Annotated in this window: 35 protein-coding genes; 21 read left to right on the top strand and 14 right to left on the bottom strand. The window is 67.6% G+C overall.

Translation table 11 applies throughout. The features are described 5' to 3' along the window. The 4 genes from VD972_RS13945 to VD972_RS13930 all read right to left on the bottom strand — a co-directional run. A partial coding sequence (locus VD972_RS13945; RefSeq protein WP_324986643.1) for a phosphotransferase occupies positions 1–383 on the bottom strand: 383 nt, incomplete at its 3' end. Between the two features lie 47 nt (positions 384–430). After that, the gene (locus VD972_RS13940) at positions 431–1,921 is read right to left on the bottom strand and encodes a hypothetical protein (RefSeq protein WP_324986640.1); all 1,491 of its coding nucleotides are present in this window, start codon (positions 1,919–1,921) and stop codon (positions 431–433) included. A gap of 153 nt (positions 1,922–2,074) precedes the next feature. Then, positions 2,075–4,567: an ATP-binding protein gene (locus VD972_RS13935; protein ID WP_324986637.1), complete on the bottom strand. Its 2,493-nt coding sequence runs from the start codon at positions 4,565–4,567 to the stop codon at positions 2,075–2,077. Next, positions 4,564–5,205, bottom strand: coding sequence for an MEDS domain-containing protein (locus VD972_RS13930; RefSeq protein ID WP_324986634.1), 642 nt, complete (start codon positions 5,203–5,205; stop codon positions 4,564–4,566). Before VD972_RS13930 ends, VD972_RS13935 begins: the two co-directional genes overlap by 4 nt. A gap of 339 nt (positions 5,206–5,544) precedes the next feature. Between VD972_RS13930 and VD972_RS13925 the strand changes: the two genes are divergently transcribed. The 6 genes from VD972_RS13925 (at position 5,545) to VD972_RS13900 (ending at position 12,737) form a co-directional block, all read left to right on the top strand. Beyond that, the gene (locus VD972_RS13925) at positions 5,545–6,411 is read left to right on the top strand and encodes a class I SAM-dependent methyltransferase (RefSeq protein ID WP_324986631.1); all 867 of its coding nucleotides are present in this window, start codon (positions 5,545–5,547) and stop codon (positions 6,409–6,411) included. A gap of 12 nt (positions 6,412–6,423) precedes the next feature. Further along, positions 6,424–7,698 carry a GTPase HflX gene (gene hflX / locus VD972_RS13920; RefSeq protein ID WP_324986646.1) on the top strand — a complete coding sequence of 425 codons (1,275 nt, stop codon included), beginning with the start codon at positions 6,424–6,426 and terminating at the stop codon, positions 7,696–7,698. A gap of 81 nt (positions 7,699–7,779) precedes the next feature. After that, positions 7,780–8,838, top strand: a complete 1,059-nt coding sequence (locus VD972_RS13915) for a DUF6081 family protein (protein ID WP_324986628.1) — start codon at positions 7,780–7,782, stop codon at positions 8,836–8,838. Positions 8,839–9,142: 304 nt separating this feature from the next. Continuing rightward, positions 9,143–10,462 (top strand): cytochrome C, encoded by a 1,320-nt coding sequence (locus tag VD972_RS13910; protein ID WP_324986625.1) that lies wholly within the window; start codon positions 9,143–9,145, stop codon positions 10,460–10,462. Positions 10,463–10,476: 14 nt separating this feature from the next. Continuing rightward, positions 10,477–11,538 carry a hypothetical protein gene (locus tag VD972_RS13905; protein WP_324986622.1) on the top strand — a complete coding sequence of 354 codons (1,062 nt, stop codon included), beginning with the start codon at positions 10,477–10,479 and terminating at the stop codon, positions 11,536–11,538. A 143-nt stretch (positions 11,539–11,681) separates the two neighbouring features. Next, positions 11,682–12,737 (top strand): hypothetical protein, encoded by a 1,056-nt coding sequence (locus VD972_RS13900; RefSeq protein ID WP_324986619.1) that lies wholly within the window; start codon positions 11,682–11,684, stop codon positions 12,735–12,737. Positions 12,738–12,989: 252 nt separating this feature from the next. On the opposite strand, the gene VD972_RS13895 is transcribed toward VD972_RS13900, so the two are convergent. Together VD972_RS13895 and VD972_RS13890 are read right to left on the bottom strand one after the other, a co-directional pair. After that, positions 12,990–14,318 (bottom strand): DUF418 domain-containing protein, encoded by a 1,329-nt coding sequence (locus tag VD972_RS13895; RefSeq protein ID WP_324986616.1) that lies wholly within the window; start codon positions 14,316–14,318, stop codon positions 12,990–12,992. Positions 14,319–14,491: 173 nt separating this feature from the next. Further along, the gene (locus VD972_RS13890; protein ID WP_324986613.1) at positions 14,492–14,851 is read right to left on the bottom strand and encodes a DUF1428 domain-containing protein; all 360 of its coding nucleotides are present in this window, start codon (positions 14,849–14,851) and stop codon (positions 14,492–14,494) included. A 263-nt stretch (positions 14,852–15,114) separates the two neighbouring features. Here VD972_RS13890 and VD972_RS13885 point away from each other — a divergent pair, with 263 nt between their 5' ends. After that, a complete protein-coding gene (locus VD972_RS13885) occupies positions 15,115–18,954 on the top strand; it encodes a serine/threonine-protein kinase PknK (protein WP_324986610.1) in 3,840 nt (1,279 codons plus the stop codon). Positions 18,955–19,010: 56 nt separating this feature from the next. Here VD972_RS13885 and VD972_RS13880 read toward each other — a convergent pair whose 3' ends face one another. Then, entirely contained in the window at positions 19,011–19,631 is a 621-nt protein-coding gene (locus VD972_RS13880) for a phosphoribosyltransferase family protein (protein ID WP_324986607.1), read from the bottom strand. Between the two features lie 205 nt (positions 19,632–19,836). Here VD972_RS13880 and VD972_RS13875 point away from each other — a divergent pair, with 205 nt between their 5' ends. After that, positions 19,837–20,724: an alpha/beta hydrolase gene (locus VD972_RS13875; protein WP_324986604.1), complete on the top strand. Its 888-nt coding sequence runs from the start codon at positions 19,837–19,839 to the stop codon at positions 20,722–20,724. Positions 20,725–20,785: 61 nt separating this feature from the next. On the opposite strand, the gene VD972_RS13870 is transcribed toward VD972_RS13875, so the two are convergent. Beyond that, a complete protein-coding gene (locus VD972_RS13870; RefSeq protein ID WP_324986601.1) occupies positions 20,786–21,571 on the bottom strand; it encodes a haloacid dehalogenase type II in 786 nt (261 codons plus the stop codon). A 107-nt stretch (positions 21,572–21,678) separates the two neighbouring features. Between VD972_RS13870 and VD972_RS13865 the strand changes: the two genes are divergently transcribed. Continuing rightward, positions 21,679–22,575 (top strand): LysR family transcriptional regulator, encoded by an 897-nt coding sequence (locus tag VD972_RS13865; RefSeq protein ID WP_324986599.1) that lies wholly within the window; start codon positions 21,679–21,681, stop codon positions 22,573–22,575. Between the two features lie 114 nt (positions 22,576–22,689). On the opposite strand, the gene VD972_RS13860 is transcribed toward VD972_RS13865, so the two are convergent. Further along, positions 22,690–23,316, bottom strand: a complete 627-nt coding sequence (locus tag VD972_RS13860; RefSeq protein ID WP_324986597.1) for a CGNR zinc finger domain-containing protein — start codon at positions 23,314–23,316, stop codon at positions 22,690–22,692. A gap of 191 nt (positions 23,317–23,507) precedes the next feature. On the opposite strand from VD972_RS13860, the gene VD972_RS13855 reads away from it, so the two are divergent. Beyond that, entirely contained in the window at positions 23,508–24,545 is a 1,038-nt protein-coding gene (locus VD972_RS13855; RefSeq protein WP_324986595.1) for an alpha/beta hydrolase, read from the top strand. Here the strand turns inward: VD972_RS13855 and VD972_RS13850 are convergent. The 3 genes from VD972_RS13850 to VD972_RS13840 all read right to left on the bottom strand — a co-directional run bounded on the left by VD972_RS13850 (position 24,467) and on the right by VD972_RS13840 (position 27,414). Beyond that, positions 24,467–24,937, bottom strand: a complete 471-nt coding sequence (locus VD972_RS13850) for a hypothetical protein (RefSeq protein ID WP_324986593.1) — start codon at positions 24,935–24,937, stop codon at positions 24,467–24,469. The two genes, VD972_RS13855 and VD972_RS13850, sit on opposite strands and share 79 nt — an antisense overlap. 91 nt (positions 24,938–25,028) lie before the next feature. Further along, positions 25,029–25,967 carry a hypothetical protein gene (locus VD972_RS13845; RefSeq protein WP_324986589.1) on the bottom strand — a complete coding sequence of 313 codons (939 nt, stop codon included), beginning with the start codon at positions 25,965–25,967 and terminating at the stop codon, positions 25,029–25,031. A 40-nt stretch (positions 25,968–26,007) separates the two neighbouring features. Then, positions 26,008–27,414 carry an alpha/beta fold hydrolase gene (locus tag VD972_RS13840; RefSeq protein ID WP_324986587.1) on the bottom strand — a complete coding sequence of 469 codons (1,407 nt, stop codon included), beginning with the start codon at positions 27,412–27,414 and terminating at the stop codon, positions 26,008–26,010. A 133-nt stretch (positions 27,415–27,547) separates the two neighbouring features. On the opposite strand from VD972_RS13840, the gene VD972_RS13835 reads away from it, so the two are divergent. Together VD972_RS13835 and VD972_RS13830 are read left to right on the top strand one after the other, a co-directional pair. Beyond that, complete coding sequence (locus VD972_RS13835; protein ID WP_324986584.1) at positions 27,548–29,224, top strand: histidine kinase; 1,677 nt, start codon at positions 27,548–27,550, stop codon at positions 29,222–29,224. Further along, entirely contained in the window at positions 29,221–29,916 is a 696-nt protein-coding gene (locus VD972_RS13830; RefSeq protein ID WP_324986581.1) for a LytTR family DNA-binding domain-containing protein, read from the top strand. Before VD972_RS13835 ends, VD972_RS13830 begins: the two co-directional genes overlap by 4 nt. Before the next feature lie 76 nt (positions 29,917–29,992). On the opposite strand, the gene VD972_RS13825 is transcribed toward VD972_RS13830, so the two are convergent. Together VD972_RS13825 and VD972_RS13820 are read right to left on the bottom strand one after the other, a co-directional pair. Next, positions 29,993–31,771: a carbamoyltransferase C-terminal domain-containing protein gene (locus VD972_RS13825; RefSeq protein ID WP_324986578.1), complete on the bottom strand. Its 1,779-nt coding sequence runs from the start codon at positions 31,769–31,771 to the stop codon at positions 29,993–29,995. 458 nt (positions 31,772–32,229) lie between these two features. Beyond that, positions 32,230–32,616 (bottom strand): hypothetical protein, encoded by a 387-nt coding sequence (locus VD972_RS13820; RefSeq protein WP_324986575.1) that lies wholly within the window; start codon positions 32,614–32,616, stop codon positions 32,230–32,232. Between the two features lie 242 nt (positions 32,617–32,858). Here VD972_RS13820 and VD972_RS13815 point away from each other — a divergent pair, with 242 nt between their 5' ends. From VD972_RS13815 to VD972_RS13775, 9 genes are all read left to right on the top strand, one after another. Beyond that, on the top strand, positions 32,859–37,910 hold the full coding sequence (locus VD972_RS13815; RefSeq protein ID WP_324986573.1) for an ATP-binding protein: 5,052 nt from the start codon (positions 32,859–32,861) through the stop codon (positions 37,908–37,910). A 113-nt stretch (positions 37,911–38,023) separates the two neighbouring features. After that, entirely contained in the window at positions 38,024–38,653 is a 630-nt protein-coding gene (locus tag VD972_RS13810; protein ID WP_324986571.1) for a helix-turn-helix domain-containing protein, read from the top strand. Continuing rightward, positions 38,646–39,131 carry a VOC family protein gene (locus tag VD972_RS13805; RefSeq protein WP_324986569.1) on the top strand — a complete coding sequence of 162 codons (486 nt, stop codon included), beginning with the start codon at positions 38,646–38,648 and terminating at the stop codon, positions 39,129–39,131. Before VD972_RS13810 ends, VD972_RS13805 begins: the two co-directional genes overlap by 8 nt. A 57-nt stretch (positions 39,132–39,188) precedes the next feature. Continuing rightward, positions 39,189–40,568 (top strand): cytochrome P450, encoded by a 1,380-nt coding sequence (locus tag VD972_RS13800; RefSeq protein WP_324986566.1) that lies wholly within the window; start codon positions 39,189–39,191, stop codon positions 40,566–40,568. Positions 40,569–40,628: 60 nt separating this feature from the next. Further along, positions 40,629–41,876, top strand: coding sequence for a hypothetical protein (locus tag VD972_RS13795; protein ID WP_324986563.1), 1,248 nt, complete (start codon positions 40,629–40,631; stop codon positions 41,874–41,876). Between the two features lie 69 nt (positions 41,877–41,945). Further along, complete coding sequence (locus tag VD972_RS13790; RefSeq protein ID WP_324986560.1) at positions 41,946–42,539, top strand: RNA polymerase sigma factor; 594 nt, start codon at positions 41,946–41,948, stop codon at positions 42,537–42,539. Then, the gene (locus VD972_RS13785; protein WP_324986558.1) at positions 42,536–43,360 is read left to right on the top strand and encodes an anti-sigma factor family protein; all 825 of its coding nucleotides are present in this window, start codon (positions 42,536–42,538) and stop codon (positions 43,358–43,360) included. The genes VD972_RS13790 and VD972_RS13785 overlap by 4 nt, the downstream gene beginning before the upstream one ends. Next, entirely contained in the window at positions 43,357–45,231 is a 1,875-nt protein-coding gene (locus VD972_RS13780; protein WP_324986555.1) for a caspase family protein, read from the top strand. The genes VD972_RS13785 and VD972_RS13780 overlap by 4 nt, the downstream gene beginning before the upstream one ends. Before the next feature lie 102 nt (positions 45,232–45,333). Continuing rightward, on the top strand, positions 45,334–45,571 hold a 238-nt coding region (locus VD972_RS13775; RefSeq protein WP_324986552.1), incomplete at its 3' end, for a hypothetical protein.

Raw genomic sequence — 45,571 nt, 5'->3', positions numbered from 1 at the left:
GGTGAGTGCGGCGTGACATGCGCCCAGAGCCGGCCTGGAAGGAACGTGAGCGCGCGCACCATGTGCTCGGTGCCGTCCACGCTCCGGACGGTGGTCATCGTCTCGCCGTTCACGCTCGGAACGGCTCGCGGCGTGGTCAGCTCGTGGACCTTCTCATTCAGGATGGCCAGGACACGGTGTTGCAGCTCGAGGGCGGCACGGGACTCGGCCGCGTTGGCGATCTTCAGCACCAGATCGCCGCCGGCGGTGGTCTTCAGCCGGAAGTTCTGGTCTCGCTCGCCGGGAAGGGGCTCGGCCTCGGCATCGACGCCATACAGCGCTCTCGCGAGCCGCCGTACCTCGGGCAGGGTGAACGTGGGGAGTGGATGCGTGACTTGAACCATTGTCGAAGCATAGCGGTTTGCGCGCACCGCCTCCTGGCGCTCCCGCGTTACTCGAGGACCAGGGCTCCACCGACGGGCGCGGCGTAGCGCAGCCGCCGGACGGGAGCGCCCGGGGGACAGCCTTGGGGCCCACAGAGGTGGATGTTCAGCCCCTGGCAGGCGGCCGTGGTGCGCACCACGTAGCCAAGAGAGGGCGGAAAGAGCGTGGTGTGGTTCTCCAGGAAGACAGTGCCCCGAGCTTCCTCGCACAGGCGGCGGATGACCCCCTGCTGCGCCGCAAGTGGGGTGGAGTAGTGGATGCCCTGGGTGCCTCCGCGCTCGCGGGCGTAGCCCATCCAGGCCACGTTCACGAGGAACTGCAGCCCCGCCCCCATCAGCACGACGAGCGTCGCCACGGTGGCCAGGCGGAGGCTCCGCGTGCGCAGCGCATACAGCGCGCCCGCGATGCCCGCCGCTACCACCCACCAGGTGGGAAACTGGTAGTGCGGTTCCCTGTTGAGGCCACGCACCGTGTAGAAGAGCGCGTAGCCCAGCCACACCGCGAGCGCGAGCCCTGCCACCCGACGCTGCTCTGGCTCCTTTGCGCGCACGGTGAGGAGCAGGCCCGCGCCGCTCACGGCGAGGAGGGCGGCCGTGCTCCAGCCCGCGTGCTCCAGCAGCCAGCGGCCCGTGCTGCCCACCCATTGCAGGAAATCGGGCCACGTATGGTCGAAGAAGTAGGCGAGCTGCCACGTCGTGGCTACGCGAGCGGGCTGGAGCAGGTGCTCGCCCAGCAGGGACCAGGTGAATGAACCCGAGGCAGACGGTGGGGACGGCGGGTGCGCTCGGAGGAAGCCGAGATAGGGCAGGTTGACCAGCAGCGCGACCGCGATCACAGGGCCGAGGGTGAGTGCCAGCGATCGAGGCTGGCGGAGGAGCTCGAGCGCCAGCACGGTGAAGGTGAGCGCCACCAGCGGCAGGACCATCAGGTGCGAAGAGATGGCGAACCCGAGCACCAGGCCGAGCAGGACTCTCCGAATCCAGCCCAGGGGGCCTGGGAGGCCCAGCAACACCACGGTCCAGGACGCGAAGACGTTGACCATCTGGTCCCACGCCAGGCGCGACCAGAAGAACTGATAGGGGGAGGCGGCCACGAGTGCCAGCATCGCGGCGAGCAACAGGGCGTCTCCCCGGAAGACCCGGGTCAGCGCCAGCGCGACCGCCCCGTGCGCGAGCGTCACGGTGATGCACATGGCGAGGATGCTCGCCTGAGGGGCATCGCCGAAGAGCCGGTGGACGACGCCGTAGAACCACAGGACGGTGGGCCCGTAGGTGGTGCCCTGCGTCCCCTGGATCGGCGAGGCGGAGACCCAGTGGCCGGTACGGAGCTGCTCGTTGGCGGCGGTCAGGAAGTGGGGCTCGTCGTTGATGAAGGAGACGAGATCGAAGTGAGCGAAGCGGTAGGCGAGCATCCCCAGTGCGGCAACGACCGCCAGCCCCTTCAGGAGCGCCAAAGGGGAGGCGCGAACGGACTGGAGCCGCTCGCTCAGAGAGCGCATGGGCTCACGCGCGGTGCGGGGGACGATGATGTGCAGCCGCGGCTGCTTTGACGCGCGGTCATGGAGCTCCTCGGAGCGAGCGGAGGCCAGGGACCCTTCCGCAGCTGCGGGTCTATACCCGCGAGGGGCTGAGCGCTTCAAGGCGGCCAGCGGTCACCGAACCGCGTGGAGCGCCACGGGCATGGACGGGCCGGTCAGCTGGTGGAGCGGAAGCTCGATGACGAAGGTGGAGCCCTTGCCCACCTCGCTCTCGACACGAACATGACCATGATGCGCATTGAGGATCTGTTTCACGATGTACAAGCCCAGCCCCAGACCGCTGATGTTCCTGCTCGGAACGGCGCGGGCGAAGCGCTCGAAGATCAGCTCGTGCTTGTCCTTGTCGATGCCTATTCCAAAATCCTGGACACTGATTCTCGCCGCGTGGTGCAGCGGCTCGACGGAGATCTGGATCGGGCGCCCCGCGCCGTACTTCATGGCATTGGTGAGCAGGTTGACGACGACCTGCTCGACCCTGAACCGATCGCACTCCACGCGCAGCGAATCCGTGGCGAAGACCTCTACCGAGCAGCGAACCTCACTCAGCTGATCACGCAGCCGCTCTACCACCTCGTGGACCAGGCTCGAGAGATCGACGGACTCGAAACGGAAGTCCAGCTTCCCCGCTTGGATTCGCGAGACATCCAGCAGGTCCTCGACGAGGTTGGTCAAGCGATCGACCTGGCGGGTAGAGATGGCCAGGACCCTGGCGAGCTTTTCGAGCGGAAGGCCCACCTGCTCCTCCGGCTTGATCTTCCGCTGGGTCATCTGGAGCTGCATCTTCAAGGAGGTGATCGGAGTCTTGAGCTCATGAGAAGCGATGGACAGGAACTCGTCCCGGGTTCGGACTGCTTCCCGCAGCGCCTGCTCGACCCGCTTCTGCTCCGAGATGTCCAGCAAGGTCCCCAGGAGACGGGCGGGGACTCCGGCGGCGTCGAAGAACACCTGGCCGCGGGCCGAGAGCCATCGAGTCGTTCCATCCGGCCAGCGGGTCCTGTACTCGACCTGGAACTCGACGCGGTCCTTGAATGCCGTCTGGAGTGCATCCTGAAGCCGGTCGCGATCCTCGGGATGAACCCGGCCCATGAACGCCTCCATGGTGCCGGGAAACTCGCCGGGCCCGTACCCGAAGAACCGCGCCGTTTCATCCGACCAGACATGGCGATCCGAGGTGATGTCCCAGTCGAAGACCCCCAGCTGCGCTGTCCGGACGGCGAGGTCCAGCCGCGCCGCGCTCTCCTTCAACGCCGCTTCCACCCGCTTGCGCTCCGAGATGTCCTGGATGAGCACCACGAAGCCTCTCACAGTCCCGTTCGGGTCGAGATCCGGCATGTACGTGAGGCTGGTATCGCGCGGCCTCCCATCCTGGTGAGGCGTCAGGAGCTCGCAGCCCACCTGTTGGCCGGAGAGGGCCGCCTCGAGGTATGGCGCCTGCAGCCGTGCGTTCTCCTCGCCCACGAGCTCTTCCAGCCGCTTGCCGAGGATCTCGTGCGGAGGCTTGCCGAACCAGCGCTCGTATTCTGCGTTCACGAAGCGGAACGTCCGCGAGGGGTCGACGTACGAGACCAGCGCCGGCAAGGTATCCGAGACCAGGCGGAGCTGCGCCCGGGCTGACTCGGCCAGGTCTCTCTCCTTCTTGGCCTCCTCGTAGAGTCCGACGTTCTCGATGGCGATGGCAGCCGTCTGCGCCAGCTGGGCGAGGATCACCTCGTCGTCCTCCGTGAACTCGCCCTCAACCCTGTCCGAGAGCTGGAGCAGCCCGATGTTCCTCCCATTCCGTCCCACCAACGGAGTGGCCAACCGGCCTCGGAGCGGCGGGGGAGCTGCGCTCAGGGAGCCGGTGCTGAGGCTCTCCGCTCGGTCCGGCTCCCTGGTGGTGCGGATGAAGGCCTGGTGGCAGCCGATGATCTCCCGAGCGGATTCGGTGATCAGCTGCAAGGTAGCGCTCAGGGAAGGAGCGGAGTTGATCGCGAGCGACGCTCGTGCGAGCCGATGCAGCTGCTGGCTGCGCCGCTGCTCTCTCTCGTAGAGCTGCGCGCGCTGTCGCTGGCTGCTCTCCAGCGCCAGCTCCGCCCACTTGCGCTCCAGCACGATGGCGGCCTGGTTCGCCGCGACGTTGAGCACCAGCCGCTCCGTCTCGAGAGGGAACGTCTCCCGCTTCGCGCCCACCACCAGGACGCCCAGCCGCTGGGCCAGCCCGATCGAGATGAAGGCGAGCTGAAGCGTGCCCGGCCCGAGCGGATGCGGGACCCCTTGCGCCACGGCGATCCGCAGATCCGACTGCAGCCTGGGCTCGATGCAACGGGATACCTGCCCCACCCGCTCGTCCGTCAGGAAGCCTTGCGGCGTGTAGCCGATCTCAAGAGGACTTCCGCCCGGCTCATTGACCCGGACATAGGCCAGATCCAGGCTAAGGGTGTCCGAGAGAACCTCGGCGAGGCTACCGGCGATCTGGACCGGAGCCTGCGAGGCCCAGATCGCCGGCAGCGTCGAGACGGCGACGATGTCGCGGGTGCACCGCCTGAGCGCCTGAATCTCGCTGAAGGCCGAGTCCATTATCGATACGTCCACGTCTGAGGTGATGACAAGCGACTCGCGAGCACTCATGCCCCGCGCTGATGGAGCTCTTGCAGGAACTCGTCCGGCTTCACGAAGAACGGATTCTCCTGCAGCAGACCCCCGATGATCACCATCGGGTGGGTTCGCATGATGTCCATCACCACGCTCGCGCTGTGCTTCGACAGATCGTAGGTACAGACCACCACGTCGTCGTATCTGGGCAGCACGTGGTTGAGGCGCGTCTCGTATTTCACGATGTCCTTCACGCCGGGCACGTCCTTCTTGCACGCCCACTCCATGTTCGCGACGAGGCGGGTCATCGGATAGCCCTGGCCTCGTCCTTCCTTGAGGACACCCTCGATGAGCTCCAGCATCGCGTCCTGACTGAAATGTCCCGGCTTGAGGTAGGCCTCCTCCCAAGGACGTACTTCCAGCTGCCCGGTCTGCTTGACCTGCGAGACGGAGATGCCTTCTTTCTCGAGCTGCTTCAGGTGCTCGGCGTGGTCTTGCGCATCCAGGACATGAAAGGCCTTCTCACCCGCCTGGAGGCCCTCCTTGATGAAGGGGAGGAGGACATCGTAGTACTCCTCGCGCGTGTGGAAGAAGGCGCAGGCGTGGCAGGAACGATCCACCACCGAACCGGCGAGCTTTACGCCGGGTCTTTTTCGGGTCGTAGACTGCTCCATGGGTGCCTCTTCGTGGGGGGGGAAGACCCACTCTCCCCGTGCTCTATCAATGAAGGGGGCACCCTTCGAGCAACGCATGCGGCAAGGGACCGAATTCAATTGACTAGTGAGCTTTCGGCTCCCGGGCCGGTAGGCAGCCAGGCTCGACCAAGAGCCGCACCGGCCCAGAAGATTTGCGCCTTCCGTCCACTGCTCAACGGTTGCACATCCTGGAGCCGCCGCCGCGCTGCGCGTGCGTCGACAGCACGACACCGCCGCGAACCGCGCCGCAGGGACGCAGTCTCGGCGGCACTACTGTCTCGCACTTCACACACCTGGGCCCCCCCTCCGGAGCCATGCATGGAAGAGACGATCAAGCAGTCGCAGAAGGTGACGCCCGCAGGACCCGCTGTCGCCGACCACGCCGCCTACGTCGGGGCCATCCCCGAGAACTATCACAGCGGCGTCGGGCCCTTCCTCTTCGAGCCGTATGCTCAGGAGCTCTCCGCGCGCATCGCGGCGTTCTCGCCGCGGCGCGTGCTCGAGACTGCGTGTGGCACGGGCCTCCTCACCCGGCGATTGCGGGAGGCGCTGCCGGGCGAGGCGCTGCTCATCGCCACCGATCTCAACGAGCCGATGCTCGCGGTCGCCAAACGGACCGTCGGGCCCGGCGCCAACGTGCAGTGGGCGCGGGAGGACATGACCCGGCTCCGTTCTGGCAGTGGCGAGTTCGATGCCGTGGTTTGCCAGTTCGGCATCATGTTCGTGCCGAACAAGCCAGCGGCAGCGCGCGAGGCGCTGCGCGTGCTCAAGCCCGGTGGACGGCTGCTCATGGCCACATGGCGGGCGGTCGCGGAGAACGAGGCGATACGCCTGGCACACGAGACGGTCAGCTCCTTGTTTCCGGGCGAGCTGCCGCAGTTCTACCTGACCCAGACGGGCCATGGTGATCCCCAGGAGATCACCCGGTTGCTTGTCAGCGCCGGCTTCGTCGACGTGCAGGCCGAGGTCGTTCAGAAGAGGTCCACGATCACGAGCATGCGCGAGGTCGCCGTGGGGCTGATCGAGGGCTTCCCGATCGTGGATTTCATCAAGGCGCGTGACCCGGCATTGGTCCCGGTCGCGGTCGACACGCTGACGGAGGCGTTAGGCAAGCACTTCGGCCAGGCGCCAGCAGAGGCCACGATTTCGGCGCTGGTAACCTCGGCGACAGCGCCGGACGCCTAGCGTCATCGCCCTCTGGCCTACTCTCTGGCCGCTGGCTACCGAGCAGCCAAGCGCACCGCCATCATCCTCGCCGTACAGCTTCCCCAGCAGTCCGATGCCGACGTTGCCGTGTCACTCTCGGAGCTCGAACAACTCGCGAGCGGCCTCGGCATCCGAGTGGTGCGCACCGTCATCCAGAAACGATCGGCGAGGACGTCACCGGCCCTCGTGGGTGAAGGGAAGCTTCGAGAGCTTGCCTCGCTCAGAGCCTCGGTTATCGCCGAGCGGGTCCTTGTCGACGGCGAGCTGAGCCCAGGCCAGCAACGAAACCTCGAGCTTGCGCTCGGCGTCGAAGTCCTCGACCGAACGGCAGTCATCCTCAGTATCTTCGAGCAGCGCGCACAGACGCGAGAGGCCCGCCTGGAGGTAGAGATCGCTCGTCTGCAATATGAGACGCCCCGTGTTCGCGATGACCACGCCATCGATGATCGCGAGGGAGGTGGCGGACGCGGCGGAAAGGGTCATACCAACGTCGAGCTGGCCAAGCAGCGCAACCGCGAGCGGCTTGCCGAGCTTCGGCGGGAGCTAGCGGAGGTGCAGGCGTCGGCGGCCACGAGGCGCATGCGCAGAAAGGACACGCTGCGCGTGGCCCTGGTTGGCTATACCAACGCGGGAAAGTCCTCCTTGATGCGAGCACTGAGCGGTAGCGACGTGCTCGTGGAGGACAAGCTCTTCGCGACGCTTGGCACCACGGTGCGTTCGCTGTCGCCGGCGACGAAGCCCCCCATCCTCGTCTCGGACACGGTGGGCTTCATCAAGAACCTGCCGTCCGAGCTCGTTGCCTCATTCCGCTCCACGCTCGATGAGGCGCATGAGGCGGGGCTCTTGCTCCTCGTTGTCGACGCCGCCGATCCCGAGTGGCGTGAGCAGCTTCGAGTCACCCGCGATACTCTCGAGGCGATCGGTGCGTCGGGTGTTGCGTCGAGAGTGCTCCTCAACAAGATCGATCGCGTTGATGCGGAGACGCGTGCGGCGCTTGCCCTGGAAGTGCCAGACGCACTTCAGCTCAATGCCTACGCGCCTGAGGACATCCGGCGTCTTCATGAAGTTCTCGTCACCTTCTTCGTCCGCGCCCCCCCCGGAGGTGCTCGAGCGCTGGAGGCGTGTGCTCTCAGGGGTCACGTCATGACATCGGAGTACAAGATCGGCCGAGGCTCCACAGAGAGGCCCGCGCTATGCTCACCCCCCAGAGGATACGTGAAGACATCCTGGAAATGGGTGGCAGTGCTGCTGGTGCTGGCGACTTGAGATGCGCTCCACTCGGTGGACCTCGCCGGGTGGCAAGGAAGGGAAGGAGCTCACCTATGCGGTCGAGAAAGGTGGTCCGCGATGACCAAGGAACAGCAAGCCACGCAGCAGGCCCCGATAGCAGCAGCCCCTCTCCACTCGCTCCTGGAGCCGCACCATACGGTCTGGGATCGCTTCGACGGCCCCTTCGTGGTGGGCACTCCCGATGCGCGGTGGACCCACTTCGTGGCCGGTTCCTTCGTTGCCAATGACGGCATTGCTGCCCCCTCTTTAGAGGGGCTGCGGGTGGTTCCACCTGGGAGGAACTCCACCACCGGCGAGCCGGCCTTTACCCTCTCGCTGGCTCCGGAGAAGGGTGAGAATGATCCTCCCGGGCAGTTCGATCACTGCAAGTGGTTGGCCTACACCACCCACAAGGCGTCCACGGGCTTCCCGGGCTTCGATGCGGTACGTGGCCAGGAACTCGCGTTCGAGACGTGGATCACCGGCCGGACGTTCGGCACGCGGGCCCACCCGTTCGGCTCGGCGGTGCAGAACGGCGACGATGATCTGCGCCTGGCGATGTTCGGCCAGAACACGCTCGATCTCGAGAGCTGCATCATCTTCAACTACATGTTCACCAACGAGCGGGTGTACGCGATCTATGAGCGCCTGGCCCTCATGCGGACACCGCAGCATCCCTATGCGGCCTTCACGTACTCCATCCCCGTGGCACAGCGGACCCCGGAGGCCATGCACCACGTGAAGATCACCTATGACCGGGCGGCGGGAGTGGTGCGGTGGCTCCTCGAGGACAAAGAGGTGTTCCGAGTCGACCGGATCGGCCGCCGCCTCGACTCGCGGTGGCTCATCACCGATCACGGTGGACAGGAAGAGGACGTCGAGATCCGCCAGCTCAACGGGGGCATGGGGATGTTCACCCTGCTCGATGCCTTCCAGGACGGTCGCGGCCTCGTGCGCCTCACGGGCAAGCCCGGCTACTACGTGCTCCCTTCAACGCAGGATGCAGCGGGGAGTGGCTTCGTTGACGAGAAGAGCCAGCTCAGCCACCGTGTCTTCGGGCAGGGAGCGGAGTTCAGGCTGCGGCAGTTCGTGATCTCGAGCACCCCGATCCTCTCCGCCTCGAGCAGCCGGGCGTAGCGTCAACGGACCGGCCAGGCTCAGGGGGAGTATGGAGGAAGGAGGGGGCGGACCCACGCTGTGAGTGTACAGGAGCAAGTATCGGCCGTCGGTCTCCTCGATGAAGAGTCGCGGCGCTCCAAGCCGCCCTGGGGTTCTGGCGATCCCTCCTCCTTGAGGATGCCTCGGACTTAGGGCACCGTGAGGGGCCCTGACGAGGGAACGGCAGGCTCACGCGCGCCTTCGAGGGCTTCACCCCATACCGGAGCAAACTGTGCAGAACGATCGATTCATCAGCCCGCGCGCTGTTCGAGGAGGGAAGTGGTTGCGCTCCTGCGCCTCCTTGATCCTGGCCGGTAGCCTGCTCGGTACCGCCGCGTGCAAGGACGACGAGAAGCCACCCGAGGAGAAGCCGCTCTCGGCCCAGGCGGAGAAGGGGCTCACCATCGCGCCGTTCGAGCTCGATGTGAACGGCCTCACGAACGCGGAGAAGGAGCGCATCGGTCTCGGCAGCTACTACGTGAACGTGATCGTCTGCCAGGACTGCCACCAGACGCCCTCGCCCAGCGGGCCGCCCAAGTACCTCAGCGGGGGTCTGCCCTTCCAGATCAGCGCCGCGGGCGACATCGTCTACGGCCGCAACCTCACGCCGGATCCCGACACCGGCATGAAGCTGACCGAGGCCGAGTTTGTCGAGGCCATGCGCACGGGCAAGGACTTCAAGAGCGATAACGCCTCCGAGCAGCTCATTGTCATGCCCTGGCAGACCTTCCGGTGGATGAGCGAGGAGGATCTGAAGTCCATCTACGCGTACCTGAAGAAGGTCCCCGCGGTCCGCAACCCGGTGCCCGACGATCTCAAGGGCGCTGCAGCGGCGGCGCGGCCGGTGCCCTTCCCCAGCTCGTACAACGATGGAGAGATCTCCCGGGCGCTGCCCGCGGAGAGTGACTCGGACACGCTCAACCAGGAGCGGGGCCTGGCGCTCCAGACGCTGGCGGATCCGCCGGGGCTCGCGAGCCTGAGCACCAGCGATCGCGCCCTGTACGCGCGCGGCAGCTACCTGGTGAACGCATTGGGCGACTGCAGCGGGTGCCACACCAACCCGCAGCGGGATCCCATGAACCAGAAGATCCCCACGGACAGGTTCCTGACGGGTGGGCAGAACTTCGTCGTGCCGCCGGGCCTCAACGCGCTGCAGAAGTACACGCGCTCCATGACGTCCAACCTGCTGGGCGCCAACAACGGCGCCATTCCCAAGCTGACCTATGAGCAGTTCAAGGCCATCATCACGACGGGCATGGTCACGCGAGGTTCGACGACCCGGAAGCTGGCGCACCCCATGTCCGGCATCGCGGAGGGGTTGAAGAGTGCGACCGAGGATGACCTGAAGGCGATCTTCACCTACCTCAAGAACCAGGTCCCGCGCACGGGCGCCGCCGACAAGCTCACCCAGGAGCCGGCCCGCTACTGCACCGCGGACACGGACTGCAACATGGCTGGGGGCGAGACGTGCAGCACCGCCAGCAATGAGTGCGTGGGCGCGAGCTGCACGGCGGCTGCGGACTGCGGCTCCTGCCAGACCTGCTCCACTGACAAGTGTGCGGCGCCAGCGGCAAACTCGGCCTGCCTCACGAGCGGGATCTGATTAGAAGAGCCGTCATGATGAACCTCGTCACTCTCAGTCGTCGGTCCTCTCCTGGGGTGAAGCAGCCCCTGTCCCTGGCATGTCTCTTCGCGGCGTGCCTCCTCGCGGCGTGCTCCTCGGGCACGCTCGAGCCTGATCCGGAGCCACAGCAGAACGTGGCCTGCGGGGATCTGCAGACGGGTCTGGAGGGGGGAGTGGTACCGCCCACGCTGTCGGCGACGGGGCTCTTCCAGGACATCCGGGCTCGGACGCTCGCACCGAACGTGCGGAAGTTCGAGCCCGCCTTCACCCTCTGGTCCGATAACGCGGAGAAGACCCGATACGTGCAGATCCCGGACGGGTGCCCCATCGAGACCAGTGACATGGATCACTGGGTGCTCCCCGTGGGCGCGCGGCTGTGGAAGGACTTCGTCGTCGACGGGAAGCTCCTCGAGACGCGGTTCATCGCGCGCTATGGGACAAGGCCCAAGGACTTCATCCTCGCGGCCTATGCCTGGCGCGAGGATGGGTCCGACGCGGACTATGTGCAGTATGGCGTCGTCAACGCGCAGGGGTCTACGCACAACATCCCAGCGGCCAAGAGCTGCACCTCCTGCCACAACTACCTGCCGGAGCGCGCGTTGGGCTTCAGCGCCCTGCAGCTCAACCACGACGGGGCCGGGGTGACGCTCAAGACGCTGGTGGCGGAGGGCCGGCTCAGCACCGCGGTGCCAGCGCTCAAGGTGCCTGGAGATGCCGTGGCGTCCAAGGCGCTGGGCTATCTGCACGCCAACTGCGGCAACTGCCACAACCCCCAGGGCATCGAGTTCAACAACCCGTTCACGCTCCAGCTCTCGGTGACCGACACGAGCGTGGAGGACACGGGGACCTGGAAGACAGGCGTGCGCGTGCCAGTGGAGAAGTTCGTCACGCCGGGCGTCACGATGCGCATCAGCCCGGGCAACCCGGAGGGGAGCTGCATCGTGCATCGCATGACGATCCGCGGGACGACGGAGCAGATGCCGCCCATCGCCTCGAAGATCGCGGACGACGACGGCCTCTCGGCCATCCAGGCGTGGGTCAAGACGCTGCAGTGACTGCACCGCGGATGCAATGTTCTGCTCCGACGGCCCGCAGTGTGTAAGGACGTGTGCCTTCCAGGAGGACTCAGCAACACGTTCCTCTTCTTTTTTGGCAGGCAGGTGGAATCCACTCGGGGCTGTTCGTGACAATGACGGTCATGAACGACCACGAGAGGATTCTCAGGCTGAGGCCGGCGAACGTTGTGGGCCGTTTAGGACAGGGCTCGACGCTGCCCATTCTCGAGCCGCGGCGGCTCGGGCGCGCGCTGCTGGAGCGGCGCGTTCCGTTGCTGTGCGTGCCGGTGCTGATTCCCCCCGTGATGGCGGGCTTGCTGAGGGCCGCGCGGGAGCTTGACGCCGTCATCGGCCTGAGCTGTCCGGCCCTCTATGAGCGCCCTGTCGCGGCGGAGGCCTTCATCACCGCTCTGAAGAACGAGGGGGAGGGGCTGCACCGCAAGCCTTTCTTCCTGCAGGCCGGTCCTCTCCGCTTGAACTCCTCCAGCCCGGCCGCTCTCGAGCAGGCCTATGCCGTGGCCTGCAAGCTGCTCGACGCTGGCTTCTCGCTGCTGTCGCTCGATGGCTCGCGGCTGGGGGTGGCCAACAGCGTCCAGGCCTGCCGGGATCTCGTGCAGGCCACCATGGGCAAGGGGGTGGCGGTGGAGCTCACCGCGCCTCGCAACGCCGGTGGGCGCACCTCGGCAGAGGGACTTCGCAACTACCTCCAGTCCCTGGAGAAGGCAGGGGCTCGCCCGGACTTCATGCGAGTGGGCGTACCACTCCCAGAGGAGGAGCAGCGCCATGACGGGCTCGATACTGCCCTCCTGGGCGAGCTCGCCGCGGTGGCCTCTCGCTTCGGTGTGGAGCTCACCGTCGCCGACAGGGGCCGCACATCCCACAGCGAGTTCGTCGAGTGGGCCCGGGTGGGGGCCCGCAAGCTGGATGCAGGGGATACGTTCTCGCGCATCGTGCTCGATGCGCTGCCGGAGGACGTGAGCAAGGGGCTCCTCGCCCATGCCGAGGAGACGCAGATCCCGGTGGCGGACCTGCTCGGCGCCTCCGAGTCCATCCTCCAGGGCCTGGATGCCAGGACACAGGATCGGCTCGAGGCGCTCTCCTTCGCTGACGCGCTGGCGCTGCTGGGCGCCCTGCGGGCGGCGAACTCGGCCACGGAGAGCATGTCCTGGCTCGTCGAGAACGGCCTCCACGCACACTGAGCATGGAGGGCTCGCAGACAGGCGTTGCCTGAGGCAGGATACGCTCCGGGGCGAGGCACACCTGGAGCAGACCTCTTCCCGTACAGCCCCTCGACACCTCTTGGTTGGGCGGTGCTCTTCATCCTGGGCGTGCCCGCCTACATCGTGCTTCAAGTCGTTGGCGAGGCGGGCGTCGAGTGGCTGAGCCGGAGACTCCGGGGGAGACGCCCGGGCTAGCGGCTCTGCTTCTCCGGTGGTCCAGGCCGTGCTGCTTCACTCCTTGGCGCTCTCGGGAGCCTGCAGCGCCCGGTCCTCGGGCAGGGAGGCCCTGCGCATGGGCTGCGCCTTGCCGTACGTCAGCGAGCGCCACACCCACTCGGCGGGGCCGAAGCGGAAGCGCGCCAGCCACAGCTGGCTGAGGAGGATCTGGAGGGCAAGAAGCGCCGCGGCCAGTGCCAGCTGCGCCGCCGACCCGAGCTTGCCCATGAGCCCCAGCCCGTATCCATAGAAGAGGAGCACGCCCAGCACCGACTGCATGAGGTAGTTCGTGAGTGCCATCTTGCCCAGGGGGGCGAGCACCACCAGCCGCCGGCGCCACGCGTCGCGCTGGGAGAGCAGGGTGATGCCCGACACGTAGGTGGCCGCCATCCCCAGCTCCGCGAGATGGCGCACCGGCCCCAGAGCCAGCGGCAGCCACGGGAGCGCCTCGGGGTTGATGATCTTGCGGGAGATGAGCTGCCCGACGAGTATGCCCACGCCGCTGGCGATGATGCCCGCCACCAGGCTCCACCCGAGCAGCCGGCGAAAGAAGGGCAGGTGCTGGGGCGCGTCGTGGAAGAGGCGGCGGCGCCCCGCCCACAGTCCCAGCAGGAAGCGGCCGACGATGACGGGCAGGAAGATCCTGAGCTGCTTGAACAAGTCCCCGAAGTAGTACGCCGCGCCTATCCGCACCGTGTCGAGCCAGGAGCCGTGCGAGAAGGCCTCCAGTACCTGGGCCCTGAGGGCGGTGGAGTGCTCGGAGGCGGCCTTCGCGGCCTCCGCGGCGCCTGGCGAGCCGAGCCACTGTGGCAGCCGCAGCGCCACGTTCCAGAGCGGGGGGCCGAGGAAGATGAGCGCGGCGGCCCAGAGGAGGAGGGTGCGGTCCGTACGCCTGTAGAACAGCAGCAGCGTGAAGCCCAGCAAGGTGTACGTGCTGACGATGTCACCCTGGAAGAGGAGGAAGAGGTGCGCGAGGCCGAGGCCCAGCCCCACCACCAGCCGCCGCGTGTAGAGCGGGACGACGGAGATGCCGCGGCGCTCGGCGCGCCCAAGCTGCACCGCGAACCCCAGGCCGAACAGGAACGAGAAGATGGTGATGAACCGGCCGGCAATCAGCGGGCCAAAGGCGTACTGGATGACGGTGTCCAGCCAGGACGCGTCCTTGAGGAACGCGTCGAGCTGGGCGCGCGACAGGAACATGCGCCCGCTGAACCACAGGTAGACGTTGGCCACGAAGACGCCGCACAGCGCGAAGCCGCGCAGCGTGTCGAGGAGGACGACGCGCTCACCTGCGTCGACGGGATGGGCATTCGCGGCCGGGGGGGAGGGGAGGGGAGGGGACATGTCCGGCGACAAGGCTGCAAGCCCCATGCTCCGGTGGCCCGGAAGCGCCTTATCTGGAGTTCAAGCGCTTCGGTGTCCGTGGATGGGATTGCCGCGTCTCGCATCTGGGATTGTCCCCGGCTGTCCCCTTGGGCAACGGGCCCCTCGGGGCTCGCGCCAGAGCAGCGAGCCGCTCAGAGCTCGAGCAGCGTCTTGAAGCCGCCGTAGATCATCCGCTTGCTGTCGAAGGGATTGGACTTCGGGTCCATCATGGCGGTCATGCGCGGATCCTTCATGACCTTCTTGTTGATGCGATCGCGATGCGCGCGAGACTTGTACACGATCCACGAGAACACCACGGTCTCGTCCGCCTTGAGCTTCACGCTCTGCGGGAACGACGTGAGCTTTCCAGGTTTCACGTCATCACCGACGCATTCGATGTACTCGAGCGCGCCGTACTCTTTCCAGACCTTCCCCGCCTTCAGGGCCATGCGGCGGTAGGCCTGCAGGTTCTTCTTCGGTACGGGTATGACGAAGCCGTCGACGTATTTCATGAATCCTCCTCAGCAAGGTGGGTATTTGGAACCCGGCGACTGGCTGGACCTGCGTCGCCGTGGCCCAGAACCTGCTCCAGGTCGAGTCGTCGCTCAAGTCTTCCTACTTCCTTTTATCGTCTTGCGAGCAGAGGCAGCCTCGGCCTGTCAGCTTCGGGGGCTCCGCCGTCCTTCACACGCGCGTCGGGCCGGCTGTCCAAACCGGGGGGAGTCACATAGGATCTCTCGGCGCACCTGCTTTCTCCGCGCTACACCCGAATCGAATGAATCCGCTTTCCACGCCGGAGTTTCGCGGGAACTCCCGGTTCGCCCTCCAGCGCCGCCTGGGCGAAGGGGCCATGGGCATCGTCTACCTCGCGCATGATGTCGAGCGCGGCGTGCCCGTGGCGCTGAAGACCTTGAGCCGCCTGGATGCTGCCGGCCTCTCCTCCCTGAAGAACGAGTTTCGCTCGCTGTCACATGTGGTCCATCCGAACCTGGTCACGCTCCATGAGCTCATCTCGGAGGACGGCCACTGGTTCCTCACGATGGAGGTCGTCAGCGGCGTCAGCTTCTCCGTATGGGTGCGCACCGAGTCACCGGCACTCGCGGACTCGGACACGTTCACGGCGGCTCGCCTCGCGGATACGTCCCCCTCCCGGGATGAGGTGCCGAAGACCCCGGTCAGCTCCGGCAGCCTCGGAGCGGCGCTCGAGACGGGGGGGGAAGGACAGCCCATCCCGCGGACGCGTGCATCCGCCCCCTGGTGCGACCTCGGGCGGCTGCGGCCCGCGCTCCGGCAGCTCGTCCAAGGCGTCCTCGCCATCCACGCCGCCGGCAAGCTCCACCGGGATCTCAAGCCGAGCAACGTCCTCGTCACTCCCGCCGGCCGCGTCGTCATCCTCGACTTTGGTCTCGCCATCGCGCAGGACCCTCGCGGCGCGCGGCAGGTGGCTGGCACACCGGCGTACATGGCCCCGGAGCAGATCTCCGCGGGAGCGCTGACGCCAGCGAGCGACTGGTACGCCGTAGGGACCATGCTCTATCAGGCGCTCACCGGGCAGCTCCCGTTCACGGGCCGCCCCAGCACGATGCTGAGGACGAAGCTGTCAGGGACGCCGCCGCCTCCTTCCTCCCTGGCTGACGGCATTCCGGAGGATCTGGAGCTGCTCTGCATGGACTGCCTGAGCCGGTCTCCCGCGCGACGTCCCTCGGGGAGCGAGATCCTCCGCCGGCTTGACGGTGGAGAGGCCCGTGCAGAGACCGAGCCGGCCGCGCCGGACACCTCCCCCTTCCTCGGCCGGGAGGAGCCGCTCGCTCAGCTCCATCAGGCCTTCGAGTCGGTCCGGCAGGGCCACAGGGTGACCGTCTATGTCAGCGGCCGTTCGGGGATGGGCAAGACGGCGCTCATCCACCACTTCCTGGAGGAGCTTCACGGCCGAAGGGACACCGTGGTCCTCGCGGGGCGCTGTTACGAGCGCGAGAGCGTGCCCTACAAGGCGTGGGACAGCCTCGTCGACGCCCTGGTGGCACGCCTGGACGAGCTCCCCGCCTCCCAGCTGGCCGCGTTGCTCCCGGAGAACATCCACGAGCTGGCACGCATCTTCCCCGTGCTCCGAGGGCTCGGCGCGCTCCCCGAGCCTCCGGAGCAGCGCGCGCTCGATGAGCACCGGAGCGAGTCGCGGCAGCGGGCCTTTGACGCCCTCAAGGAGCTGCTCCAGCGCTTCGCCCAGCAGCAACGGCTGGTGCTCCACATCGACGATCTCCAGTGGGGTGACGTTGACAGTGCCAGGCTCATGGCAAGCCTGCTCTCGCCACCGGCGCCTCCGCTGTTGCTCCTCTGCAGCTATCGCAGCGAAGAGGAGGAGACGAGCGAGTTCTTCCAGGCACTCCAGCACCTGAGCGAGAGCAGGGCGCTGAACCTCGGCGAGCTGCGCAGGATCGAGATCGATCGGCTCTCCGTGGAAGCAGGCTCCCAGCTGGCGCGCACGCTCCTGGGACCGCACGGCTCGAGTGCGATGGAGCTGCCCACCCGGATCGCCCGCGAAGCGGACGGCAGCCCTTTCTTCATCTCGGAGTTCGTGCGGCACGTCCGCGCACGGGGGGAGGGTGCGAGTGAGGCGGCGCTCCAAGGACTCTCGCTGGAGAACGTGCTCCTGCACCGCGTGCATCAGCTCCCAGAGGAGGTCCGCCGGCTCCTGGAGATCCTCTCGGTCGCGACCCGGCCGTTCGAGCAAGGGCTGGCTGCGAGCGCGGCCGGGCTGAGCTCGGACACGACCACGGCCTTCGGTGTTCTCCGCGCCGAGCACTTCATCCGCACGCATGGAGCGAGGCCCCGCGATCTGGCCGAGCCCTACCATGATCGCATCCGCGAGACGGTGACCAGCGCGCTGGATGAGGCGCGGCTGCGGGACTGCCATCGTTGCCTCGCCGCCGTCCTCGAGACGAGCGAGGACACCGACCCCGAGATGCTGGCCGCCCACCTCGAGGGGGCAGGGGAGACCTCGCGCGCCGTGAGGTACGCCCTCCTCGCTGCGGAGCGAGCCGAGGCCGCGCTGGCGTTCGAGCGTGCCGCCGGGCTCTACAGGCGTGCGCTCTCCTGGGCCGCCCCCGATCAAGAGGCGCAGCTCCGGCTCCGGCTGGCGGATGCGCTCGTCAATGCCGGCCGAGGCGCGGAGGCAGCCCCTCTGCTGCTTGCAGCCGCTGAGGGGCGGCAAGCGGCCGAGGCGATCGAGCTGCGGCGCCGGGCTGCGGAGCAGCTCCTGGTGAGCGGGCACATCGATGAAGGGGCCCGCGTGCTGAGGGATGTGCTCACCGGGGTGGGCGTTGGGTACCCGAAGACGACCACTCGAGCCATCCTCTCGCTCCTGGTCAGGCTGGCCCACCTCCGGCTGCGCGGCACTCGCTTTCGCGAGCGTGCGGCAGCGGAGGTCCCCGCCGAGCAGCTCCTCCGCATCGACACTTGCTATTCGGCGGGCAAAGGCTTCGTGCTGGTGGACCCCCTCTACGGGTTCGTGTTCATGACGAAGGAGCTCCTGCTCGCGCTCGAGAGTGGTGAGCCCCGACGCGTGGCGCTCGGGCTCTGCCACTACGCCACGAACCTGGGAGTGCAAGGCAAGGCGACCGAGGCCCGGGCTCAGGGGCTCCTCGCACAGGCGAGGGACATTGGAGAGCGCCTCGACGATCCCTTCGTCCTCGGCACGGTCGAGAGCTGCCAGGCGGCGGTGGAGATGTGCCTTGGCCGGTGGAAGGTGGCGGCCGAGCTCGCCACTCGCGCCCGCGACATCTTCCGCACGCGCTGCACCGGGGCGTCCTGGGAGGTCCACACCGGCGTGGTCTTCCGCCAGGTGTCCCTGCTCTGGATGGGCCGGCTCCAGGAGGTCACCGGGCTCGTCCACACGCAGATCCGCAGCGCACTCGATCGCGGTGACCTGTACGCGGCAACGTACTCGCGGCTCCACACATGGTACGAGCCCATCGCAGCGGACGACGTGGCGCGGGCCAGCGCGGAGATGCGCGAGACCATCAGCCGCTGGTCCCAGCACGGCTTCCATCTCATGCACTACTGGGCCCTCTACGGAGAGGCCCACTATGAGCTGTACGCGGGTGACGCCGTTGCGGCGCGAGAGCGGCTGGCCCGGGCCTGGCCCGCGCTGAAGGCCTCGAACATGCTGCGCATCCAGTTCCTGCGGATCTTCATCACGCTGCTGCGGGGCAACACCGCCGTGGCCGCGGCCCATGCCCGGCAAGGCGGCGACCCGCAACGGCTCCTCAGGGCCGCGGAGGAAGACGCCGCGCGCCTGGCGAATGAGGGGACGGCCTGGGCGGATGCGACCGCATCGCTCCTTCGTGCCTGCATCCATGGAGCCCGTGGGCGCCCTGAGGAGGCCGTGCAGCACCTGGACGCCGCCATCCACGGCTTCGACGCGGCGGACATGGCGCTGCACGCGGCCTGCGCGCGGCGGCGGAAGGGGCAGCTGCTCGGTGGCGACGCAGGGCGGGCGCTCGTCGAGGCCGCTGATGCTCTGATGGGCGAGCAGGGGATCAAGAACCCCGCCCGCTGGACTGCGCTCCATGCGCCGGGCTTCGACGAGAGCCCAGGCTCGCGCGGCGAATCCTCGTAAAGGAATGTGCAACCTATAAGTTGATGACGTCTACCTCATGCCGCACGGGCTTCGCGTCAGACAGCGTCGGAGACCTTTTCGAGCACCGTGCCGGCTTTGCAGAGCGGGCAGTCGGCGGGTTTCCACAGGCTGAAGGACATGAGGGCGATGCCCTCCAATGCGAGGTGGTGGTCGGCGGCGAAATGGCTGGCAGCTTCGCCGAAGATGAAGAGGGCGCCGAGGGCGACGGGTCTGGCGCCACAGGTGAGGAGATCGGAGTAGGTGCCTCGCACGGCGGAGCCGGCGCTGATGGCATCGTCAACAATGGCGACGGAGCGGTCGCGGAGTTTTTCGCGTTCGGTCTCGGGAATGACGTATTGGATCGGGAAGAGGCCGCTGGCGTTCGGCGGCTCGAAGCGGTCGGCGTGGAAGTGAGCGATGCCGAGCTCGGCGGCGATGAGCTCGGCCAGCTTCGCGCCGCCGGTCATCGGGCCGCAGACGGCGTCGATGCGGTGCGCGGCGAGGCGGCGGGCGAGCTCGGCGGTGAAGGGTTCGAGCTGGGCGCGGTTCTCCGGCCGAAACAGCCGGTTGAGGTCGAACCAGCTCTCGCTGTGGTAGCCGGACTCCATCTGGAAGTGGCCGCGGCGACCGGCGAGCAGGGTGATCAGTTGTTCCTGCATGGGGTGGAGTTTGCCCACGGATCTCCGCGAATGAACATGACGGATTTCGCATTCACGCCAGCTGGGGCTCACCCACCTTGCGTCGGTGTACCGGGTGCCTCCCCGCGGTAGCTTCGGCGTCAGCCGTGGACCATTCAATTGTATGCTGCGACACGAAGGGGGATCATGCATCCCCGGGCGCCCGGTGACACGAGTGCTCCGAGCTGAGAGGAGATCGAACGACATGCAGCACTCCTACGCGGACATCAACGGCATCCGCATGCACTACGTGACGCACGGTGCGGGTGAGCCCATCCTGTTTCTCCACGGCGCCCCCGAGTACTGGGGCGTCTGGAAGCCCTTGATGAAGGAGTTCTCGAAGGACCACCAGGTCATTGCCCCGGACATGCGCGGCTACAACCTGACGTCCCAGCCCAAGGACTTCGAGCAGTACAGCATCCATCACCTCGTGGGCGACATCCGCGGACTGGCGGACCACCTGGGCCTGCGCAAGCTCACGCTGGTGGGCCATGACTGGGGCGCCCTGGTGGCCTGGGCCTTCTCGCTCTACCACCCGGAGTACGTCCGCCGCCTCGTCTCTATCAGCATGACGCACCCGGCCCTGTTCGATCGCGAGCTGCGCGAGAACCCACAGCAGCAGCAGATCAGCCAGTACATGCTGCTCTTCCAGGCCCCGGATGCCGGGACGACGCTCACGGGCGACGACTTCGCCTTCCAGCGGCAGAACGTCTTCGTGGAGGCCGGCCGGCCTGGCTCCGCGCTCACGGAGGAGGACGTCGCCGAGTGGTTCCAGAGCTGGAAGACGGGGGGCCTCACGGGCTCCTTCAACTATTATCGAGCCATGAAGCTCGGCCCTCCGAACGGACAATTCCCGGGCGGCAGCACCATCCTGGAGGGGCTCCCCCCGGAGAAGTGGAAGGTGAGCTTCCCCGTGCTTGTGGTGAGGGGAGACGGAGACTACTACGTCGTGCGGAGCGGGCTGGACGGTCTGGAGAAGCTCGCGCCGGATCTCACCGTTCAGGAGATCCCCGACGCCACCCACTGGGTCATCATGCAGAAACCGGATGCCGTCGGACTGCGCATCCGTGAATTCATGTCCACCCACGGCTGAGCCGCCCAGCGGGCTCTCTGACAGCGGCTTCGGGGTGGACTCAGGCCAACGGCAGCCGTGATCAGCTCGCGCGGACGAAGTCGACCAGGCCGCTCAAGTCGCCGCCCGCACCATCGGCGGTGACGCCCAGCTCTTCGCCGGCCGCGCCGGCGCGATTGACCCAGAAGGTGCGGTAGCCAAACCACCTGGCGCCCGCGGCATCCCAGCCAGCGAAGGGGACGAACAGGATCTCCTCCCGCTGCAAGCCGAGCGCATCCATCGCCATGCGGTATGCGCGCGGGTCCGGCTTGTAGCTCTTCACCCGATCCGTGCTCAGGACGTGCTCGAACAGGCCCTGGAGGCCGGCGTTCGCAATCGCCGCGTCCAGCATGGGGGGCGTGAAGTTGGAGAGGAACACGAGTCGCAAGCCACTTGCCTTCAGCGAGTCGAGAGCGGGCTTCACATCGGGCCAGGCGCCGAGCTCGAGATAGGCGTGCATGAGGCGGGAGCGGCGCCGCTCGTCGAGGTCGAGCTTCAGGGTTCTGGCGGCAAACACCAGTGCCTCCTGGGTCACCTGCCAGAAGTCCGCGTAGCGCTGTGCGGCGACGCGCAACCAGGTGTACTCGAACTGCCGGGCCCGCCAGAGCACGCCGAGCTCCGCGCCTCTGCCGGGAAAGAGCTGTTCGGTGAGTGCGAAGATGGGACGCGGATCGAAGACGGGGAAGGCATCGAAGGCGAGCGCCTTGATGCGCCTCCTGGTCGCCGCGACCCCTGGCGGAAGGCCCGTGTTGGCTGCACACGCCTCCGCGAGCAAGAGCGGAGGTGACAGCGCCGCCAGGCGGAGGAACTGTCTGCGGTCAGTTGACATGCGGTGAGCATGCGCGGGGAGGCGCTGTGCAGCCATCCACCAGCCGCGTATACTCGCCATGCGTCAGCGCATGGGCACGGTCCGCTGGCAGCTCGTGTGACGGAGCAATGCTTGACTGGGACGACCTCCGGATCTTCCTCGCGGTCGCACGCTGCGGCAGTCTCTCGGCGGCGGCTCGCGAGCTGAAGGTCAGTCAGCCCACGGTCGGACGGCGCATCCAGGCGTTCGAGCGACGCCTGGGGGCTAGGCTGTTTCGCCGGACGCCCGGTGGCTACGCGTTGTCGGCCGTGGGAGAGACGGTGCGCTCTCACGCAGAGCGCATGGAGCAGGACGCGCTGGCCCTGGAGCGCGCGGCCACCGGGCGCGACGCCGGGCTCGAAGGGCCGATGCGCATCACGGCGTCCGAGTGGCTGGCGGTGCGGGTGCTGGGCCCCGCCCTGGTTCCCTTCATGAAGCAGCATCCCGCGATCACGCTCGAGATCGTGGCGGACGTGCGCTGGCTGAGCCTTCCCAAGAGCGAGGCAGACATCGCCTTCAGGCCCGCCGCGTTCACGCATCGCGAGGTGTTCCAGCGTAAGGTCGCACGCATTGCCTTCGGCCTCTACGCGTCGGGCGAGTACCTCGCACAGCACGGGGTGCCCGATTTCCAGAACGCGTGCTCAGGGCACTCGCTGATCGCGATGAGCAACGGACAGACGCCGATCGCGGACCTGCCCTGGCTGGCGAAGATCGCGAGCAAGGCGCGAGTCGTCGCCCGCAGCAACGGGCGGGAAGCCCAAGCTGCCATGGCCGCCGAAGGCGGGGGCATCGCGTGTCTGCCTCGCCTCCTGGGGGACTCGACGCCGAACCTGCGCCTCCTGGCGCCGCCCACTCCGCCGCCCGAGCGCACGTTGTGGCTCGGGGTTCATCGCGAGACGCGCACGGTACCGCGTGTGAGGGCGCTGATCGCGTTTGCAACCCGCATGTTCCAGAGCCTTGCTCCCAGGCTGAATCCCGACGGGTGAGTCGTCTGCGTCGTGTCCAATGAGTGCACGGCTGCCGATGGGGCCGGCACGGGAGCCCTGTTCTCGCTCGTATCAGCGCAGGCGGGCCTGGAGCAGGACCCACCCTCACGCGTGTCACCCCTGAGAGGCTCCTCCGCCGTTGCGCTGCCGGAGGTAGTGGGCGGCCACCTTCATCCGGTTGCCGCACAGATCCATGCTGCACCAGCGTCGCGCGTGGTTCCTCGAGGCGTCGTAGAAGTAGAGGACGCAGTCGGGGTTGCCGCAGCGCTTGATGAGCTCCGGGTCCGCACCACAGAGGAGGCTCGAGGCGGCCTCAGCGACGGGGCGGAGGAGCTGCGCCGGCTCATGGATGTGAGCGTGGAAGCGGCGCCTGAACTCTCCGCGCACACGCACGACCTCCGCGTACCCCGCATCGAGGCGGAGGATGGCGTTGATCGCATCGATGGCTTTCTGGCTTGGTGACTTGCGCTCTCGCAACCGCTCGACGAGAGCGTGCAATGCCCTCCGAAGCTGCTGCACCTGCTCGAGAACGCTTGCACCCTCGCTTGACCCCTCCCATCGATCGAGGACGACGCCTGCGGCCTCTCCATCGAGGAAGCCCGCCTCTTGGGACCAGTCCACCAGGCCGCGCAGATCTGGGAGCAAGTCTACGCGGCGGCCGCGCACCACGGGCTCGGTGTTGAGGAAATCGAGCGCCCGGTGATTGCCGAGCCAAAGGAATCGCGACGCGTCACTAACCATCGAACACCGTATTGACCGGTTACCATGTCGGGTTATAACCGTCAAACCCGGCTCAGAGGGGTTAGATGCACGCAGGAGAAACCCGAGGGATCAGCAATATGGACGCTGAAAAGAAGGCTGCCGGGGGCACTGATGCTGCGGCTGGAAGGGGCTTCGGATCTGCAAGTACCAGCCGAGTCGCCGGCCGGTGGATGGTCACCGTTCTTGCAGCTGTGCTCGTGGGCTGCGGCGGTCGGGCGGTGGTGCCAGCCCCTTCGCCCATCGGGCCAGGCGGAGGCGGAGCCACCGCGGCTGCAACGCCCGAGGCGAGCTGGCCGGAGAAGACCTACTACCGCACCGTCGAAGTGCGTGGGCGCCGGATCTTCTATCGCGAAGCGGGAAGCAGGGATCGTCCCGTCCTGCTCCTGCTCCACGGCTATCCGTCATCGTCCCATACCTATCGAGAGCTGATCCCTCTGTTGTCAGGCCGATACCGTGTTGTGGCACCGGACTACCTGGGTTCGGGCTTCAGCGACCACCCAAGCCCCGAGGAGGTCACGTACACGTTCGATCTCCTGGCAGAGTACGTCACGGGCTTCGTCGAAGCGTTGGGGCTCACTCAATACGTGATCTACATGCAGGACTTCGGCGCGCCGGTCGGGTTTCGTGTCGCTCTCGCTCACCCCGAGAGACTGCGTGGACTTGTCGTTCAGAATGCCAACGCGTACCTCGACGGCCTGACTGAGGATCGTCGACAGTTCTTTCGACGCGCCCACGAGGACAGGTCCGAGGCTGGCCTCGCAGCTCTCGCCCAGACCGTCAGCGCCACAGCCATCCGAGAGCGGCAATACCTCCGGGATGTGCCAGGGGAAAAGCGCGAGCGCATGAGCCCCGACACCTGGACCCACGACCTCGCGTTGCTAGCGACAGCTGAGGACCGCGCGATCCAGGTGCAGCTCTTCCAGGACTACCAGGCGAACATCGATGCGTATCCGTCATGGCAGGCGTTCCTGCGCGCTCGCCAGCCGCCCACCCTCATCGTCTGGGGGCGCAACGATCCGGCCTTTGTCAGCGCGGGTGCGAGGGCCTACCTTCGCGACCTCCCCCAGGCAGAGCTCCACCTGCTCGATGCCGGGCACTTCGCGGTGGAGGAGCAGGCGGTTGCCATTGCTCAGCATGTCGTGCGCTTCATGGAAGGCCTCAACGCAGGCGCAGGGCGCGAACCTGTATGCTTGTCAGACAGGTTTTGAGAGACTTCGAGCAGCTTGAACAGGTGCGGGATGGACTCGGGCCCATGGTGTGTGGGCGCCCCAAAGCTCCCGGCCCCCACCACGTGGAGCCGGCGTACCGGATCCAGATAGTTCACCAGGTCCGCGCGATCCTCATGCACATGGCCGTGGAGGCACACCCGGACGTCTGCCTGCAGCAGCCGGCCCAGGAAGGCATCCGCCTGGATCTTCTCATTGCCGGTGATGCGGTGGTGCCAGACGGAGATGACAAGGTAGTCCAGGTGCCTCACCCCCAGCTCCCGCTCCTTCTGCGCCGTCTCCAGGGGCTGGAGCAGGTTGAGGGGATCGTCCCCGGGGCCCACGTGCAGGTCGATGGTACTGGGGGCGCAGCGCCGCGAGCCCTGGTGTCCCATGTGAAGATCCGAGAGGTGAAGAAAGCTGATCCACTCCAGGGAGCCCCCAATGAAGTCACTTCAGGAGCAGCATGTACCAGGGTAGGTAGCATCAGCTCCAGCGGCCAGCCACCTTGATGCGGGTCAGCTTGTCCTGGATGCGCTCCTGCTCGCTCGTCCACCAGCGCGACACGTGGCAATGGGCGTGGCCGTAGAGGTAGGTGAAGATCTCCTCGTTCTTCTTGAGGATGCGGATGGAGCGGTCCGGGTAGAAGACGATGACGGGGGGATCGGGCCTGATGAGGCTGGGGACCCAGTTGGACTTGTGATCCCGCTCCTGGGTGAGCATGAAGGCCGGGTAGTTGTGCTGGGCGCCGTGCTGGATGACCTGTGCGAACTTGTCCTCCACCAGGCCAGCCGCGGAGTTGCGACTGCGGCGGATGCTGTTGTTGATCAAAGCGGCGGCGCCGATACTGAAACCCTGCTGCAACATCATCCGGAGCTTGCTCTCGCCCACCAGATGATACTGAAAGAGCATTCGCTCCTCGCTCACGTCATCGGGGGTGGACACGGCCCGGATGAAGCGGCCACTGCCCGCCGAGACGAGGATCTCGTGCATGTCGTAGTCGCCTGTGTAGGCATCGGGCGGGACATGACCCGCTGTCTTGATGTCCTGGAAGGTGACATAGTGGTCGTATCTCTCAGGGCCCGGGATGTGGCTCCAACGGGCGCCACCTGCGCTTCGCTTCAGCTGCCACTTGCCCACGGTCCGCACACCGAGCGGCTGCTTCTTCTGCTCGAGCGACTGCCAGTAGCCTACGAAGCCCCCGCACATGCCCAGGATCTGGTCCCTGCTGAATCCGCTCGGAAGGACCGTCTCCTTCGCATCCAGAGACTTCTCCTTGAGGGATTTGTCCAGGATGTGGTGTCCCTTGGCGGCATAGCCCTCTCTGAGCCGCTGGAGGCTGAGGGCGCCTGTATCCCGGATGCTGATGTAGAAGCGGTGCTTTGCGCACAGCTCCTGGATCTTCTCCGCATGCTGCTGAAGCACGAACCCCTCTCGTTCGGCCTGCTCGGGGGTCAAGCTGTGATCAGTGTGCGCCTTTCACCTCGAGGCGCTCATCGGCCACCTTTTCGCCCCGTAGGAAGGCCTTCATGCGCTCCAGGATGCGCGGATCCGACTGGAAGAGGCCGTCATGGCCCGCGCCCTCCAGTATCAGGTGAACGGCTCTGGGCAGCCCGGGGCGCAGGGCCTCCGCGTTGTCCGGCCCTGTGCGGCCATCCAGTGTGCCGCTGATCAGCAACACGGGGACCCCGGCCTTCAGCGGGCCTCGGAAGTCTTCGCCCAGGTCCACCACGCCGGGAACCCACTCGGCCTCGGGCACGCCGGCGTTGACCGCTCCCCCCAGCAGGGCTGTGCCCGCCTCTCGGGCGATCCGAGCGCGGCGAGCGGGGCTGACACCCGAAGCAGCATCCATGGCCAACGGCATGGGCTCCAGGGCTCCTCCCCGGAGGAGCATTGCAAAGGGGGCCATCGCCTCGAAGTGTCCCGCCTCCAGTGCCGAGAGCAGCGCCAGGAAGCGCTGGAAGGTAGTGGGGTCCCGCAGGGATTCGAACGTGGCCCGCTGCAAGTCGAACCGGGTCGCGATCCATGTCTGCGTGGCGCCCGTCCTCGGGTCCGTGAACTTCACGGTGCGTGGACTGCGCTCCAGCTCAACCATCAGGGCTCGCAGCCGGCTCCGGAGTCTCTTGCTCGTCTTGTCCTGAGCCCGCAGCCGCGCATCCCAGCGGTCCAGCAACGCCTCGGCCTGAGCGGGTCGCTTCCAGGTGTCGTCCGGCCCTTCCACCCCCGCCAGGATGGCGTGCTCCACCCTGTCCGCATGGCGCCTCAGGTACGCCAGCTCCAGGTGCGTCCCGTAGCTGATGCCCCAGAGATTCAAACGCGGCACGCCCAGGGCCTCCCGGAGGGCCTCCAGATCCTCGGCGCTCTCCACCGTGGTGTAGGCGCCGAGCTCCACGCCCGCAGCGGCCCACTCCTTGGCGGCCTCGGTGGCGGCCTCCTTCAGCGTCGCTGTCAGCAGCGCCTCATTGACGGGCTGGTCCAGCGGTACCGACCAGGGGTGGCTCAGCTCGGGATAGGGGTTGGACTGTCCCGTGCCTCGTTGATCCAGGGCGATGACATCCGCCACCTCGCGAAGCGCCAGGAAGAGCTCATGGCGGATCCCTCTCGCGGCCTCGATGCCCGAGCCTCCCGGCCCGCCCGCCAGGTACACGATGGGAGCCTTCGGCTTCGGGTTCGTGCTCTTGAAGCGGACGAAGCGCAGGGTCAGTGAAGGCCCCTCGGTCTGGGCGTGACGTAAGGGCACTTTCAAGGTGCCCAGCTCGGCCTCGACCGTCCGGCCATCCTTGGCGCGGAAGGTGTGGGGCTCCAGTTGGAGGCCCGAGGCATGGGCCAGGGCCAGGGGCGCGATCAGGGTGAAGAGCAGCAGGGCTTGCATGAATCTCCTCCAGTGAGTGTTCTTCAAGGCTAGGGGCCGTCCTGGCCTCGCGCTGGAGGTGATCGCCCAACGTCTCGTGGCGTCGCCCAAGTGCGATGCGGGCGGCGCTGGCCTGCGTATGCTGGGAGCTGTGATGCCGCGCTGGTTGCTCATCGGGTGCCTGGGAGTCTTCCTCTCGGCCGAGACGCCGATCCCCTCGACCGAGGAGGGCATGGTCGAGGTCCACTCGGAGGATCTCTCCATGGAGCGTGCCCTGACGCCCGGCGGCGAAGGCTGGCGCACCGTGGCCCTGGGGCGAGTGGCCGAGGGGCCGGGGCCGTTCTGGATCCGCGCTCGGGTCCCGGTCCCTCCTCGAGAGCCAGGGACTCCCTCGCCCGTCCTGGCGCTCTCCCTGTTGGGATCGTGGGAGGCCTGGTGGGACGGCGCGCTCCTGGGGCGCAACGGCCGCGTGGGCCGGACGCCCGAGGAGGAGCTCCCGGGCAGAGTGGACGTCCTGCTCCCCCTCCCACCGGAGCACGCCACTCCAGGCTCTCACCTGATGGTGATCCGAGCCTCGGCGCACCATCGAGGGTTCCAGCCTATCGGTGCGCTCTACCGCCTCCAGGTGGGCGAGGCCTCCCAGCTTGCCCGAGCCCGCCTGCTCTGGCTGGTGCCAGCCTTGAGCACGCTGGGGGCCCTGGTGCTGATGGGACTGCACCACCTGGCGCGCTACTTCATGGAGCGGCGGAGCCGCACCACCCTGCTGCTGGGGCTGCTCTGCCTGGCCGCCTCGGCGCTGCTGCTCCTCGAAGCATGGCGGGGGCTCGCGAGCTACCTCTATCCGTTGCACATCGTCCGGCTCTGGCTCTTGTCCGCATCTGCGTTGGCCGTGGCCGTCCTCCTTCCGGCCACCCTGCATGTGGCCTTCGGCGAGCCCCGCCGAGCGCCCTGGTGGGGTTTCTTTGCCGTGAGCCTGCTCTGCCTCTCTGGAGTCCCGGGCTTCGATGGCAAGAACACCCTGGGTCTGGGCATCGCCCTGGGCGTTTCTCTCGTGATCGTGCTGCGAGCCTGGCGGCGCCGGGAACCTGGCGCCTGGGGCGCCCTGGGAGGCCTGGGCTTCGCGACGACGCTCTACCTCATGGATCCCCTGGGCTTTCCCGAGCGAGGCTTCTTCCTCGCCTTCGGAGGGCTGCTGCTGTGCCTGGGCGCCGTGCACGCCTACCAGCTCCGCCGCCAGCAGCAGCGCCTCGAGGCCGCCACTCGCGCCTCGGAGCGGCTCCAGCTGGAGCTGCTCAAGCGCAGCATCCAGCCCCACTTCCTGATGAACACGCTGGGGGCCCTGAGCGAGTGGATCGAGACGGAGCCCGCCCAAGCCGTGCGCTTCATCGAGTCCTTGGGCGCGGTGTACCGGCACCTCCTCAGCGTGTCAGGCGAGCGGGCTATCTCGCTGGCTCGGGAGCTGGAGCTCTGCCGTGCTTACCTGGAGGTCATGGGCTACCGCTACGGCCTTGCCTTCACCTTGGAGGCCCCGGGAGTGGAGGGCCACGCGGCCGTGCCCCCGGCCATGCTCCACACCCTGCTGGAGAACGCCTTCAGCCACAACCGCTACACGGCACCGGTCACCTTCCGCCTCCAGGAAGCGCGAGCGGGAGGCGTCCGGCGCTATACCTTCACTGCGCCTACCTGCACGGGCGCTACGCCGAGTCTGGGCGAGGGCACGGGCACCCGCTATCTCCAGGCGCGGCTGGAGGAGAGCTTCCCTGGAGCCTGGAGCCTGGAGGATGGGCCGACGGAGGCAGGGTGGACCACGGTGGTGGAGGTTCCCGCATGAGAGTGCTCATCGTGGAGGATGAACCCGTAGCGGCCCGGCGCCTGGAGCGGCTCTGTCAGGAGCTGCTGGGGCCGGGCGCGCCCACTCCCCTCGTGCGCGCCAGCCTCGCGGACGCGCGCGAGGTCCTGGCCGAGCGCAGCCTGGAGCTGGTGTTGCTGGACTTGAACCTCGCGGGGGAGGACGGCTTCCGGCTACTGGAAGAGGCGGCGGCCGGTTCCTTCCACACGGTGGTGGTGTCGGCGAGCGCGGACCAGGCCCTGCGCGCCTTTGAGCTCGGGGTGCTGGACTTCGTGGCCAAGCCCTACACACGGGAGCGCCTGGCCAAGGCCCTCACGCGCGTCCAAGGCCGTGCCGCGGCCCCCTTGCGGACCCTGGCCGTGCGCAAGGGCGGAGGCATTGTCCTGGTGCCCCTGGAGACCGTGGCCTACATCCAGGGTGCGGGGGACTACGCGGAGCTGGTGCTCCGGGATGGCCGCACCGAGCTGAGCGAGAAGAGCCTGGAGCGACTGGAGGCACTGCTACCCACGGACTTCGTGCGCATCCACCGCTCCTATCTGATCTGCCTCCAGGATGTGGCCCGCTTGCAGACGCTGGAAGGCTCACGCATGGCAGTGGAGCTGAAGGATGGGACTCGGCTCCCCGTGGGCCGAAGCCGTGTGAAGGCACTCAAGGATCGGCTGGAGCCGAGCTGAGGTGGGGCACCAGCATTCCTCGGCCATGGAAAGAGGATAGAGGGGCGGATGGAGCTGCCACATCTGGTTCGAAGCGTCAGGCGCGTTTGCGAATCCACCACGGGCCCACGACAACGGCGTGGAGCCCGGTCGTGGCGAAGACCGTCAACACATCAGCCGCGCTGTGGGAGATCGGCTTGCCCATGACGTTGTAGGAGGTATTGACGAGCACGGGAATGCCCGTTTGGCGCTCGAACGCGCTGATCAGCGCGTGGAAGAGGGGGTTTCTCTCCCGCGTGACGGACTGCAGCCGCCCGGTGCCGTCGAGATGCACCACGGTGGGGACGAGCGCCTTCACCTCGTCGCGGAAGGGGAGCGCCCGCTCCATGTATGGGCTCTCCTCGTAGCCGTGAAAGAACCGCTCGCCGTGCTCGTGCAAGATCGCCGGAGCGAGCGGACGGTACTGCTCGCGGAACTTCACGCGTCGGTTGATGACATCGCGCATGTCTTCGCGCCGCGGGTCGGCGAGGATCGATCGGTTCCCGAGGGCGCGCGGCCCGAACTCAGCGCGTCCTTGGATCCAGCCGATGATCTCGCCTTGCGCGAGGGCGGCGGCTGTGCGGTCACACAGCTCCTGCTCGTCGTCGATGCGGACGGCGTCAAACGTCGCGAACGACAGCGCGCGCTCGAGCTCGTCGAGATCGATCGTGCTGCCGAGGTAGGGCGAGGCGATCGCCGGCGTCCGAGGGATGCGCCGCACCGCATGGCGCTCGTACAGCGCGGCGCCGAGCGCGTTGCCATCGTCGGCCGGGGCACTCGGCACGTGGCGTCGGCGAAACCCGGTCACGCGCACCATGCGCCCGTTCGCCGCCGAGTTGAGGGCGCAGCCGCCACCGTAGGCGAGGTCGTCGGAGATCCCCAGGGCGTGCACGTTCTTCACGAGTGCCACGAGGGTGTCGGCGAAGTAGTCCTGGAACGAGCGTGCCAGGTTCGCCGCCTGGAGGACGCCGGCCTCGCGGCGCCCGGGGCGAAGCAGCGCGCGCAGCTCGTCGATCCACGACAGGCCCAAGGCGAGCTTCACCTGGAGGCCGTCAACCTGGGTGCGATCGTGGAAGAACCGGTACAGCTCAGGCACGCGATGGCCGTGCGCCGCCATGCCCATCACCTTCCACTCCTCGCCTTCCCAGTACTGGAAGCCACACAGCTGGGTGACGGTGCTGTAGAGGTGGCCGAGGCTGTGCTCGGCGCTCGTCGACGACACCGGAAGGAAGGTGTCGTCGGCGAACGAGAACACGTCGATGCTCGAGCGCTCGCCCGCGCCGTCGATAACGAGAGCCACACACCGCTCGAACGGTGGCGTGTAGACCGCGTGGGCGGCGTGCGCCAGGTGATGGGGCACGGCTGCACGGTCGATCTCGACCGGCGCGGTGCGGGGCACGGCGAAGCGGAGCGTCGCGCCCGGGCCGGAGGGCAGCACATCCCCGAGTGGCGGGTGGACGTGAGGGAACTCACCCCGCAGGATCCAGCCGAGCTGGATCGCGGTCGTGGAGTCCCAGGCGGCGCCGCCGGCGATCATCGAGATGTAGCCATCGTCGGAGCCTGCGGGCGACAGCGTGCGACGCAGGATGTCGAAGTCGTCCTCGCCGAGCTGCCACGTGGTCCGGACGGAAGCGCGCTGAAGGGCGGTGGTGTCGACGCCGACGCGGCGCAAGGCCGCTCGGAGCGGCCGCCACGATGAGAACAGGCCGGCGCAGCCGAGCGCCCGCTTCACCTGCACATGCCGCTCGAACGCTTCGGCGAACACCCCGTCGTCAGAGCAGAACGCGATCGCGCCGTCGTGCACACTGTTGGCGAGACCGACCACGAGATCCTTCATGTGCCCTCCATGTCTTCCCTGCAGCACCCAGGCGACCAGCCATCGTTCGGGGCGGCCAGTCGCGAGCCACCGCACGTCACGGCAGCCGCGCCCGCATCGAGCAGGCCGGTCCACTTCTGGCTCTGCTGGAATCGTGCCATGAAAGGCGAGCCACAGATGGGGGGGTAGGCCCAACAAACGCCAGCACTGGCGCACCTCCGGCGCGGCAGTGCTCGATCTGCCGTTCAAGAGCGTCCACGTCCGGGCGCGCTGCTGACATGTCTATTGACATGTCAGTTGACGTGTCCGGATGCTCCGACTCGTCACCGCGCGGCTGGTGTTACGCCGGCTTGGCACACAGCCCCAGTGGCCCCCGTCAGCGGCCCTCCTCGGCCCCTCCGCTCCAGCCCTCGCGAGGGACATCCAGGAGCAGGCCCGGGCCGGAAGGGGTGTGATGAGCGGCATGGGAGGGTACCTGATCAGGATGGGCGTGGAAGGTTGCCGCCGCCTTCGTTGTCCCAGCCGTCCTCCCGCTGGCCCGCGCCAGGCCATGCTGTCGCAACAGCCACATGGGGCGGCAGAGGCGTGCTGCTCCAGCTGCCGAAGTCCAGAAGCCGAAGGGTGTGCTCCTCGTCACTCAGGCAGTAGGCCATCCACTGCCCGCCTACGAACACGCGATGCTCCCCAGGTGAGATGTCGGCGACCTCCAGCCAGTGCGGAAGCACAGGAGGGGAATGGAATGCGTCCTGGGCGGCATTTGCCAGCATGTCCAGCCGCAACTGAAGGGTCAGGTGATCCTCGGGAGAGAGCTGACGGTAGGCCTCTGCAAGCTCCGGCGGGATGATGACGCGATAGAAAGCGGGCATGGCGATACACCTCGGGGCGGCCCGCCATGCGCCGCGCTTGGAAGGTCACATCTGGAGAAAAGGGAACAGCCCAAAGTTAACCGCGACCGAGTGGAACCACAGGGCCAGGTGCTGCCTCCGAGGGCATGACCCTTCGTAAGGGTGCCTGGCAGACGCTCGTGGCCGAATCCTGAGCGCGTCACAAATCCGCACCGCTGACTCTGCCAATGGATGCCAAGAGGGGGCTGCGGATGGAGACGGGCGTGATACGGCAACAGGCTCTCGGGGGGGAGAGCACCTCCTCCCTGTGGATGGGCGGGCGGTACCTGAAGGAGCAGTGTCTTCACCAGCAAGGGGCCATCCAGACCTGGCAGGGCAAGGAACTCTCCACGCTTGCCACTGTGGTGGTGAAGACCGCGCCCCTTCACAGTCTCCAGGTGGGGGCATTCGACCGCATGCTGCGGGAGGATGCCGTGCTGCGAGATCTGCGCAGCCCCTGGCTCGCTCCTCCCCGTGACTGCGGGCTGGAGGGGGAGCTCCTGTTCCGCGTGACGCCGTGGGTCTCCGCGGGAACGCTGAGCGAGCGCCTGGCGAAGGGCCCGCTCTCCATCCCCGAGGCCCTCGTGTTGGGACGCGGCCTGCTGCGCGCGCTGCGGGAGGCGCATGCCCACGGTGTGCTGCACCGCCACCTCAAGCCCTCCAATGTCGCTTTCCTTCCCGGGAAGAGCTTTCAGGAGGTGCTCCTGATCGACTTCGGGCTGGCGCTGGAGGACCTCCGAGAGCACTCCCTGCTGGCGCTCCCCCGCTCGGCCATCCAGTACCTCTCGCCTGAGCAGCTGGGGCTCGTCTCCGCCGACGTGGGGCCTGCCTCGGACCTCTATGCCGTGGGCATGATGCTCTTCGAGTGCCTGACCGGCACCCCGCCGTTTCGAGCAGAGCCGCTCGGAGAGCTCCTGCGGCAGCACCTGCGCACCGTCCCGGAGCTGCGCGCCCAGGGCCTCCTTGTTCCTCGGGCCTTGGAGCAGGTGGTGCAGCACCTGCTGCGCGAGGATCCACGGGAGCGCTATCAGTCCGCGGAGGCGGCCCTGTCCGATCTGGAGGCCATTGCCTCGGCATTGGAGCGCGGCCTCGCTGAGCCCGTCGTGGTGGTGGGCCGGTCCGACCGCCACCAGGCACTCACCGAGCCGACCTTCATCGGGCGGGCCGCGGAGGTGGAGGAGTTGGAGCGCGCCCTGGGGGAAGCCACCCGAGGGCAGGGGAGCCTCGTGCTCGTGGAGGGGCAGTCGGGAGGGGGCAAGACGATGCTCCTTGACGAGCTGGCGCGGCGAGGCCTCGCACAGGGCGCCCGGGTCCTCAGGGGGCAGGGCTTCGATCGGACAGCCCCAGAGCCCCTTCAGCTGCTCCGAGGAGTCCTCCGGGATCTCGAAAGCGCTGTGAAGAGGACGCCCGAGTTGGCACGGACTGTACGTTCGTACTTCCGAGAGCAGCTCGGCATCTGTTCCCCGGAGTTCTCGCGGCTTGTGGAGATGTTGGGGATGGCGCCTCCCTTGCACGCGTGCGCTGAAGAGTACCTCGACCTGGCCAAGACGGTGTCTCCCCAGCTCGCGGAGGAACTGGAAGCGCCGGTGCCCACGAGCCTGGAGTTCGAGAGCCTGGGGGAGGCCCGCGTCGCACGGGCCCTCACGGCGGTCCTCGAGGTGCTGGGGGATGCGGAGACCCCGGCGCTCGTGCTGCTGGATGACTGCCAGTGGTCCGATGAGCTGACTCTCAAGCTGCTCGAGGCGTGGGCCAGACCCTCCGAGGACGCCCCAGGGGCGCAGCGCTTCGTCACGGTGGTGGTGGCTTTTCGGACGGAAGAGGTGCCCGAGGCGCACCTGCTCCGAAGGCTGCCCTCCACGCATCATGTCTGCCTGGCGCCTTGGGGGGCCTCGGACGTGCGGGACCTGGCGGAGTCGATGGCAGGCCGTATCCCGGACGAGGCACTGGACCTCGTGGTCCGGCTCTCCGAGGGCAACCCGTTCATGACCGCCGCCATGGTGCGCGGGCTCGTCGAGTGTGGGGCCCTGAAGTCCACGGCCTCGGGATGGCATGTGGAGCCGGAGCGGCTCGCGGAGGTGAGCTCCTCGCGACGGGCGGCATCCCTGCTCCTGCGACGCCTCGAGCTCTTCTCCGAGGAGACACGCTCCTTGATGGTCGCGGGTGCCATCCTTGGAAGAGAGTTCGAGGTGGGCCTGGCGGCGGTGCTGGCGAGGCAGAGTCCTGAACAGGCCGTCGTGGCGCTCGAGGAGGCCCGGCGACGGCACTTCCTCTGGACGGAGACTTCCACGGGCCGCTACACCTTCGCGCACGATCGGATTCGGGAGGCGTTGCTGGAACGACTCCCGGCGGAGGAAGCGCGCGCGCTGCACCTGATGGCCGCGCAGGAACTGGAGCGCCGGGCCCCGGAGCGCACTTTCGAGCTGGCCTGGCACTTCGAGGCCGCCGGGGAGCTGGAACGCGCAGGGCCGCAGGCGTTGAAGTCGGCTGAAGCGGCTCGAGCCAGATACGCCTTGGACCTCGCCGAGCGCTACTACCGGCTTGCCGACCGCGGGATGCTGGACGCGGACGCTGCGACGCGCATGGCCCTCCTGGAAGGACTGGGGGACGTGCTGCTTTTCCGCGGGAAGCATGAGGAGGCGGAGCGGAACTACAGACGGGCCCAGGCCTTCGCCGTGACGCGCCTGGACCAGGCCCGCCTCGAGGAGCGGAGAGGTGAGGCCATGTTCGGAAAGCTCGACCTGCCGGCCGCCAGCAGCAGGATGGAGCGGGCTCTGCGGCTCATCGGATGGAAGGTACCTGGGAGCAGCCTGTCCCGCGTCGTGTTCCTGCTCTGGGAGGTGTTCCTCTATGCGCTGCGGCCCCTGCGGCTGAAGCGCCAGGCGCGGCGCGCGCCTCTTCCGGACGGGCAGGCACAGCTCGCGGTACGCCTCTACATGTGGCTGTTGCAAGTCTACTGGCTTCAGGGGGACTCGGTGCTAGCCGCTGCGTGGATGCATCTCCGCGGGTGGAGGCTCGTCGAGCGGTACGCTCCCCACCGGGCGCTGTCGATGGGCTATACGAATCATGGCGCCGGGCTCGTGCTGTTCATGCAAGCCATTCCGCGCATGCCCTCCTTCCTAGCGGGGTTCACCCTGGCGCGGGCGAGGAAGTATTTACAGAAGGCGCTCGCCCTCCAAGAGGACTTCGGCGATGTCCTGAACCAGGCCCATACTCTTTCCGCGTACCAGTACTGCCTGCTCTCTTGCGCACGGTATGAGGAGAGCGCCGAGCTGGGTCGAAGAGCCGCGCAAAGGTTCCGACAAGCCGGCGCCAATGAGGGAGGGGCTGCGGATGACGCGAAAAATAACTTAGGCCTCGCGCTCTACCTGATGGGAGACCTGTCGGGGGCTGCCGAGCTTGGGCAGCGGATGTACCGCCGGGCCAGGGAGTCCGGCGACGCGTTCAGGCGCGGCCTGGCTCTGGACCTCTGGGCCTGCGCCTCAGAGGGCCAGCTCCCAGGTGAAGTCATCGCCGCCGAGCTTGTTGCTCGTGTCGAACCCGACGCAGGGCACGTCTTTGCACGACACGCCCTGCTCCTCCACGCCGAAGGGGTGCGGCTGCTCCGAGCCGGTCAGCCTGGGCAGGCCGTGATCATCTTCGAGCAGGCCGTCCAGCATGCCAAGAAGTCGAAGCTGCGGGTCCCTTTGCGCATGTTCCTGGGCTGGTCACAGCTCGTGACGGCGCTTCGCGAGCAGGCCGCTCAAGTGCCGAGCGAGGCCTTCTCCCTTCGCGTGGCGCTGTTGCGCCGGGCCAAGGCCACTGCTCGCAGGCTGATTCGTCACACACTGCCCTTCCGGGAGAACCGGGTGCTCCCCTTGCGCGAGTTGGGCTTGATCGCGGCGATGGAAGGAAAGAATGCCCTGGCCCGCCGGTACTTCGCCCGGAGCCTGGCCGGGGCCGAGCGCCTGGGCATGCGCTACGAGCGTGCTCGGACGTTGCTGGCCAGAGCCAAGGTGGGAGCGGCCCTGGGCTGGCCGGATGCCGCCCAGGATGCCGCCGCCGCGGAAGAGGCGCTGCGGCCCATGCGCGCGGCGCTGGAGCCCGCCACCGTTCCCCAAGCTCCGGCGAGTCTGTCGCTGGTGGACCGGTTCCCACGGATCCTGGAGGCAGGCCGCGCCATCGCCTCGGCGCTGACCCGGGAGGCGGTCCTTGCGGCGGTGCGCGAGGCCGCGTTCGGACTGCTCCGGGGTGAATCCTGTGGGATCGTCGAAGCGACGTCCGAGGAGCTTTCCGGGGAGGCGCGCTGGCCGTTCATGCAGCGTGCACGGGAGCTGCGGCGGCCCGTCGTGCCCTCGACGGAAGAGCTCGAGAGCACGGGTCACGGAGCGGAGCGCTCCGCCCTGGGGGCGCCCATCCTGGTCCGCGGGCAGGTCGCAGTCCTCTTCTACGTCACCACCCACAAGCTGGCCGGAGCCTTCGGTCCTGAAGAGCTGCGAATCGCCGAGTACATCGCCACTCTGGCGGGTGCGGCGCTGGAGAATGCCCAGGGCTTCGCTGAAGTCACCGCGCTGTCCGAGGAGCGGGAGCGGTTGTACCAGCAGGCTCAGACGGCCCTGCGCAAGCGCGACGAGTTCCTGGCAGTGGCCTCGCACGAGCTGCGCACGCCCTTCACCCCCATGCGGCTCTACATGCAAGGGCTGCTCAACGCCCTGCGCAATCCAGCCAAGGCCGCGGGGTTGGAGCCTTGGGTCGCCAAGCTGGAGACAGCCAACACGCGGCTGCAACGGTTGGCGAGGTTGGTGGAGGAGCTGTTCGACGTCTCACGCCTGTCCTACGACAAGCTGCCGTTGAGGCGGGGCGAGGTGGATCTGTCCCTCCTTGCGGCGGAGGCGGGTGAGCGGTGGCAGGAGGAGCTGGCACGGGTGAGGTGCACCTACACGCTGAAGGCGCCAGCGCCGGTGGTGGGGCAATGGGACGGGATGCGATTGGAACAGGTCATCGACAACCTGCTGTCCAACGCGATGAAGTTCGGTCCCGGCCAGCCCATCCACCTCACCGTGACGAAGGGCTCAGGGTGCGCCCGGCTCACCGTGCGTGACTTCGGCAAGGGCATTGCGCCGGAAGATCAGGGCCGCATCTTCGAGCGATTCGAGCGGGCCGTCTCCGAAGAGAACTACGGGGGCTTCGGGTTGGGGCTGTGGATCGCCCGTGAGGTGGTGCAGGCGCACGGGGGGCATCTCTCCGTGGAGAGCGCTCCCGGTCAGGGCGCGACATTCACCGTCGAGTTGCCTCTCTAGTCACTCGCCGTGCACTGGGCTGCCGTGAGCAGATCGCTCGCTGCCCAGGGGGCGCAGCGTGCGCTGGACGGCTACCTCTAGACGCCATACCAACCAGTTGGTATGGTGCTCTCATGGCTCGAGCACACGGCGATTCGAAGACGAAGTTCCTGGACGCCGCCCTGCGCGTCATTCGCGCCAAGGGCTACGAGGCAACGACGGTCGACGATATCTGTGAGGCGGCCGGACTGACGAAGGGAAGCTTCTTCCATCACTTCGAGAGCAAGGAAGAGCTCGCCCTCTCTGCGGCCGACCACTTCGCCGCGATGGCCGAGAGCGCGTTCGCGGCTGCGCCGTACCGGGAAGCGGCAGACCCGCTTGACCGGGTTCTGGGCTACGTCGATTTCCGCGCGTCCATCATGCGGGGCGAGCTTCCCGACTTCACCTGCCTGCTCGGCATGATGGTGCAGGAGACCTACGAGACGCACCCCGAGATCCGGAAGGCGTGCGACAGTCATATCAGCGATCACGCCAAGACCGTTGAGAGCGACATCGCCGAAGCAAAGCGGCGCTATGCCCCTCGAGCGCAGTGGGATCCCGGAAGCATGGCGCTCTTCACGCAGGCCGTGATCCACGGTGCCTTCATCCTGGCCAAGGCCAGGAACGGACCCGAAGTGGCCGTGGAGTGCCTCTCGCACTTGCGCCGGTACCTCGAGACCCAGCTCACCCCCACCCAACCCAAGAGGAGAGACACCCATGTCTAGCAAGCAGAAGATCACGACGTTCCTTTGGTTCGACAACAACGCAGAGGAGGCGATGAACCTCTACGTCTCCATCTTCAAGAACTCGAAGGTTCTCAGCGTCACGCGCTACGGAGATGCGGGTCCGGGACCGAAGGGTTCCGTCATGACGGCGACGTTCCAGCTCGAGGGGCAGGAGTTCATCGCGCTGAACGGTGGCCCGCACTTCAAGTTCACGGAGGCCATCTCGTTGTTCGTGAACTGCGACACGCAGGAGGAAGTGGATGACCTGTGGACGAAGCTGACCGCAGGAGGTGGGGCGCCGTCGCAGTGTGGCTGGCTCAAGGACAAGTTCGGACTGTCGTGGCAGATCATCCCGTCCGCGTTGATGGAGCTGATGGCGGATAAGGACCCCGCGAAGTCGAAGCGGGTCATGGAGGCCATGCTTCAGATGACCAAGATCGACATCAGCAAGATAAAGGCGGCGTACAGCCAGGCTTAGGGGGGCGAGCGGGGGGCATTTGAAGATAGGCTCCATCTCCAGCACAGGAGCCTTCTCATGGATGCCCCGTCCCCATCCTCACCGCCTGCCGCGCCCCGGATCGCCACCGGCCCACGAGGGCTGCCCCTCATCGGAGTGCTTCGCGATGTCCGGAAAGATGTTCTGGGCTGGCTCATGCGGACAGCGACAGAGCATGGGCCCGTGGCCCGCTACCGCTTCGGCCCAGCGCGCTCTTACCTGGTGACGCACCCAGAGGGCCTCAAGCACGTGCTGCAGGACCACGTGAAGAACTACACGAAGGACCACTTCAGCTATTCGCTGTTCCGCCGCGTCGTCGGCGATGGTCTGATCACGAGCCAGGGCGAGACGTGGCTCAAGCAGCGCAGGCTCGCGCAGCCGGCATTTCACCGAGCACGCATCTCGGCGATGGCGGAGCAGATGGTGCGAGCGACAGGGGATCTCGCGGAGCACTGGAGTGAGGCTCAGCGCTCGGGGGAGCCGCGCCATGTGGTGCGGGATATGATGGCGCTCACCCTGCGCATTGTCGGCGAGGCGCTGCTCGGAACGGACGTGCGCGCCGAGGTCCAGGCCGTGTCAGCAGCCTTCAACGTCCTCAGCGAACAGACGGTCGAGCGGTTCCGATCGATGCGGATCATCCCACCGGTTCTTCCCACCGCCTATGATCGCGCATTCCGCCGAGCGAACCACACACTGAGGGAAGTGGTGGCTCGGGTCATCGCAGAGCGCCGTCAGCGCCTGGAGGACCGAGGAGACCTGCTCTCCATGTTCATGCTCGCGCGAGACGAAGAGACCGGCGAGCAGATGGATGATGCGCACCTCGAGAACGAGGTGCTGACGATGATGCTCGCGGGCCATGAGACCACCGCCACCGCGCTCTCGTGGGTCTGGGTGCTGCTCGAACAGAATCCGGGCCCAGAGCAAGCGCTCCATGCGGAGCTGGCTTCCGTGCTTGGAGGCCGCCTGCCCACGGCGGACGATGTCCCGCGGCTCGTGTACACGCGCAGAGTGCTGGATGAGGCGCTGCGCCTCTACCCCCCCGTCTACGTCCTGGGCCGCAAGGTGTTGGAGGACGACACGGTCTGCGGCTACCAGGTGCTCGGCGGGTCGTCGGTCGATATCAGCCCCTACGTCACGCAGCGCCTGCCGGAGTTCTGGCCAGACCCCGAGCGCTTTGACCCGGACCGCTTTACGCCCGACAAGATCGCCGCAAGGCCGAAATATGCGTACTTCCCGTTCCTCGGAGGGCCGCGGCAGTGCATCGGCAACAACTTCGCCCTGATGGAGGGCACGCTGATCCTGGCGACGCTCGCCCAGCGCTACCGTCCGCGGATGGTGGCTGGCTACACTCCGACGCCCGAGCCTCTCGTCACGCTGCGGCCCACGGGCGAGCTGCCTGCCATGATCTCCCCTCGCTGAAAGTCCTGTGCCCCGCGACCGCAGCCACCTCCGTGAGCACGCTGTGGCAAGGTAGCCTCGATGCGCCAGCTCCTCGACCAGCTCCACAGCCCTGACCCGGAAGTCTCCCGCTCGGCGCGCGCGCGGCTCCAGCGCGCACGCGTCACCACCGCGGAACAGGCCCACGCCGTGCTCGAGGCCCTCTCACGAGAAGCTCCCAGCGCTCGGAGCGTGCTCGACCCTCCCCAGGGTGTCCTGCTGAGGCTCATCCAGATGCCCGCCAGCCAAGAGGCCATGGAGTACTTCCGGGACAAGGCCTCACCCGTCATCCTCGCCGCATGGCCGAAGCTGCCCGAGCAAGAGCAGACGCTGGCACTCATGGTGCTCGCGCGGATCGGCGCTCGGGAGGGCCTGGCCTTCGTCGCCCGGGCGGTGGTGGCGCCTGACGGACCCACGGGCCTGAGCGTCGCTGTCATCCTGGAAGGCGTCCCCGTGGAGACCGAGCACGTGGACGTGCTCTTCCCCACGTTGGCACCGCTCCTGGACGTCGAGGACGCCCGCGCGCTCGAGGTCCTGAACCTGGCCAATCGGCTGGTCGCGGCCCGGCGGCTCTGGCCTCACCCCGTGGCCACCCGGCTGGCGCGCCTGCGTCGCTCCATCGAGAGTGAGAACGAGAACGACTACGGTCCTGCGCTCGCCGCTTGCTATGCGCTCGCGTTGATTCCGGGCGCCGAGCCGCTCGAGCTGCTGGAGCTCGCCTCGCAGCACCCAGAACCGGAGGTGCGGCTGGAGTCGCTGTACGCCAGGAGCCGGCACGGTGTCCCAGGCGCGGTGGAGGACCTGGCGCGGGCGACGCTGGATCCGGTGATGGCCCTGCGAGCGCGGGAGTACCTCCAGGAACTCGGCAAGGCGCACCTCCGCCCGAAGGAAGCGGATGATCCCGTCCTGCTGGCGAAGGCGGAGCTCATCTCGTGGCTCCGCCACCCTAACGAGTTCGGCGAGGAGCCCGAGTCCATCGAGCTATGGGACCGGCGAGTGCTCGACTGGCCTCCCACGGCAGACCGCCGCGAGCTGTTCCTCTTCCGCTACCGCTACCCTTCCTATGTCTATGGGCGTGACGAGGAGTCGGAGGAGGGAGTGGGACTCGTGGGCTCCGTCACCTTCAGCCTCACCGGCGACACGAAGCCTCCCCCAGAGGGAACGCCCGAGGACGCGTACGTGGCGCACTGCCTGTGGGAGCTCCAGCAGGAGCGGGATCCGCGCGCGGAGACGTGGACCCCGGAGCAGGTGCGAGCGCTGCTGGGCTTCCCACCGAGGCTCTTGAACTGACACTGCGTGACCGGTGGTTTTTTCGGGTAGGAACTCAACGGAATCGCCCGCGTGGGGTTCTTCCAGGCGATGTCCAAGCGAGATCCCAGATTTTTCGTCGTTCCCCCCTCGGAAGGGCGGGCTGAGGAGCGCTCCGATGCGGAGCTGATGCTCCTGGCCAGCGCGGGGGCGCAGGACGCCTTCGAGGTGCTCGTCAGGCGATACCTGGCCCAGGTGCAGCGGTTCGCCACACGCTACCTGGGGGACCCCGCGGCTGGCGCCGAAGTGGCGCAGGAGGCGCTCCTCAAGGTCTGGCACGCCCGCAAGGAATTCCGGCCGGCCCGCCCGTTCACCGTCTACCTCTTCACCGTGGTGCGCAATCTCTGCCGGAACCGGTACCGCGACAGCCAGCGCCGCCACCACCGGCTCGCGCTGGAGGAGGGGGGGGACGCGGCGCACTCGCCGCTCGATGCACTGCTCGAGGCCGAGCGCCACCGCCGCACCCTGGCCGCGCTGCACGAGCTCTCCCCCAAGCTGAGAGAGGCCGTGCTGCTCCGCTTCGACCAGGGGCTCGACTACCCGGAGATTGCCCGGATCCTCAATGCCCCCGAGAGCACCATCCGCTCGCGCGTCTTCCTCGGCATCCGCCAGCTTCGCGCGCGCACCCAGGAGGACGACGCATGAGTACCCCCTGTCCCGAACCGATGGAGCTGTTCCAGTGGCTGGATGGCGAGGCCACCACCAATCGCGTCCGACAGCTCGAGGCGCACGTGGCCGACTGCCCGCGCTGCCGTCGCGAGCTGGCCGCGCAGCAGCACCTGGTGGCAAGGCTGCGCGAGCCGCCGAAGTCCCCTGACGAGCGTGACGTCCAGGCCGTCATGGCACGCATCCGCGCCCAGCCTCCGCTTCCACGCGCCCGCTGGAAGCCGGTGTTGAGCGCCGGGCTGGCCGCGGCCTTCATGGTGACGCTCGGGGTAATGGTGTGGCCGGCCGGCCGGGAGACCTCGCTGGAGCCATTCGCCGCGCGCGGTGGAGGGCTCGCACCCTCGCTACACCGGCACGTCGGCGTGGATCTGCTCTCCGCGGGGCAGCCCTCCGTGCTCCTACGGCCCGGCGCGGTCCTGTCTCCGGCGACGCCGCTCTTCGCCCGCTACCGCAACCTCGGTGAGGCGCCTGCCTTCCTGCTCCTCTTCGCCCAGGACGCAGCCGGGGAGCTGCACTGGGTCTACCCGGCCTACCTCACGCCGAGGGATGACCCGCGCTCCATCGCACTCCCGCCCTCGGTGCGCGACACCCCCATGCCCGAGGCAGTGGTGCTCGACGGCCCCGCGGCCGGCCCGCTGCACGTCTTCGCCCTGGTGACCGCCGAGCCGCTGCGCGTCCTCGACGTGGAAGCGCTCGGAGAAGGGCTCGGGAAGGGCCAGCTCACCGAAGCACTCCTCCTTGCGCGCTGGCCGGAGGCCGCCGTCACCCACTGGACCTTGATGCTGGAGGAAGCGCCATGAACCCCCGCCGATGGATGAGCCCGCTGCCTTGCCTGCTGCTCCTCGTCCCCACGCTCTGCATGGCGGCGCCGCGCGAGCGCTTCGTGCTGATCGTAGGCAACAACACGAGCGCGACGCTCGGGCGTCCTCCGCTGCAGTTCGCGGACGATGACGCCGCCAAGTACGACACTGTCTTCCGGTTGCTGGCGCCCGAGGCCAACGTCCGGGTGCTCACCGAGCTCGACAAGGACACCGCTCGCCTGTTCCCCGAGGTGCAGCAGCGAGCCGAGCCGCCCACCCGCGTGCGGCTGCGCCACGCGTTCGAGGAGATCTCCGAGCGCGCCCGAGAGGCCGCGGCCCAGGGGCGGGAGAGTGAGCTGTTCTTCCTCTTCGCGGGCCATGGTGACGTGGAGAAGGGCAAGGGGTTCCTCGAGCTGGCCGACGGGGCCTTCACCGCCGACGAGCTCGAGGAGGCCCTGTCCCAAGTCCCAGTGCAGCGGGCGCACGTCGTGCTCGACAGCTGCAACTCGTTCTTCGTGCTCAACCCGCGCAAGCCCGGGGGCAGGCGCTACGCCACGCCCACGGACTCGGCCGAGGCGATGGGGCGGAGGCTCCCGCATGTTGGCGTGCTGCTCTCCACGAGCGCCGAGGCCGAGGTGTACGAGTGGTCCGAGCTCCAGTCCGGAATCTTCAGTCATGCCGTGCGCTCGGGACTGCTCGGAGCGGCCGACGCGGATGGGGATGGCGCCGTCAACTATGAGGAGCTCGCCGCCTTCGTGGACACGGCGAGCCGGGAGGTGAAGAACCCGGCCTTCCGCCCTCGCGTGTTCGCCCGAGGGCCCGCGGGTGACAATCAGACCCGCTTGATCGAGCTTTCCTCCTCCGGTGCCGCCGTCCTCGACGTGGACGGAAAGGACGCCGTCAGGCTTGTTGTCCGAGACGCGGAGGGGCTGCGCTGGATTGATAGCCATAGCGAGGCAGGGCACCGCGTTCGTCTGAGCCTGCCTCCGGCCACCCAGGGGGGAAGCGTCGAGCGGGTGCTCGAGGGCGGACGCTCCGAGCGCCTCGCGCTGCCCGAAGGTGGTGTGACACTCGCGTCCCTGTCAGCGGTGGCAGGTGGCCCCGAGCCCCGAGGCCCCGCGGAGCCTCTGCGCGCGCTCTTTGCCCAGCCGTTCGGTCCTCGGGCGCTGACGGCCTTCCAGAGCGAGCAGGCCCAGGCGCCAGCGCCCGTGTATGGCATCTCACGCGATGACAGCGAGCGCATGGGCCTGCTCTTGGGACAGCTCGGCCGACAGCAGCGCCAGAGACGACGCTATGAGGGCGCCTTCGGTCTGGCTGGAGGGGCGGCGTTCGGACTGGCGGGCGGGCTGAACCTGCGGGCGGGAGGTTACGAGGCCAGCACCTGGACCTATCTCACTGCGGGAGTGTTTCTCGCCGGGGTAGGGACCTGGACGCTGCTGAGCACCTCCGAGGGAGAAGAAGTGGAGGCCGACTACCGGAGAGGGCTCCTCGCCAACGAGGACCGCGCTCACTTGGTGGCGCTCACCGAGGAGCGGCTCCGGAGCATTGCGGAGGCCGAGAAGCGCAAGAGGTTCCTCGTCAAGGTGTCCAGTGCCTTCACACTCGCCACGGGAGCGGCATTCACGGTGTGGCAGGAGACCTCCAGGCCCCCCTTGCCCGAGAACTATGGGCGGTCACTCAACCGGATGGTGGGGCCGGCGCTCATGCTCGCCGGCACAGGCGCCCTGCTGAATGCTTTTCTGCAGAGCACCCCGACCGAGCACGTGCTCGAGGCGTGGAGTGTCGACCCTGAGCGCCGCGACATCCCCCTGGTGTCGGTCTCGCTTCTGCCCAAGGGCGGGCTCATGCTCGGACTGTCGGGCCAGTTCTGAGAGGAGCGACGCCGGGTCCTCCCAGTGGGGTCGCAACGGAGCGAGCCGCAGACCAGGGTTGCAGCTCACTTCGATGGAGATCCCCACGCAAGGAGGGTGGCCTTGAGCCACGAGTGGTTGACGGCGCTCTGGGCCGAGCACGCGCGGATGCCGGCCTCGTGGCTTCTCACCTTGGGAAGCGTCGCTGTGGTGCTCGTGCTGGGCGAGCTGGCCTACCGGCTCATCTTCGGCGCCCTGCGCCGCTTCTCCCACCGGACGCAGACCCAGCTCGATGATCTGCTCGTGCGGCGGATGCGGTTGCCCGCTCGCGTGCTGCACCCTTTCCGCCAAGACGCGCCTG

Source organism: Hyalangium sp. (assembly GCF_035629615.1).
In the GTDB taxonomy this organism is placed as follows: Bacteria; Myxococcota; Myxococcia; order Myxococcales; family Myxococcaceae; genus Hyalangium.
The sequence above is the reverse complement of the archived record's forward strand: the minus strand, read 5'-3'. Positions and strand labels throughout refer to the sequence as shown.

Bases quoted from the DNA above. Each gene is read 5' to 3' on its own strand.
- VD972_RS13940 (WP_324986640.1), bottom strand. From the start codon at position 1,921: ATGCGCTCTCTGAGCGAGCGGCTCCAGTCCGTTCGCGCCTCCCCTTTG.
- VD972_RS13900 (WP_324986619.1), top strand. From the start codon at position 11,682: ATGAACGACCACGAGAGGATTCTCAGGCTGAGGCCGGCGAACGTTGTG.
- VD972_RS13925 (WP_324986631.1), top strand. From the start codon at position 5,545: ATGGAAGAGACGATCAAGCAGTCGCAGAAGGTGACGCCCGCAGGACCC.
- VD972_RS13885 (WP_324986610.1), top strand. From the start codon at position 15,115: ATGAATCCGCTTTCCACGCCGGAGTTTCGCGGGAACTCCCGGTTCGCC.
- VD972_RS13870 (WP_324986601.1), bottom strand. From the start codon at position 21,571: ATGTCAACTGACCGCAGACAGTTCCTCCGCCTGGCGGCGCTGTCACCT.
- VD972_RS13795 (WP_324986563.1), top strand. From the start codon at position 40,629: ATGCGCCAGCTCCTCGACCAGCTCCACAGCCCTGACCCGGAAGTCTCC.
- VD972_RS13905 (WP_324986622.1), top strand. From the start codon at position 10,477: ATGATGAACCTCGTCACTCTCAGTCGTCGGTCCTCTCCTGGGGTGAAG.
- VD972_RS13805 (WP_324986569.1), top strand. From the start codon at position 38,646: ATGTCTAGCAAGCAGAAGATCACGACGTTCCTTTGGTTCGACAACAAC.
- VD972_RS13895 (WP_324986616.1), bottom strand. From the start codon at position 14,318: ATGTCCCCTCCCCTCCCCTCCCCCCCGGCCGCGAATGCCCATCCCGTC.
- VD972_RS13875 (WP_324986604.1), top strand. From the start codon at position 19,837: ATGCAGCACTCCTACGCGGACATCAACGGCATCCGCATGCACTACGTG.
- VD972_RS13850 (WP_324986593.1), bottom strand. From the start codon at position 24,937: ATGGGACACCAGGGCTCGCGGCGCTGCGCCCCCAGTACCATCGACCTG.
- VD972_RS13830 (WP_324986581.1), top strand. From the start codon at position 29,221: ATGAGAGTGCTCATCGTGGAGGATGAACCCGTAGCGGCCCGGCGCCTG.
- VD972_RS13835 (WP_324986584.1), top strand. From the start codon at position 27,548: ATGCCGCGCTGGTTGCTCATCGGGTGCCTGGGAGTCTTCCTCTCGGCC.
- VD972_RS13820 (WP_324986575.1), bottom strand. From the start codon at position 32,616: ATGCCCGCTTTCTATCGCGTCATCATCCCGCCGGAGCTTGCAGAGGCC.
- VD972_RS13890 (WP_324986613.1), bottom strand. From the start codon at position 14,851: ATGAAATACGTCGACGGCTTCGTCATACCCGTACCGAAGAAGAACCTG.
- VD972_RS13780 (WP_324986555.1), top strand. From the start codon at position 43,357: ATGAACCCCCGCCGATGGATGAGCCCGCTGCCTTGCCTGCTGCTCCTC.
- VD972_RS13855 (WP_324986595.1), top strand. From the start codon at position 23,508: ATGGTCACCGTTCTTGCAGCTGTGCTCGTGGGCTGCGGCGGTCGGGCG.
- VD972_RS13810 (WP_324986571.1), top strand. From the start codon at position 38,024: ATGGCTCGAGCACACGGCGATTCGAAGACGAAGTTCCTGGACGCCGCC.
- VD972_RS13790 (WP_324986560.1), top strand. From the start codon at position 41,946: ATGTCCAAGCGAGATCCCAGATTTTTCGTCGTTCCCCCCTCGGAAGGG.
- VD972_RS13785 (WP_324986558.1), top strand. From the start codon at position 42,536: ATGAGTACCCCCTGTCCCGAACCGATGGAGCTGTTCCAGTGGCTGGAT.
- VD972_RS13825 (WP_324986578.1), bottom strand. From the start codon at position 31,771: ATGAAGGATCTCGTGGTCGGTCTCGCCAACAGTGTGCACGACGGCGCG.
- VD972_RS13935 (WP_324986637.1), bottom strand. From the start codon at position 4,567: ATGAGTGCTCGCGAGTCGCTTGTCATCACCTCAGACGTGGACGTATCG.
- VD972_RS13800 (WP_324986566.1), top strand. From the start codon at position 39,189: ATGGATGCCCCGTCCCCATCCTCACCGCCTGCCGCGCCCCGGATCGCC.
- VD972_RS13930 (WP_324986634.1), bottom strand. From the start codon at position 5,205: ATGGAGCAGTCTACGACCCGAAAAAGACCCGGCGTAAAGCTCGCCGGT.
- VD972_RS13865 (WP_324986599.1), top strand. From the start codon at position 21,679: ATGCTTGACTGGGACGACCTCCGGATCTTCCTCGCGGTCGCACGCTGC.
- VD972_RS13860 (WP_324986597.1), bottom strand. From the start codon at position 23,316: ATGGTTAGTGACGCGTCGCGATTCCTTTGGCTCGGCAATCACCGGGCG.
- VD972_RS13840 (WP_324986587.1), bottom strand. From the start codon at position 27,414: ATGCAAGCCCTGCTGCTCTTCACCCTGATCGCGCCCCTGGCCCTGGCC.
- VD972_RS13915 (WP_324986628.1), top strand. From the start codon at position 7,780: ATGACCAAGGAACAGCAAGCCACGCAGCAGGCCCCGATAGCAGCAGCC.